Source organism: Vogesella aquatica (assembly GCF_028548455.1).
Lineage (GTDB): Bacteria > Pseudomonadota > Gammaproteobacteria > Burkholderiales > Chromobacteriaceae > Vogesella > Vogesella aquatica.
In genome coordinates this window covers 1-57,120 of sequence record NZ_JAQQLF010000027.1, presented here as the reverse complement: position 1 = coordinate 57,120, position 57,120 = coordinate 1, and the positions used below count along the sequence as shown (strand labels likewise).

Here is a 57,120-nt window from a genome sequence, read left to right as displayed (position 1 = left end):
GTAACAGTACGGCCAGCTCGTCCCCGCCCAGGCGGCCGGCCAGCTCGCCTGCGGCCAACTGCGCTTGCAGCAAGCCGCCCAGCAAGGCCAGGGTGCGGTCGCCGGCGTGGTGGCCCTGGCTGTCGTTGATGTGCTTGAAGTGGTCGATATCGATCAGCAGCAGCACATGCTGCGGCGGCTGGCTGTCGGGTAGCTGCTGCAGCGCGTGCTCAAAGGCGTGGCGGCTGGCCAGGCCGGACAGGCTGTCGGTGTTGGCGCGCTGCGCCAGGGTGGCCTGCGTGGCCAGCAGCGCCGCCTCCAGCCGGGCGTGTACCAGCACCAGATCGGTAAGGCTGCGCATGATGGACACCATCAAGGACAGCAACACCACCAGCCCCACCAGCGTGTCGTGCGCTTCCACCTGCCCGGATAGCGATTGCCGGATGTCGTCGTACACGCGCCAGCCTTGCAGCGCGGCCAACAGCGCCAGGCCCCACAGCAAGGCCCGTAGCGGCTGCGCGTAGGGGCGCGCGCGCCGGGCAAGCCAAACCTGCGGCCACAGCCATAATAATTGCAGCAGCGAGCTGCCGTTGACGGTGGCGCGGCGCAGCGCGACGTCGTCTACCCACAGCATGGCGGCGGCCTGCAGCAGCAAACCGGCGCTGGCGATGGCGTAACCGCCCCAGGCCGGCAGCAGGCGGGCATCGTCAAAAAAGCGGCGCAGGCCGTGTTCGTACGCCAGCGGGCTGAGTGTGAGCAACAGCGTGCTGGCTAGCAGGATGGCTGGGTTGGGCAGCAGGAAAAACACCAGCATCACCAGATAGGCCATGCCGAGCAGGCCTTCGCTCCAGGCCCAGAACTGGAAACCCGGTGCCGTCTGCCGATGGCGCCAGACGTAGCGCAGCATAGCGCCCAGCCAGCTGTGCAGCAGCGCCCCGAATAGCACCAGCAGCAGCATCTGCTCGTTGCTGAACATGCCTTGTCCTCCATCCCGCCCGTTAATGAACCGCCGCTATCTGATCATGCGCGGGGGGCTTTGGCGAGTAGCCAAGTCAATGGCCGTGCATTTCATGCATATTCATTGAATTCAATAGCATGAATAGCATTTTCAATTACAAATAAGCACTTGGCGCCGGCGCTGGCGGCAGGGTTTGGCCAGTAGCGCCGCGCTCCCCTGCGGCCAACCACACCCGCTACGCGCATGAAAAAACCCCGGCCAGTAGACCGGGGTTTTGCGTTGCCTGCTGGCAAACCAGCAAGCGCTTAGCCGTGCAGCTTGGCCAGCTGTTTGGCGATGATGTCGTGGTTCAGCCACAGCACCGGGCCGGCAGGGTTGGCCGCTTCGCCAAACATCAGCGGGCCGGTGCCTTCCAGTACCAGCGCGCTGAGGTGGTCGGTCACCAGTGCGCTACGCTCTTTGTGCTTGCTGGTGATGTCGTCGGAGGTGCCGATCATCACCTCGGCCAGCGCCGGGGAGTTGTCCATCGGCCAGGCGGCAAAGTCGCGGAAGGCCAGCATGGTGGCGTCGGTGTTGTAGGCTTCGATCTGCGCCAGCAGGTCGTCGATGCTGTAGCCGTCTTGCAGCAGCGCGTGGCAGGCGGCCCATTGCGCCTCGGCCCACTCGCCCGGGGCTTCCTGGCGCAGCGCTTTGAGCAGCGGGAACAGCGACAGCTCCACGCCCACAAAGATGTCGGACGAGTTGGTGCGGATTTCCGGGCAGTTGAACACGGTGGCCTTCACGCCCTGCTGCCACGCGGTGCGGGCGTGGTCTTCCAGGCGTTTTTTGGCACCGCCCTGGGTGTAGTTGCTGTAGGTCTGCCACTGGTACTGGCCGTCGATCAGGATCTCGGTACCGTGGTAGCCGTAGGCGGTGTAGCGTACCTGGCCGCCGCTAGCTTCCAGGCGCTGGCGCAGCGCGGCGCTGCCGTCGATCAGGTACTGGAAGGTGTTGGCGGTGACTTCGTCGAAGTTCATCAGGATCAGCTTGCCCAGGTCGCTATCCAGCAGCGCGCGCGACGACATGAAGCGGTCGCCACGGCCTTTGTAGATGCGGTTGGCAATGGCCAGGAACACTTTCACCTTGGGGATACCGCCGGCCATGGTGTGGGCAAAGAACACATTGCTGCCGTCGGCCACCAGCGGCTCCAGCTGCGCCATCACCTCGGCTACGCTGTTTTTGAAGCGGGCTACGCCGGCTTCGCGGCAGCGTTCGATCTGCGCCCAGTCCAGCTTTTCGTCCTGCCAGTTTTTCAGGGTCAGTACCGACAGCAGCTCGGTGGGAGTCGGCTCGCCGGCTGGCGCGTCCAGGTCAAAGCCGGCCATCAGCGGTACGTTGATCACTTTGCCGCCGATGCGGGCTTCGGCTTCGGCCAGCTCTTCGGCGTTCAGCGGACGCAGGCTGTTGTCGGCTTCACGACGGCCTACGGTCAGGCCGATGATGGTCATGCCGGCTGCGCGGGCTTCGTTGATCAGGCCGTTGGCGTAGCCACGGCCGAACAGCTCGCCAAACAGCACGAAAACGTCGCCTTGACGGAAAAGTTTGCCTTGCGGGAGGTCGCGCAGAGAGGTCGGTGCGTTCACTGAACAGGTCTCGAATTAGGTTAATGGCTCGAATTCTAATTTGAACAGGGCGCGCTATCAAATCTGCCACTGTTTAGTTTGTGTAACCAAGCGGCCACACGGCAGCGCTGCGGCATGAAAAAACCCGGCCGGGGCCGGGTAGTTGGCCGCACCTTGCACTACACCGGCGGGCGCAGGGTTTCCTGGCGCAGCAGTGGCTCTACCAGCTCGGCAGCCATCGGCTTGGCCAGCAGGTAGCCCTGTACCTGGTCGCAGCCGTGTTCTTCCAGGAACGACCATTGCTCGATGGTTTCCACGCCTTCGGCCACCACCTGCATGTTCAGGTTCTTGGCCATATTGATGATGGCGCGGGTAATGGCGGTGTCGTCCTGGTCGTCCGGGATGTCGCGCACGAAGGAGCGGTCGATCTTCAGCTTGTCGGCCTTGAAACGCTTCAGGTAGGCCAGGCTGGAGTAACCGGTACCGAAGTCGTCAATGGACATGCGGATGCCCATGGACTGGATGGCGCGAATGGTCTGGATGGTGGCATCCATATCGTCCATGATCACGCTTTCGGTCACTTCTACGTCCAGGCAGCTACCCGGCAGCTGGTAGGCGGCCAGCGCGTTGCTCAGCACCTGCACCAGGTCCTGGTGGCGGAACTGCAGCGCCGACAGGTTCACCCCCACGGTAATCAGCGGCAGGCCGGCCGCGTGCCAGGCGGCAATCTGGCGGCAGGCTTCGCGAATCACCCAGTTGCCGATCTGCACGATAAAGCCGCGCTCTTCGGCCACTTCGATGAAGTGTAGCGGCCCCAGCAGGCCCAGCGACGGGTGGTTCCAGCGGATCAGCGCTTCGGCACCAATGATCTTGCCGCTGGCGATGTCTACCTGCGGCTGGTAGTGCAGCACGAACTCGTTGTGCTCTACCGCGTAGCGCAGCTGGCTTTCGATGGCCAGGATCTCGCGCGCGCGGGCGTTCAGGTCGGCGGTGTAGAACTTGTAGTTGTTACGGCCGCTGGACTTGGCGTGGTACATGGCCGCGTCGGCGTTGCGCACCAGGGTGTCAAAGTCGCGCCCGTCGTCGGGGAAGATACTGATACCGATACTGCCGCTAATGGACAGCGTATGGTTGTACACCTCCAGCGGCATGCCGAACTCGGTAAGGATTCGCTCGGCCATATGGGCGGCCACGGCGGCGTCGCTGATCAGCGGCAGCAGCACGATGAATTCGTCGCCGCCCTGGCGTGCTACCACTTCGCCGGTGCCCAGCACCTTGCGGATGCGTTCGGACGCCATTTTCAGCAGGATGTCGCCGGCGGCGTGGCCCAGCGACTCGTTGATGGTCTTGAAGCGGTCCAGGTCCAGCAGCAGGATGGCCAGCTTGCCGTTGTCGCGTACGGCGTTCTGGATGGCCAGCAGCGCGCGGTCTTGCAGGTGCCCGCGGTTGGGCAGGCCGGTCAGCACGTCGAAGTGGGCCAGGAACTGGATGCGCTCGTCGGCGGCCTTGCGCTCGGACTGGTCGCTGAAGATGGCCACGTAGTGGGTCACTTCGCCGGCCGGGCTCTTTACCACGTTGATGGCCAGCCATTCCGGGTACACCTCGCCATTTTTGCGGCGATTCCATACTTCGCCTTGCCAGAAGCCTTCGTCGCGCAGCTCTTTCCACATGGCTTCGTAGAAGTCGCTGCTGTGGCGGCCGGAAGTCAGCACGGTTGGCCGCTGGCCCAGTACTTCGTCCTGGGTAAAACCGGTGATTTCGGTAAAGGCGCGGTTCACCGAGCGGATCAGCACGTCGGCGTCGGTAATCATGATGCCTTCGGCGGTGTTCTCGAACACCTTGGCGGCCAGCTGCATGCGCTCTTCGGCGGCGCGGCGCTCGGAGATATCGCGCACCATGCGCCATACAGCGGTAATGCGGCCGGCGGCGTCGCGCATGGCCACGGTTTTCACGCTGACCGGGATGGGGTTGCCCACGCGGTTGATGTACTGCACTTCGAATTCGTCGCAGAAGCCGAAGCGCATCACCTTGTGGTCCAGGTTATAGCGTTCTTGCGGCTCGCTTTCGCGGTCCAGCAGGCCCCAGAAGTTTTGCAGCTTCAGTTGGTCCAGACTGTAGCCCAGCAGGCTGAGGAAGGCCGGGTTGGCGTCGATGATCTGGCCTTCCAGCGAGCTGATCACGATGCCGTCCAGGTTGGACCAGAACAGCTCGCGGTATTTGTTTTCCGAGCGGCGCAGCGCGTCTTCCACCTCGCGGCGGCGTTCGATATCGGCTTCCAGCGCCAGGGTTTTGGACTTCAGTTCGTCGATCAGGCGCTTCAGTTCGGCGCGCATCCACTCCAGATGCTTGCCCACGGTGCCGATTTCATCCTGCCGCCCCCAGTGAAACGGCGCGTCCAGTTTGAGTGCGGCCAACTGCGTGGCTTGCTCGGACAGCTGGCGGATGGGGCGCAAAAAGCGCGAGTGCAGAATGGTCATGATCAGCAGCACCGACAGCAGCAGCTGCGCAACCACGATCATCAACAAGTTTTTCAGCTGGTTGCGCTGATCGATTGCCAAGTGCTCTGTATCGAACTCGATGCTGACCTGGCCAATGGCCTCGCCACGGTACACCACGTCTTTTTGCACAAAGGCCACGCTGCCGATGCGGCGCTCGCTGCGCAGGGTAGACAGAAAGACGGTATTGGACTGGGTGTCGGACACGCGGATGGAAATCACGCGGGTGTCGTCCATCACCGATGAAACCAAGGGCGCGCCGGCTTGTCTGCTCAGGTTCCATAGCGGCTCCTGCATGCCCAGCGCCACAATGTCCAGCAGGCGCTTCTGATCAACGGCCAGCTGGTTTTCCATGCGTTCGCGCTGCAGGTTGTAGCTCAGCACGGTGATGATGACCGCAGGGATCAGCAAGCCCAGTACAAGCGCCATCAGGAACACCTGCCGCAAAGACAAACGAGAACCGATCAGGTAGCTATCGAAGTTGTCTGGCTTCTGGTTCATGGAGTCGTTTACCCTCAGGGCACTTTGCCGCTGGTTTTATCAGTTATTTACACAGAATAAGCGGGCTTTGCGCTGTGTGCAAAGACGCTGAATGCATAGTATACACAGGGATGGCCGGTTGCCGAATGCAGAACAGCCCGCCTACAATCTCTGGCTAACTTTATAAAAGGCAGATAACACATGGAAAACAACCGTTTCGATCAATTACTCTGCGCCCGCTGGATCATCACCGTAGAGCAAGATGGTGTGGTACTGGAAAACCACGCTGTGGGTATCAAGGATGGCCGCATTGCCGCCATCCTGTCGCCAGCGCAAATTGCAGCGGCCGACGCCACCGAACGCGTGATGCTGGATAACCATGTGTTGATGCCGGGCCTGGTAAACCTGCACGGCCATAGCGCCATGACGCTGTTGCGCGGCATGGCCGACGACAAGGCGCTGATGGACTGGCTGCAAAACCACATCTGGCCGGCAGAAGGCAAACACGTCAGCGAGCAGTTCGTGTTCGACGGCGCGCTGCTGGCCATGGGCGAGATGTTCCGCAGCGGCACCACCACCATCAACGACATGTACTTCTTCCATGACGCGATGGCGCGCGCCGGCCTGCAAGCGGGCATGCGCACCTTCGTGGGCTGTTCCATCCTGGAATTCCCCAGCGCCTACGGCCAGAACGCCGACGACTACATTGCCAAGGGCCTGGCCGATGCGGCCAACTACCAGGGCAACGAGCTGATCACCTTCACCCTGGCGCCGCACGCGCCGTACACCGTGTCCGACGATACCTTCCGCAAGGTGGTGGCGCTGGCCGACGAGCACGACATGCTGATCCACTGCCACATCCACGAAACCCAGGATGAGGTAAACGGCGGCGTGGCCGAGCACGGCGTGCGCCCGCTGGCACGCCTGGACAAGCTGGGCATGCTCAGCCCGCGCCTGATCGCGGCGCACATGGTGCACCTGAACGATGAAGAAATCGCCCTGTGCGCCGAGCGCGGTGTGGCCATCGCCCACAACCCTACCAGCAATATGAAGCTGGCTTCCGGCATTGCCCCGGTACAACAGCTGCTGGACGCCGGCGTAACCGTGGGCATCGGCACCGACGGTGCTGCCTCCAACAACAAGCTGGACATGCTGAGCGAAACCCGTATGGGCGCGCTGCTGGCCAAGGTAGGCACGCTGAACCCGGTAGCCGTACCGGCCGCCACCGCCATCCGCATGGCCACCCAGCTGGGTGCCAACGCGCTGCATATCGGCGACAAGGTGGGTAGCGTCACCGTGGGCAAGCAGGCCGACCTGATCGCCGTAGACCTGGCGCAGATCGAAACCAGCCCGAGCTTCGACCCGATTTCGCACATCGTGTACGCCGCCGGCCGCGAGCAGGTAAGCCACGTGTGGGTAAACGGCCGCAAGGTACTGAGCGAGCGCACGCTGACCACCCTGGACGAAGCCGACCTGAAAGCCCGTGCCGACGCCTGGCGCGTACGCATTCTGGCCAAATAAGCAGGACACGAAATGAGCAATGTAGACGAACTGGAACTGGATAAATTCAGCCAGATAGCCCACAAGTGGTGGGATATGGACAGCGAGTTCAAACCGCTGCACGAGATCAACCCGCTGCGCCTGGACTTTATCGACAGCCACGCCGGCCTGGCCGGTAAAACCGTGCTGGACGTAGGCTGCGGCGGCGGCATTCTGGCCGAAAGCATGGCAGCGCGCGGCGCCAGCGTGACCGGCATCGACCTGGCGAAGAAGTCGCTGAAAGTCGCCCAGCTGCACGGCCTGGAAAGCGGCGTCAGCGTCACTTACCGCTGCGTGCCGGTGGAAGAGCTGGCGGCCGAGGCGCCGGGCAGCTTTGACGTGGTCACCTGCATGGAAATGCTGGAGCACGTGCCGGACCCGCAAAGCGTGGTGCGCGCCTGCGCACAGCTGGTGAAGCCGGGCGGCTGGGTGTTTTTCTCTACCCTGAACCGCAACGCCAAGTCCTATCTGCTGGCCGTGCTGGCCGCGGAATACGTGCTGAACATGCTGCCCAAGGGCACGCACGAGTACGGCCGCTTCCTCAAGCCGTCCGAGCTGTCGCGCATGGCGCGTAACACGGGCCTGGGCATCGACACCCTGTCCGGCATGAGCTACAACCCGCTCACCCGCATTTACAGCCTGGGTAGCGACACCGATGTGAACTACCTGATCGCCACCCGCCGCCTGGCCTGAGGCCGACGGTTTTGCTTGCGGCCAACCCTGCCTTGCGGCAAGGTTGGCCGCACGTCATTCACGGAACCCGCATGCTGACTTCGCCCCCTCTCCCGCCCAAGGCCATCCAGTGGCTGGCCGCGCTGGGCCTGAGCGATCGCGCCGCCCTGCTGGCGTGCGGCAGCGTACGCGCCTACCTGCTGCTCAAAGCCAGCGGCCATACGGTTACCGACAAGCTGCTGTTTGCGCTGGAGGCCGCCGCACGCGGCGTGCACTGGTCGGCGCTGACTGATAGCGACCGCCAGGCGCTGCGCCAGGCTGCCGCCGTCCACGCACCGGTACGCCCCCTGCCCCCGGCGGCACAGCTGCAACAGCACATGCAGGCGGCGCTGGCGCTGGCCAGGCAAGCAGCCAAGCTGGGTGAGGTGCCGGTCGGCGCGGTGGTGGTAAAGGACGGGCAGATCATAGGCCAGGGCTATAACCAGCCCATCGGCAGCCGCGACCCTTCGGCACACGCCGAAATGGTGGCACTACGCCAGGCCGCACAGGCGCTGGGTAATTACCGGCTGGCCGGCTGCACGCTGTATGTCACACTGGAGCCGTGCGCCATGTGCAGCGGTGCCATACTGCATAGCAGGCTGGACCACGTGATCTACGGCGCCCGTGAGGCGCGTACCGGCGCGGCCGGCAGTGTGGTGGACCTGTTTGCCCTGCGCCAGCTCAATAGCCATACCGCCATCGACGGTGGCATTGCCGCGCAGGAAAGCGCAGACCTGCTGGCCGGTTTTTTTGCCCACCGCCGCCCGGGAGGCACATCATGAAAGCCCTGTTCGCAGCGCTGTTGCCGCTACTGCCCTGCTGGGCTGCCGCCAGCGAGTACCAGCTGGTAGAGCAGCTGCAAAACCAGCCTGTGCAGCCGGTACAGCTCAAGCCCAACCCGCGTACCCCCGGCGCACCGTGGATAGAAGTAGGCGTGCAAAGCCAAAGCCTGGCCCTGTACGACGAGCGTGGCGTACCGGTGCGGCAGTTTGTGATATCGACCGCCAGCAAAGGCGTTGGCGAGCGGGTAAACAGCTACCAGACCCCGCGCGGCTGGCACAAGGTATGCGAGCGCATCGGCGATGGCGTGGCGCGCGACACCATTATTTACCGCCGCCAGATCACCCCCTGGCTGTATACGCCGCAGCTGCACGCCGAGTACCCCAACAAGGACTGGATCCTGACGCGCATCCTGTGGCTGTGCGGCCAGGAGCCCGGCCTGAACCAGGGCGGTGACGTGGACAGCTACGACCGCGCCATTTACATCCACGGCGCCGGCAGCCACGTCGCCTTTGGCACGCCCACCTCGCGCGGCTGCGTGCGTATGGGCGGCGACGACATCATCGACCTGTACGACATCACCCCCAACGGCATCGACGTGCTCATCAACGAAACCCTGTAACCATGCTGAACCTCACCACACCCGCCCTGCTGTTTCCTGCCATTTCCCTGCTGCTGCTGGCTTATACCAACCGCTACCTGGCGCTGGCCGGCATCATTCGCGGCCTGTACGACGACTACCAGCAACACCCCAGCGACAAGCTGGTACAGCAAATCGGCAACCTGCGCCGCCGCATCGCGCTGATCAAGGGCATGCAAAGCCTGGGCGTGGGCAGCCTGTTTCTGTGCGTGGTCGCCATGTTCATGATCTACACAGGTTGGCCGCAATCGGCGCAATACATTTTTGGCGTGAGCCTGTTGCTGCTGATTGTCTCGCTGGGCATGTCGCTGCTGGAGCTGCGCATGTCTACCGACGCGCTGAACATCCTGCTGTCCGACCTGGTGGCGGCCGAACGCGAGCGGCAGCGCTAAACGCATGCCCGGTACACACCTGGCACCGACAAAAAAAATGCCTCCCCCGCGATGGGAGAGGCAAACACCCGTGTCGTACCTGCAAGGTTCCCAAAGGAACACGCAATAGCATTCACTATCACTCTTGAAGCAGCTGTCCAAACAGAAACCTTGCGAGCCACATTGTGGTGTTAGCCCCTGAATCTCCTCGCGCGGCCTTGCTTAAACAAGCGTTTGAATAGTACGGGTTTTCCCTGATGCTCCACAAGCACGGCGGCAAATTTCTGCTGTGCAATGATGGCTTTACACAACACTTGCCCGGCTACCTGCCCACATGTACAGGCGGTGGCCAAATAACCCGGCCACGCCGGGCAGTGCTAGAATCTGTCGAAAGTCCGATTGCCGGACAATATAAAACAACGATAAGTCCCCACCAGGAGGCCAACTTGAGCTTCAAGGCTAACGATTCACTCACCGAACAAATTGCGCAGTACCTGGGCAATAAAATCGTCGCTGGCGATATTGCCGCCGGTGCCCGCGTGCAGGAGCTGCGCATTGCTGCCGAGCTGGATGTCAGCCGTGGCTCTGTGCGCGAAGCGCTGCTGATCCTGCAACGCCGCCATCTGGTGGATATCTACCCGCGCCGCGGTGCGATCGTGTCCAGCATCAATCGGGACGATGTGCGCGAGCTGTTCGAGCTATGGTTCCTGCTGCTGGAACAAGTCGCCGTGCAGCTATCGCAGCACTGGCAGAACGACGACCTGGCCGGTTTCATCGAAATCATGACCGAGCTGGGCGAGCATCACCGTAAAGGCGATACCGAGGCGTTTTACCATAGCGGTGTCAGCTTCCTCAGCCTGCTGTACCAGCACGCCGGTAACCGCTACACCCAGCAGACGCTGTTTGACCTGCTGCCGCAGGCGCAGCGCAGCCTGTATGCCATCCTGCGCGCAGGCAAAGGCCAGCTGGACCGCACCCACGCGTTTCTGGACGACCTGCTCAAAGCCATCATCGCCCGCGACCAGGCCGCCATCCGCCAGATGGTGCCCGAGTTCGGCACCGCCTACAGCCAGCTGGCCCAGGCGTCCGCCGAGGCTCTGGCGCAGTAAGCGCTGACGCTGGGCTTCATAAACTAGACGCAATGAAAAAGGGAGGCCGCAGCCTCCCTTTTTCATGTCGCGGCCAACTACGCCGCAGGTACCGCCTGGCGCAGGTAATCGGCAAAGCGGTACTGCAAGCCGCCAGCGCCGGTGTTCATCTCATGCAGGGTCACAGCCCACTCGCCCGGCACCCAGGCGGGGAAGCAGGCATCGCCCGCTACCTCCAGCTCGATATGGGTCAGCGCCATGGCATGCGCCAGCGGTAGCGCCTGCGCGTACAGATTGGCACCGCCGATAATGCAAACCTCGGGCGCATCGCCGGCCAGCGCCAGGGCGTCCGGCAGCGAGTGCGCCACTGTCACGCCGTCGTGCTGCCAGTCTAGCTGGCGGGTAACCACAATATTGAGCCGGCCAGGCAAGGGGCGGCCAATCGAGTCAAACGTCTTGCGCCCCATGATCACCGGCTTGCCCAGCGTTACCGCCTTGAAATGCTTCAGGTCTTCCGGCAAGTGCCACGGCAGGGTGTTGTCGATGCCGATCACGTTGCCGCGCGCCATGGCGGCAACCAGCGTAATGCGCGGGCTCATACTGCCACCTCAGCCTTGATATGCGGGTGCGGGTCGTAGCCTTCCAGCGTGAAGTCTTCAAACTTGAACGCAAACAGGTCGGTCACGGCCAGGTTCAGTTTCATCTGCGGCAGCGCGCGCGGTTCGCGCGCGAGCTGCAGGCGGGTCTGCTCCAGGTGGTTGCTGTACAGGTGGGCGTCACCCAGCGTGTGGATGAATTCGCCAGGCTGCAGGCCGCATACCTGGGCCACCATCAGCGTCAGCAGGGCGTAGCTGGCAATATTGAACGGCACCCCCAGGAAGATGTCCGCCGAGCGCTGGTACAGCTGGCACGACAGCTTGCCGTCGGCCACGTAGAACTGGAACAGGCTGTGGCATGGTGGCAGCGCCATCTCGTCCACCAGCGCAGGGTTCCACGCCGAGACCATCAGGCGGCGCGAATCCGGGTTGCGGCGGATCATGTCCAGCACATTGCCGATCTGGTCGATGTGGCGGCCATCTGGCGCCGGCCAGCTGCGCCACTGGTAACCGTATACCGGGCCCAGGTCGCCGTTTTCGTCGGCCCACTCGTCCCAGATACGCACGCCGTTCTCTTTCAGATAGCGGATATTGGTATCGCCGGACAGGAACCACAGCAGTTCGTGAATGATGGAGCGCAAGTGGCACTTCTTGGTGGTCACCAGCGGGAAGCCGTCGGCCAGGTCAAAGCGCATCTGGTAGCCGAATACCGAACGGGTGCCGGTGCCGGTGCGGTCGGACTTGTCGGTGCCGTGTTCCAGCACGTGGCGCATCAGGTCGAGATACTGTTTCATGGAGCGGCCGGATAATAAGTTGAGCCTGCCATTTTACCATCCCGCTGCCGCGATGCGGCCAACCTTTGCGCCAAGTCTCAGCGCAGTGCACGGCAATCCGCTAACATGCCCGCTTGACCCACTTAGCCGATACGCCGCAGCACGATGGCCGATAGCGATCAGGAAGATAAAACAGAAGCCCCCTCGGGGCGACGGATAGGGCAGGCACGCGAAGAGGGTAATGTCCCCCGATCTCGCGAACTGTCTACCTTCGCCGTGACCGCTACCGGGCTGGCCCTGCTGATGGCCACCGGTGAAAGCATCTACCAGTACCTGCTGAAAGTGATGCATGACTGGCTGAGCTTTGACGCCGCCCGCGCCAAAAGCACCGATATCATTCTGGAACAGTTCCGTGGCAGCCTGGTCGATGCCCTGCAAGCCATGGCGCCCCTTTTGGGCGGCCTGTTTCTGGTGGCGGCGCTGACACCCCTGCTGATTGGTGGCTGGAACTTCACCACCAAGGCTTTCATGCCCAATTTTGGCAAGCTAAACCCGCTCAGTGGCATTGCCCGGCTCTTTTCGATACAGGCCGCCAGCGAAGGCCTGAAAGCGCTGCTGAAAAGCCTGCTGATCGGCGGTGTGGCCACCTGGGTAATCTGGGGCGAGCGTGGCGACCTGATTGGTTTGATCAGCATGCCGCTGGACCGCGCACAGATTCACCTGATCGGACTGATGGAACATACCTTCCAGATCGTGGTTGGCGCGATGCTGGTACTGGTATTGCTGGATGTGCCTTTCCAGCTGTGGCACTACACCAAGAACCTGCGCATGACCAAAGAAGAAGTCAAGCAGGAGTACAAGGAACAGGAAGGCTCCCCGGAGGTCAAGGGCCGTATCCGCCAGCTGCAACGTGAAGCAGCGCGGCGGCGCATGATGCAGGAAATCCCCAATGCCAATGTGATCATCACCAACCCGACGCACTACGCGGTGGCGATCCACTACGAAGACGGCATGGCCGCGCCCAAGCTGATTGCCAAGGGCTCGCTGAAGATGGCAGAAAAGATCATTGAAAAAGGGCGTGAACACAAAGTACTGGTGGTACGCGCCCCGCCCTTTGCCCGCGCCCTGTATTTCAACGTGGAGCTGGGCGAGGAGGTGCCCAACAAACTCTATACCGCTGCGGCCCAGGTACTGGCGTATGTGCACCAGCTCAAGCACTATGAGCAACAAGGCGGCATTTCACCGGTTTTCCCGGAAAAACTGGAGGTTCCGCCCGAGCTTGACCCTGAAACCAAACACAATCAACATACTGCGCCCAGCTGAAACTATCTATAAGGCATGAATGATTTGTTGGAATTCCTGAAAAAGATCGACATCAACACCCTGGCAGGGCCGGTATTGATCATGCTGGTGCTGTCCATGATGGTGCTGCCGCTGCCACCGCTGCTGCTGGACATCTTTTTCACGTTCAATATTGCCATCTCCATCATCGTGCTGATGGTGGGCGTCAACACGCGCGAACCGCTGGAATTCTCGTCGTTCCCGAGCGTTCTGTTGATCACCACCCTGTTGCGGCTGTCCCTGAACGTAGCCAGTAGCCGCATCATCCTGCTGGAAGGCCATAACGGCACTGCCGCGGCGGGTGCGGTAATCGAATCGTTTGCCCACTTCCTGATCGGGGATAACATCACCATCGGTATCGTGGTGTTCATCATCCTCACCATCATCAACTTCGTGGTGATCACCAAAGGTGCCGGCCGTATCGCCGAAGTATCGGCCCGCTTTGCCCTGGACGCCATGCCCGGCAAGCAGATGGCCATCGATGCCGACCTGAACGCTGGCCTGATTGGCGAAGAAGAAGCCCGTACGCGCCGTGCCAAGATTGCCGAAGAAGCCAACTTCTTCGGTTCCATGGATGGTGCTTCCAAGTTTGTGCGCGGCGATGCCACGGCCGGCATCCTGATCATGGTGATCAATATCGTGGGCGGCCTGATCATCGGGATTCTGCAACACGATATGGCAGTAGGCGACGCGGCAGAAACCTACACCCTGCTGACTATCGGTGACGGCCTGGTCGCCCAGATTCCCGCCCTGATCATCTCTACCGCCGCCGGTATGGTAGTGGCACGGGTCGGCACCGAGAAGGGCCTGTCCGAACAACTGGTAGGCCAGCTGTTTGCCAACCCCACCGTGCTGTACCTGACCGCCGCCGTGATCGGCCTGCTGGGCATGATCCCCAATATGCCGCATATGGCGTTTCTGCTGATTGCTGCCACCCTGGCAGGCACAGCCTGGTGGCTGGACAAGCTGGTGGCAGAAAAGGCCGCCGCCCCCGCCGCCGCCAGCAGCGCCCCGCCCCCGGCCATCATGGAGCAACCACTGGCCGAGGTGAGCTGGAAAGATGTACAAGCAGTAGACGCATTGGGCCTGGAGGTAGGCTACCGCCTGATACCGCTGGTAGACCGCGACCAGGACGGCGAGCTGCTACGGCGCATTCGCGGCATCCGTAAAAAAATGGCGCAGGAGCTAGGCTTTCTGGTGCCTGCCGTGCATATACGCGACAACCTGGAAATCCGCCCCAACGCCTACCGCATCCTGCTAAAAGGCGTAGAAATCGGCACCGGCGAGGCCTATATCGGGCAATTTCTCGCCATCAACCCCGGCCAGGTCAGTGGCGAGCTGCAAGGCATGGCCACCACCGACCCGGCCTTTGGCCTGCCCGCAGTATGGATAGAAGCCAGCCGCCGTGACGAAGCCCAGAACATGGGTTACACCGTGGTAGACGCCAGCACCGTGGTAGCCACGCATATCTCCAACTTGCTGCAATCGCACGCGGCAGAGCTGCTGGGCCGCGAAGAAGTACAAGCCCTGATCGACCATGTGGCCAAGGAAGCGCCAAAGCTGATCGAAGACCTGGTACCGAAAGTGGTACCGGTAGGCGTACTGCAAAAGGTGCTGCAACAGCTGCTCACCGATGGCATCAACCTGCGCGACTTCCGCACCATCATCGAAACACTGGCAGACCATGTCGGCATGACGCAGGATATCGACGAACTGACCAGCGCCGTCCGTACCGCGCTGTCGCGTGCCATCGTGCAGCAGCTGTTCCCCGGTGAGCAGGAGCTGCCGCTGATGACGCTGGAACCAGCACTGGAAGGCATCCTGCTGCAAGCCGTCAATAGCAAGGCCGGGGGCGGCCTGGAGCCGGGCCTTGCAGAGAATCTATTGGCTAATGCGGCACAGCAAACAGAAAATGTTGAAAATCAGGGTTACAATCCAGTCTTGCTTACACCGCCGGGTTTGCGACCATTACTGGCACGCTTTCTGCGCAGGGCACTGCCACAACTGCGTGTGATTTCGCATAATGAGATTCCAGACAGCAAATCCATTCGTATAATTGCGGTGATTGGGGGGAGCAAAGGCTAATAGATGGTCGTCAGAAAGTTCTACGGCAAAACCACACGCGATGCACTGCGCCAGGTTCGGGAAGAGCTTGGCGCTGACGCGTTGATCCTGTCCAACCGTCCAACGTTGGGCGGCGGGGTAGAGATCATGGCCGTAGCCGACGCAGACGTATCTGCGCTGGCCACCACCCTCACCCCCCCGTCGCAGCCCAAGCCGCCGCGTAATGTGCCGCAACAGCCGGCCCCGGTCAGCCCGGCGCCGCAACAAGCAGCCAGCCCTGCGGTAAACCGTGCGCTGGCGCGTACCTACGCCATGCCGGTAGAGCCGCTGGAAGAACCACCGGCACCGCCGCCGCCCCCGCCGCCGCCAGAGCCGCCGCGGAACCAGCCACAACCGTTTCTGGAACACGTACAAGCCAGCTCGCGCCGCGCCGCGCCGCCGCCACAGCAAAGTGCGCAGCCCGCCGCTGCGGCCAACCCGCGCCGCGCCGCGCCCGCGCAGGACGAGCCGGACCGCGAGCAAATGGCGCAAGAGCTCAAGCAGATCAGTGACGAGATCAAACAGCTGCGCAGCCTGCTGCAAAGCCAGCTGGCCGGCTTTGCCTGGTCTGATATGGAACAACGCACGCCCAACCGCACCGAGCTGTTCCGCCACCTGCTCACCGCCGGCTTCAGCTCGGCGCTGATCCGCCAGCTCACGCAAAAGCTGCCACCGCAGTACGACGGCGACGTGGCGCAAAAGTGGGCGCGCTCGGCGCTGATCCACAACCTGAAGTGCATGGACCCGCTGCACGACCCGATCGAGGCCGGTGGCATCTATGCCCTGGTAGGCCCGACAGGCGTGGGCAAGACCACCACCGTGGCCAAGTTGGCCGCACGCGCCACCATGCGCTACGGCGCGCAAAGCGTGGCGCTGATCACCACCGACACCTACCGTATCGGTGCGCAAGACCAGCTGCGCATTTACGGCAAGATTCTGGGCGTACCGGTGTTTTCGGTACAAAACGAAGGCGACCTGCAATTGACGCTGGCCGACCTGACGCCGCGCAAAGTGATACTGATCGACACTGTGGGCATGGGTCAGCGCGACGCCAGGGTACAAACCCAGCTGGACATGTTCAACCAGGCCGGCCGCCCGGTACAGCGCCTGTTGTTGCTGGCGGCCAACGCCGACGGCCACACGCTGGAAGACGTGGTACGCCACTACAAGGGCGATGGCCTGACCGGTGCGATTGTGTCCAAGATTGACGAAGCACTCACCCTGGGCCCTAGCCTGGACGTGGTTATCCGCAACCGCCTGCGCCTGTTCTATGTCACCAACGGCCAGCGTGTACCGGAAGACATCCACGCCGCCCACGCCGAGCTGCTGATAGACCGCGCCCTGCGGGCCGCACAAAATAATTCGCCCTTTAACCCTGCCGGTGACGAAATGGCCATCATGAACGCCGCACAATCCGGCTGGCTGGGGTAAGCATGAGCGATCAAGCCTCCAGCCTGCGCCTGCAGCGCGCCCAAGCCGACTACCCGCCCAGCTTTGCCTTTATCGGCGGCGAAGGCAGCGGTGTCAGCACATTGGTGGGCGAGCTGGCCGCCAGCCTGGCCCTGCGCGGTGGCCGCCCGCTATTGATAGAACACCAGCCGGGCCATCAGCAGGCACGCCGCCTGGGCCTGCCCGCCACCGGCACCTTTGCCAGCCTGGCCATCAGCCTGGGCGGCATCAACGAACTGATGGTGGCCAACCGCTACGGGCTCAACCTGATCAACCTGGCTGCCAGTAGTGAAGAGCGCACGCGCCTGTCGCCACGGCTGTGGCGCCGGCTGGCACACGAGTTTGCCTCGGTCGAAGCCGATAGCAGCGTGCTGTTGATCGACTGCCCCAATATCAGCGACGACCCGGCACCGGCGTGCATCGCCGATAATCTGGTACTGGTGCTGAGCCCGGACGCCGACAGCCTGACCCAAGGCTACGCCAGCCTGAAAAGGTTGGCCGCAGACTACGCGCGCCGCCGGTTCAATATTCTGGTAAACCGTGCGCAGGATTTTGAAGAAGCCCAAGCTGTATTCAACCGCCTCAATAGCGTGGCCGGTGACTACCTGTCGGTCGCACTACGCTGGGTGGGTTTTGTCCCGGCCGATAGCACGGTGCGCAAAAGCCAGACCCTGCGCCGCCCGACGGTAGAAGCGTTTGCCGAATGCGAGGCTGCGCTGGCCTATAGCCAGCTGGCCGACATGCTGCCGCGCTGGCACGCGCCCGATCAGAGCGCCCCGCGCAACAGCTATCTGGAGCACCTACTCATGACAACCAAATCGCTAGCAGACTTGACAGGGTCCTGACATGGCAGCTCACCATAAAATGCGGGCCTACGCCCAGGTGGCGGATAATCGCCCGGCCATACAGATCGAACAATACACGCCGCTGGTAAAAAAACTGGCCAGCATGCTGGTAGCCCGCCTGCCGGCCAGCGTGGATATCAACGACCTGATCCAGGTCGGCGTGATCGGCCTGATGGAGGCGGCAAAACAGTTCGACCCGGCACAGGGCGTGCAGTTTGAAACCTTTGCCAGCCAGCGTATCCGTGGTGCCATGCTGGACGAGCTGCGCCGCGAAGACTGGATGCCGCGCCAGACACGCCGCAACAGCCGCCAGATCGAAGACGCCATCCACAAACTGGAGCAACAGCTGGGGCGCGCGCCCATCGAAAGCGAAATTGCCGGGCACATGCAGCTGCCGCTGGACGAGTACCAATCCATGCTGGGCGAGTGTCGTGGCATCGGGGTAGTGCACTTTGAAGACTTCCAGGACGACGAGGGTAACGCCACGCACAGCATCGACAATATTGCCGACGAAAACGGTATAGAACCGTCGGCCGTGCTCAGTGACGACGCCTTCCGCAACGCACTGGTCGACGCCATCAAGCTGCTGCCGGAGCGTGACCAGCTGGTGATGAGCCTGTATTACGAGCAGGAGCTGAACCTGAAAGAAATCGGTGCCGTGCTGGGTGTTTCCGAATCCCGTGTGTGCCAGCTGCACAGCCAGGCCGTCACCCGCCTGCGCAGCCGCCTGCGCGAGTGGACCTGAACCTTAACGAAAGCCAATCTTGGACAAGATCAGTATTGTTGCCGTACTGGGTGGGCTCACCGCCATCCTGGCAGGCCAGGCGCTCGAAGGCGGCCACCTTGGCTCCCTGCTGCAGCTCACGGCATTTCTTATCGTGATCGGCGGTACCGCCAGTGCCGTGATGCTGCAAAGCACGCCCAAACAGTTTGTTACCGGCCTGCGCATGGTGCGCTGGGTATTCAGCCCGCCACCGTTCGAGTACGACAAGCAGATCCGCGAAATCGTGAACTGGAGCCAGACCAGCCGCCGCGGTGGCCTGCTGGCACTGGAAAGCTTCCTGAATGGCCAGAAAGACCCGTTCAACAAGAAGGCCCTGCAGATGCTGGTAGATGGTGGCGAGCCGCAAAGCATACGCGAAGTGCTGGAAACCGACATCGACAGCCACGAACATGGCCGCAAGCAGGCCGCCAAGATCTGGGAATCTGCGGGCGGCTACTCCCCTACCATGGGTATTCTGGGCGCGGTACTGGGCCTGATCCACGTGATGGAAAACCTGTCCGACCCCTCCAAGCTGGGCGGTGGTATTGCCGTGGCCTTTGTCGCCACCGTGTACGGCGTAGGTGTAGCCAACCTGCTGTTCCTGCCGATGGCCACCAAACTCAAGCACCTTATCCGCCTGGAAAGCACCGCCAAAGAGCTGGTGATGGAAGGCGTCGTGGCTATTGCCAACGGCGAAAACCCGCGCCTGATCGAAGCCCGCCTGCGCAGCCTGGCCAGCATCAACGACTAAGGGCTAGCGCCCCGGTGCATGTAAAAACGCCACCTTACGGTGGCGTTTTGCTTGGTACTAGCCGCCAGCTCAAGCCAGCTCGCGCAGCTCGGTGTTGTCCATGGGCTTTTTGATGAGCGCGGCCAGCAGCTTGTAGGTATCCACATCAAAGCGTGGCGCCCCCTGCGGAGCGGCCTGCTCGCTACGACGGCTGCCCAGGTAACACCAGCGCTCGAACAGATGCTCCTCCCACTCGCCGCTCACCGGGTCGGTTTCGCGCACTGCAATCATGCCCGCGTAAGGCCAGCTTTTCAGTTTGACCTTACCCAGCGCATGCAGCAGACGGATATTGTGGTCGGCCGCATCCTCGCGCCCGATACACGCGCCTTTGCAGCGGCCGATCTGGTAGGCAAAGCAGGCGCCCTTGCGCGCGCCACGCTTTTCCAGCTGCAAGCAGGTCTGGCACAGGCCGTTGGCTTCGCACAGCTCGCCTAGTGCCTTCTTGGCCTCTTTCTGGGTGCGGAACAAACCGTAAATGGCATCCAGACGGGAAAAGTCCACATCGCGTGCGTACACGATGCGCGGCAACAGAAAACCATCCGCCCCCTCGGCCAACTGCAAGGTGCACAGCTCTTGCTCCAGCCGGCCACGCTGGTTGTGCAGCGGCTTTTTGTCTTTGATCAGCTGCAACTCCAGCAGCAGTGCGCCGAATTCGCCAATGGTTTCTACCCACTCCACGTGGCAGATTTCCTGGCTGATGCGCATTTCCTTGTGCTGGCGATGGTCACCACTGAAGTGCGACAACACGCGCGTGCGCAGGTTGACGCTCTTGCCCACGTACAGCGGCAGGCGTTTCTCGTCAAAAAACAGGTAGACACCCGGCACATCAGGCAGATTGTCCACTACTTCAGGGTCCAGGCCCGGCGGCACCGACGGCAGCGCCATCAGCTCGCGCGCGGCGTCTTCCACCACGCCCTGCCCCAGGCTGGCCGTGGTCTGGCGTAGAAACTGGTACACCGCCTCGGCGTCGGCCAACGCACGGTGCCGCTCGGCCAGCACAATGCCGTGGCGGGCGATGATGCTGTCCAGGTTGTGCTTGTAGTGCTGCGGGTAGAGGCGGCGCGACAGCTTGACGGTGCACAGCACGTCGCTGCGAAAGCTCAGCCCCACCCGCTTGAACTCGTTCTTCAGAAAGCCGTAGTCAAAGCGTACGTTATGCGCAATGAACAGCCTGCCCTGCAGCTTTTCCAGCAGTGCCGGGGCGATATCGGCAAACGGCGGCGCGGTGGCCACCATGTCGTTGCTGATACCGGTCATCTGTTCGATGAAAGCAGGAATGGTCTGCCCGGGGTTCACCAGAAAGTCGAAACGCTCGACGTGTTCGCCATCCACCAGGATGACCCCCACCTCGGTGACGCGGTCACGGGTGATATGGCCACCGGTGGTTTCCAGATCCACAATGGCGCAAGCTTGCTCAAACAGCATGAAAATACTCAGGAAAATCAGGGATCAAGCCCGCGCCACGCGCGGGACGGGCAGACTAACACAGCACCACGGCAGGTCAAGTACCCTGTAGCGCCTGCCATACACGCCAGGCCACCCAGGCATCGTTGGCCGCATACAGCTGCTGCGCCTCGGATAGCGCGCGCAGCGACCAGTTGGACGTGGACTGCTTTTTCGACTTGCGGAAATACTGGCCAAACAGCTGGGCCACGGCCTGCACCGCGCCAATGGTCAGGCGCTTGTCCTCGCACTGGAACAGATTGCCCAGGTCCAGCAAGTTCAGGTCGGTCACGCCAAAGCGGTTTTTCAGATGGGCACGATCCGAGCTCAGGTCAAAGCCTGCCAGCGTCAGACCCGGGCGCGACAGTAGCGCGGCCAGCGGTGCCGGCATCGGGCCTTCGCCCAGCGGAAACAGCCAGCCATGGTCGGCACTGGCCAGCTGCACCAAATGCGGCCCGGTAGGCTTCTGGCCCTTGTGAAAGGTTGGCCGCGACTCGGTATCAAAACCCAGCACGTCGTGGGCCTGCAGTGCGGCTACGGCAGCCTGCAAGCCGGCCTCGTCCTGCACCAGGGTGATCTGAGACAGCGTTAAACCGGTAAACGGCGGCAGTGCCTTGATTTCGTCTTTGGGGAGATGGCGGGTAATCTTCATGGCCGTAACAGTACCAAAGCACGGCAGGCTTTGACCACGAAAACTACCATAAAATCGATAAATCAAGCCCGCGCACGGTTTGCCAGTGCACTTCCTGCCCTGGCCAAAAAACAAAAAGCCGCCCAACCGGGCGGCTTGCGGCCAACTATTACGCTCAGGCAGACAGCTCCAGCATCAGCTTGTTGATGCGCTTCACGAATGCAGCCGGGTCTTCCAGCTTGCCGCCTTCGGCCAGTAGCGCCTGGTCGTACAGCACATTGGCCAGGTCTTCGCGGCGGCCATCGTCAGCCTCGCTAGCCAGACGTTTGACCAGCACGTGCTCGGGATTGATTTCCAGCGTCGGCTTGGCACCTTCCGGCACCGGCTGGCCGGCGGCTTTCAGCATGCGTTCCAGGTGGGCGCTCATGTCCTGCTCGCCTACCACCAGGCAGGCCGGGCTGTCGGTCAGGCGGGCAGTAGCACGTACGTCCTTCACGCGCTGGCCCAAGGCTTTTTGTACCAGCTCTACCACCGGTTTGGCGGCTGCTTCTACCTGCTTCTGCGCTTCCTTGTCGGCTTCGTCTTCCAGCGCGCCCAGGTCCAGCGCGCCTTTGGCCACCGACTGCAGCTTCTTGCCGTCGAACTCGGAGAGCGAGCCGGTGACCCACTCGTCCACGCGGTCAGTCAGTAGCAGTACTTCCACACCCTTCTTCTTGAACACTTCCAGGTGCGGGCTGTTGCGCGCAGCGGACAGGGTGTCGGCGGTAATGTAGTAGATCTTGTCCTGACCTTCTTTCATGCGGCCCAGGTAGTCAGCCAGCGATACGGCAGGTACGTCGTCTTCGCTCGCGGTGGAGACAAAGCGCAGCAGCTTGGCGATGCGGTCTTTGTTGCCAAAGTCTTCACCCACGCCTTCTTTCAGCACCTGGCCAAACTCTTTCCAGAAGTCGGCGTATTTTTCCGGCTGGTTGGCCGCCAGATCATCCAGCAGGCCCAGCACTTTCTTCACGCAACCGGCGCGGATGGCATCGATATCTTTGGATTCCTGCAGGATCTCACGCGATACGTTCAGCGGCAGGTCGTTGCTGTCGATGACGCCACGCACGAAGCGCAGGTACTGCGGCATCAGCTTGTTGCTGTCTTCCATGATGAACACGCGGCGCACGTACAGTTTCACGCCCTGCTTGCGGTCGCGGTCCCACATGTCGAACGGCGCGCGCGACGGGATGTACAGCAGCTCGGTGTATTCCTGACGGCCTTCGACACGGGCGTGGCTCCAGGCCAGCGGGTCGGTGAAGTCGTGGGCAACGTGCTTGTAAAACTCTTTGTACTGCTCTTCGGTAATGTCGTTCTTGCTGCGGGCCCACAGTGCAGAGGCTTCGTTGACGGTTTCAAAGTCATCGCTGACGATGACTTCGCCGTTTTCGCCGTAGCTGTTGCCCTTTTTCATCTCGATGGGGATAGAGATGTGGTCGGAGTAAGTCCGTACGATGCGCTTGAGCGACCAGTCGTTGAGGAACTCCTCGTTGCCCTCTTTCAGGTGCAGCACGACTTCGGTACCGCGGCCGGCTTTTTCTACCTGCTCCAGCGTGAAGTCGCCCTCACCTGCCGACTCCCAGCGCACGCCTTCACTGGCCGCAGCGCCGGCACGGCGGGTAGTGAGCGTGACCTTGTCGGCTACGATAAAGGCAGAGTAGAAGCCCACGCCGAACTGGCCGATCAGGTTGGCGTCTTTTTTGGCGTCGCCAGATAGCTGCTCGAAGAAGGCCTTGGTACCCGACTTGGCGATGGTACCGATGTTGGCGATCACTTCGTCACGGCTCATGCCGATGCCGTTATCGGCAATGGTGATGGTCTTGGCATCGCTATCTACCGCGATGCGGATTTTCAGATCAGGATCGCTCTCGAACAAGGCCGCATTGTTCAGGCCTTCGAAACGCAGCTTGTCGGCCGCATCGCTGGCATTGGAAACCAGCTCACGCAGGAAGATCTCCTTGTTGGAATACAGGGAGTGGATCATCAGCTTCAAAAGCTGTTTGACTTCGGTCTGAAAACCCAGGGTTTCTTTCTGTGCGCTCATAGTGTCTATCTGTGAGGTTAACAACGGTAAACTCTAAATAAGGCCGTCAGCGGCAATTTCAATACCATGCTGGCCGTCATGCCATTGCAGCATTTTGGACACGTTAGCAAGAACACTTGGCCTGCCTCGCAGGATTCCGCATAAAGCTATAAAAGCGTAGCGTAATATGAAGTAGCCCACTGATGAATGGAAAGCTGCCATGCATAGCATCAAGGCAAGACTGCTGATCTGGATCCTGTTTGCCCTGCTACTGGTGCTGGGTGCAACCGGCCTGGTCTCCTATCGCAGTACGCAGGCACAAGAGGAGCAAGACTATCTGGCACTGAAAGACGGCCTGAAGCAGCGGCTCGCCCTGTCGCTGCCACATGGTGTCTGGCAGCTGGATGACGAGTTCATCCGCCTCACACTGGATGCGGAGCTGGAGTCCATGGCCGTATTGGGCATGCGCGTCGAGGGGGACGCCGGCCTCTACCTGGGCCGCCAGAATCTGCCCGATGGCCGCGTGGTGAACCTGAAAAAAGACGAGCAGATCAAGAGCGACGAAACCTTGGTCTTACCCGTGCTCTACCAGCAGCGCGACAACCTGGGCTCGATCACGGTTTACCTGTCACGCGCGCGGATCAATAACCGCCTGGAAAGCGAGCTGCTGCGCCAGGGCATGCAAGCACTACTGGTGGCGGTAAGCCTGTCCATCATTCTGGTTCTGCTGCTACGCAGCTACGTATTCTCGCCCATCAAAGAACTGCACGTCGCGCTGCTGCGGGCATCACAACTGGAAAGCAATGAAAGCATCCTGCTGCCCGAGGCACAGTTTTCCGAATTTTCCGAGCTGGTGCATGGCGTCAACGCCATTACCCAGAAAGTGAGCAAGGAGCTGGAGCGCCGCCGCGATGCCGAATCCTATGCCCTGGAAGAAAAGGAACGCGCCGAAGGCGCCTACCAGCAACTGGTAGAAACCCAGGACACGCTGATCCGCACCGAAAAACTGGCCTCGCTTGGCGGGCTGGTAGCCGGAGTGGCACATGAAATCAACACGCCGGTAGGCATTACCCTGACGGCAGCATCGCATTTGTCGCTCTCCACCCAGCAAATTGTCAGCCAGTTTTCCAGCGGGCAAATCAGGAAAAGCGAGCTGCAGGACTATCTGCACACCGCCGAAGAATCGTCGGCGCTGATCCTGAGCAATGCCGAGCGTGCGGCCAACCTGATTCACAGCTTCAAACAAGTGGCAGTAGACCAGACCAGCGAGGCGCGCCGCACCTTCGATATGAACGAATATCTGCACGAGGTCATTACCAGCCTGCGACCCAAATTGCGCCGCACGCATACACAGGTAGAAATCGACTGCCCGGCAGGGCTGGACATGGACAGCTATCCCGGTGCACTGTCCCAGGTGGTGACAAACCTGGTGATGAATGCGCTATTGCATGCCTATGATGAAGAGCAAGAAGGCACTATTCTGATAAAGGCCGACGCCATCTCATCGCAAAAAGTACGGCTTGTCGTCAGCGACGATGGGAACGGGATACCCAAGGCCAACCTGGAGCGTATTTTCGAGCCTTTCTTTACCACCAAGCGTGGCAATGGCGGCAGTGGCTTGGGGCTACACATCGTATTCAACATCGTTTTCAAACGCCTGGGGGGCAATATCAATGTGGATAGCATGGTGGGTGAGGGGACCCGCTTTACATTGACCCTGCCCTGCGTGGCACCAGAACAACAAGCGTAAGGAACCAGTATGAGCGAGCTCACCGACAACAACGACTGGCTGCTGGACGACCAGGACACCCCGCAACCGGACACCCCGCTGCGCCGGCCGTGGAATGTACTGATCATCGATGATGAAAAAGACGTACATAGCGCCACCCGGCTAGCCATCAAGGACCTGCGCTACAAAGAACGCCCGCTGGCACTACTGAGTGCCTACAGCGCAGCAGAAGGCTACCGTATTCTGCAACAGCAGCCCGACATTGCCCTGATCCTGCTGGATGTGGTGATGGAAACAGACGATGCCGGCCTGCGCCTGGTCGAGCGCATCCGCAACGAGCTGGGCAATACCGTATCACGTATCGTATTGCGCACCGGCCAGCCAGGCCAGGCACCCGAGCAGGAAGTCATCCTCAATTACGATATCAACGACTACAAAACCAAAACCGAGCTGACGGTACAAAAGCTGTTTACCACCGTCATCGCCTCGCTGCGTGCCTATGAAAACCTGGTCGCCATCGAAAAAAACCGCCAGGGCCTGTCCAAAATACTGGAGGGGGCCAGCGACTTGTACCGGCTACGTTCACTCAAAGAGTTTGCTTCCGGGGTACTCAAACAGATCAGTGCCATTCTGGATGTGGGCACCGATGGCGTGCTGTGCATGGAAAACACCCATCACGGAGGCCGGCCGGAGCTGGAAGTGCTGGCCGCCACCGGCGCATTCGAATCGCTGTTGAACAAGAACGATAGCGCCATTGCCCTGCAGTTCCCCGAGCTGCACACCGCCATAAAAGAAGCCCTGGCCAACAAGAGCAATGTGTACCGCCACCCGCTGGACATCCTGTATATCTCGTCGCAGAACGGGCGTGAATTTGTGGTGCACTTCTCGCCGCCATGGCCGCTGGAAGACGTGGAACGCAGCCTGCTGGAGGTGTACTGCCAGCGCATTTCGTCTGCCTATGACAATCTGTACCTGTACTCGCAGCTGATCAGCTCGCAGGAAGCCACGGTGGTGGCGCTGGCCGATCTGGCAGAATTCCGCGATACCGATACCGGCGAGCACGTATTGCGGGTGCAGCTGCTCAGTGACGCCATCGCCACCGAGCTACTGCGCATGGGTGTGTACGAGAAAGACCTCACCCCACGCTTCATGGACATGATAGGCATGGCCAGCATCCTGCACGATGTAGGCAAGGTTGGCACACCCGACCATATCCTGTTCAAGCCCGGCCGGCTGGACCCGGAAGAGCGCCGTATCATGGAGCAGCACGCCACCATTGGTGCCAATATCCTGCGCAAGGCCAGTACCATGGTGGAAGGCGTGAGCTACCTGTCCATGGGGGCCGATATTGCCGGTGGGCATCACGAGTACTTTGACGGCAGCGGCTACCCGCACCAGCTCAAAGGACAGGATATTCCGCTATCGGCGCGTATCGTGGCGGTGGTGGATGTATTCGATGCCCTGCTGCACAAGCGCCCGTACAAGGAGCCATGGCCGCTGCACGAGGTACTGGACTACATCGCTGACCGCACCAGTACCCAGTTCGACCCGCATGTGGTCAACGCACTACTGCAGCTGGTTAAGGAAAAGCGCCTGCCGGCACCGTTACTGGGCCCGCTGGAAAACAGCTAAGCGGGCGACAGGCATGAAAAAAGGCGGGGAGCTCCCCGCCTTTTCTTATGGCAATTCGCGCTGGATCAGGCGCCCAGTGCCGCCAGTACGGTATCGCGTACCGACTCTACCGCCTGGGTACCGTCGATCTTCACGTACTTCGGTGCCTTGGCATCGCCGGAGGCGGCCATTTGCGAGTAGAAACCCACCAGCACTTCGGTTTGCTCGTGATACACGTCCAGGCGTTTTTTCACGGTCTCGGCTTTGTCATCGTCACGCTGTACCAGCGGCTCGCCGGTTTCGTCGTCCACGCCTTCCGCTTTTGGCGGGTTGTATTTTACGTGGTAGGTACGGCCGGAAGCCACGTGTACGCGGCGGCCCGACATGCGGTCGATGATGTTTGCGTCCGGTACGTCGATTTCGACTACGTAATCGATATCCACGCCGGCTTCCTTCATGGCTTCGGCTTGCGGGATGGTGCGCGGGAAACCATCAAACAGGAAACCGTTTGCGCAGTCCGCTTCGGCGATACGCTCCTTCACCAGGCCGATAATGATGTCGTCGCGTACCAGGCCACCTGCGTCCATGATCTGTTTCGCTTCCACACCCAGCGGGGTGCCGGCTTTGACGGCTGCGCGCAGCATGTCGCCGGTGGAGATTTGCGGAATACCAAACTTTTCCTTGATGTAGTTTGCCTGGGTGCCTTTACCAGCGCCCGGAGCGCCCAACAGAATCAACTTCATCGTTTACTCCCATCATTCACTTGTTGTGTTATTCGGAAAGGTTGGCCGCAACGATGGCTCGCACGCGGGCCAGGTCTTCCGGCGTATCCACGCCGGCTGGCGGCGCGTCGGCCACACATTCAACCGCAATGTCAAAACCGTGCCACAGCATGCGTAGCTGTTCCAGCGCCTCGAACTGCTCTAGCGGCGCGGGGGCCAGCTGGCTGTAGGTATGCAGCAGGCTGGCACGGTAGGCATACATGCCGATGTGGCGGTACACCGGCAGGCCGGCCGGCAGGGTGCTGCGGTCGGCTGCGAAGGCGTCGCGGGCAAACGGGATGGCGGCACGGCTGAAATACAGTGCCCGCCCCTGCTTGTTTACCACGACCTTCACCACGTTCGGGTTGAACATGTCTTCTGCGCTATGGATGGCGTGCGCCAGCGTGGCCATGGGCAGCGCGCCATCCTGCATTTGTGCGGCCAGGGCGTCGATCAGCGCCGGGTCAATCAGCGGCTCGTCGCCCTGCACGTTGACCACCACCGCATTGTCTGGCAATGCCAGCAAGCTGGCCACTTCGGCCAGGCGGTCGGTACCGCTAGGGTGATCGGCGCGGGTCAGTACCACCTCCACGCCGTGCGCGCGGCAGGCGTCCACTATGCGCGGGTGGTCGGTGGCCACGATCACGCGGCTGGCAGCCGACTGCGCGGCGCGCTCGGCCACGCGTACCACCATCGGTTTACCGCCGATATCGGCCAGCGGCTTTTCCGGCAGGCGGCTGGACGACAGCCGCGCCGGAATCACCACCAGGAAGCCGCTCATTGCACTTCTTCCTCGGGAGCCAGCTCGCGGGCTTCGCTTTCCAGCATCATGGGGATGCCGTCACGGATAGGGTAAGCCAGGCGGTCGCCCTTGCAGATCAGCTCCTGCTTGGCTTTGTCCAGTTGCAGCGGGCCTTTGCACAGCGGGCAAACCAGAATCTCAAGAAATTTTGCGTCCATTTGTTTCTTTCAGTCGGGACAGTATCCACGGGGCCAGATCGGGCTCCAGCCGCGCGGCCACGGGCAGAATCCATAGTCTAGCATGATTGACGCACTGCAACTTGACCGCGTCCTTGGCGGTCACAATCACGGCGTCGGCGTCTTGCGGCAGGTCGGCTGCTGCTAGCGGGTGGTGGTCTGGCAGGGCAATGCTGCGCTGCAAGGTCACACCCAGGCGCTGCAGGGTGTCAAAAAAGCGCTGCGGGTTGCCGATACCAGCCAGCGCCACGACGCGCTCAGCGGCAAAGTCCTGCGCCTGGCGGGTCTCCGCCGGGTTGGCCGCACGGTAAAACGCGCTCGGCGCCAAGCGCTGGCAAAAACAGGGCACCCCCGGCGGCAACGATAGCCGGCTGGCGTCGCCACCATTCACCACGATGGCATCCACGCTGCGCAAACGCGCTGCAGGCTCGCGCAAGGGGCCTGCCGGCAGCAGGTGGCCATTACCCAGCCCGCGCTCGCCATCCAGCACCACAATTTCCAGTGCCCGCCCCAAAGCGTAGTGTTGCAAACCATCATCGCTCAGGATCAGGTCCAGGTGCGGGTGCTGCTGCAACAGCAGCCGGGCGGCAGCAATACGGTCACGCCCTACCGCTACCGGCGCGCCCGTGGCGGCCAACAGTAGCGGCTCGTCGCCGACCAGGCTGGCCGGCGTCCGGGCAGACACCAGCGTGGGCGCGGTATGGCTACCACCGTAACCGCGGCTGATCACCCCGACCTTGACCCCCAAGGCAGCAAAGTCGCGCAGCAGGCTCTCGGTCAGCGGCGTCTTGCCGACACCGCCCACATTGATATTACCGATGATGACCACCGGCACCGGCAAGGTGGTGACGCTTTTCAGGCCGCAGCGATATAGCAGCCGGCGCAGTGCGGCCAACAGGGCAAACAGCCCTTCAGGCAAGGCCAGAAGGGCTGTCATCCACCAGACCGGGCGGTACCAGTGCTGTTCCAGCCGGCTCACGGCGCCACCGACTGGGTAGAGAAGGTCAGCTGGCTCAGCCCGGCAAAGCGCGCGGCCTCCATCACCGACACCACGGACTGGTGCGTAGCCTGCGCATCGGCGCTGATGATCACCACCGGGTTCTGCTTGCCGCTGGACAGCGTTTTCAGCAGCGTACTCAGTGCCGCTACCGACTTGTCTGCCGGGCGGCTACCGTTTACGCGGTACTCCCCATCCCGGCTCACCTCTACACGCAGCTCGGCGCTTTTCTTCTCTTCTGCCTTGCCTTCGGCCTGCGGCAGGCTGACTTGCAGCTCGGAAAAGCGCGAGTAGGTGGTGGTCACCATCAGGAAGATCAGGATGACCAGTAGCAGGTCGATCAGCGGGATAAAGTTGATTTCCGGCTCTTCACGCTGGCCACGACGTCGAAAATTCATGCCTGCTCCTAGTCGCCGTGACGGTCGCCGTGAATGGCTTCAACCAGGCGCACCGCCTGGGCTTCCATTTCCACCAGAAAATCATCCACGCGGGCGCGGAAGTAGCGGTAGAAGATCATGCTGGGAATCGCCACTACCAGGCCAAATGCGGTGTTGTACAGTGCCACCGAAATACCATGCGCCAGCACACGCGGGTCGGTGCCGGTAGGCGATTGCGAACCGAAGATCTCGATCATGCCGATCACGGTGCCCAGCAGCCCCAGCAGTGGCGACATGGCGGCAATGGTACCCAGCGTAGAGAGGTAGCGCTCCAGTTCGTGTGCCACAATGCGGCCTTCGTCCTCGATGGCCTCCTTCATGACGTCACGCGACGCGTTCACCTGGCGCAGCCCGGCAGCCAGCAAGCGGCCCAAGGGCGAATGCCCGCGCAGTTCGGCAACCATGTCGCGGCTGGCACCACCACGGCGTAGCTGCTGCAGGGTTTGCGCCAGCAGCCCTTTTGGCACCACCAGCGCGGCGCGCAGGCTATAAAAGCGTTCGATGGTGATAGTGAGGGAGATAATGGAAGCAATGATGATGGTCCAGATCGGCCAGCCAGCGGCTTCAATAATAGACAGCACGAGGGGATTCTCCCTTGATTGAGCAAGCGTTAAACTTTATCGGGTAGGCGGCAGCGGTGCAACACGATTGCATCACCGCCTGCGGATGAGACATTGTCCCAAGTTCTGGCGCTAAGTGTCGATTTTTTCTAGGCTTTTACCAAACATCCACAAAAGCTGTGGATAACCCTGTGGATGAAGCTGGTGCAACGGCCTATACCCTTGTAAAAACAAGCCTGCTGCCATATTGCACACAAATTACGCCACCACTGTAAGTCATTGTTTTAACAAGTTTTTGATTTTTTCAATTTACCCCGCCGCACGCTGCATGCATAAGCAATCAGCCTGCTTTTGTTTTACCGCCCTCTGTGGATGACTTGACAAGCATGTTTTTCGGCGCATCACAAAACGACGTCATCAGCGTCAGCTCTCTGAACCGTATGGCCCGCGACCTGCTGGAGAGCGGCCTGCCACCCATGTGGATAGGCGGCGAAATTTCCAACCTGACACTGGCCGCTTCCGGCCATGGCTATTTCTCGCTGAAAGATGCCGGAGCGCAAGTACGCTGCGTGATGTTCCGTAACAAGTTGGCCGCATTGGGTTTTCGCCTGCAAGAAGGCATGCAGGTAGAGCTGCGCGGCACGGTAACCTTGTACGAAGCAAGGGGCGATTACCAGATCAACGTTGACAGCATGCGCTCGGCCGGCCTGGGCCGCCTGTACGAAGCGTACGAGCGGCTGAAGGCGCAACTGGAAAAAGAAGGATTGTTCGACAATCAGCGCAAGCAAGCGCTGCCCGATCACCCGCGCCGCGTGGGTGTCGTCACCTCCCCCGCCGCCGCCGCCCTGCGCGACGTGGTTACCACGCTGCGCCGGCGCATGCCGTCCATCGAGGTAATTCTCTACCCCTGCCAGGTACAGGGCCAGACTGCAGCGCAGCAGATTGCCGCCGCCATTGCTGCGGCCAACCAGCGCCAGGAGGTAGACGTGCTGATCGTATGCCGTGGCGGCGGCAGTATCGAAGACCTGTGGGCGTTTAACGAAGAGCCCGTCGCCCGCGCCATTGCCGCCAGTACCCTGCCCGTGGTCAGCGGTGTGGGGCACGAAACCGACTTTACCATTGCCGACTTTGTCGCCGACCGCCGCGCCCCTACCCCCACCGCGGCCGCCGAGATGGTATCGCCCAGCCGTGAGGCTATGCAGCAGAACCTGGACCTGACACGCCGCCACCTGGCACGCGCCCTGGGCCGCCTGCTCACCGACAAAAGCCAGCGCCTGGACTACCTGGCGCGACGCCTGCAGCACCCGGGCGAGAAACTGCGCCGCCAGCAAGCCAGCCTGCAGCAGCTGCAAACCCGCCTGCAACGCAGCCTGCAACAAGGCCTGCAGCAACGGGGCTGGCGCATTGGCAGCCTGCAGCACCGCCTGCAACGGCAGCGGCCCGATATCCGCCGCCAGCAAGCCGGGCTACAGCACCAGGCACAAGCCCTGCAGGCCACCATCCACCAGCGCCTGGCACACAGCAGGCTGGCGCTGGGCCGGCTGGAAGCCACCCTGCTGGCCATGAACCCGGAAGCGGTACTGGCGCGTGGCTACGCCATCGTGCAAAACGCCGCCGGCCAGGTGGTACGCTCGCCAGGCGAGCTGCAATTGGGCGAACAGGTACAGATCCACCTGGCCGAGGGCATCACCGGCGCGCGCATCGAACCCCTGCACGGCACGCAGAGCGAACTCCCCTTCTAAGCACTTGGCCACCCGACCGGCGGCCAGGTGCTTGACGCCCTTTGGCAAATTGCCGACGATGGCATGATTCAAACAACCGTTTCACAACACACACATCATGAACCATCGCCTGGCCAAAACCGTCTTCAACTTGTGGCCCCCGTTCTGGGGCGCCGGCATCAAGGTAGCCCGCATCGCGCCAGACTGGAAACAGGTAGAAGTACGCCTGCGCCTGGGCCTGACCAACCGCAACTACGTGGGGGTGCACTTTGGTGGCAGCCTGTACGCCATGACCGACCCCTTTTTCATGCTGATGACGCTGAAGAACCTGGGCAACGATTACATCGTGTGGGATAAAGCCGGCCGCGTAGACTACGTCAAGCCAGGCAAGGGTGTGGTGAGCGCCCGTTTCCAGCTGCACGACAGCTGGCTGGACGAAGTCCGCCACGCCACCGCCAGCGGTGACAAATACCTGCCCGAGCTGGAAGTAGACGTGATCGACAGCCAGGGCGAGCTGGTAGCCAAGGTGCACAAGACGCTATACATCCGGCGCAAGAAAAACCGTTAAACCCGGCAGTGTGTAACGTGGCGGCTACCAACAGCCGTGCGGCTCGGCGCTGACAGGCAAGGCGCGATACAATACTATCCCTGTCAGACAGCTATGCAGCCCGGCCTGCATACCCCACCCGATATTTGCCCGCACGGAAGACATATGAGCAAGGTAACGCCCGTTCTACTGCTGATTCTTGACGGCTTCGGCCACCGCCTGGAAGGCGACGATAACGCCATTCTGGCGGCCAACACCCCGCACTGGGATGCGCTGAAAGCACGCTACCCCTACGGCACCATCGACGCCTCCGAACACAACGTCGGCCTGCCCGGCGGCCAGTTCGGCAACTCGGAAGTCGGCCACCTCAATATCGGCGCGGGCCGCATCGTGCAGCAGGACATCAGCCGCATCGATTGTGATATCGAAGCCGGCAGCTTTGCCAGCAACCCGGTTCTGTCACAAGCCATAGCTACCGCCAAGGCCAACGGCAGCACCCTGCACCTGATGGGTCTGCAGTCCGACGGCGGCGTACACAGCCACGAAAACCATATTTTTGCGCTGATCCGCGCCGCCGAAGCGGCCGGGGTTGGCCGCATCGCCGTGCACGCCTTCCTGGATGGCCGCGACACGCCGCCGCGTAGCGCCGAAATCTACCTGCAACGCCTGCAGGACGTGCTGGCCGACTGCCCGCACGCCCGCGTAGCCAGCGTCAGCGGCCGCTACTGGGCCATGGATCGCGACAAGCGCTGGGAACGCATGGAAGGCGCCTACCGCGCCGTGGTGGAAGGCGAAGGCGAATTCCACGCCGATACTGCCCTGCAAGCACTGGCCGACGCCTACGCCCGCGACGAGAACGACGAATTCGTCAAACCCACCGTGATCGGCGAGCCGCTCAAGATGCTGGATGGCGACGTGGCCGTATTCATGAACTTCCGCGCCGACCGCGCCCGCCAGCTCACCAGCGCGCTCACCGACCCGGCTTTCGACGGCTTTGCCGTGCGCCAGCCCAAGTTTGCGCTGTACACCAGCCTCACCAGCTACGGCGAAGCCTACAAGCACCCGGTGGCCTACGCGCCGCAGAAAATCAGCAATGGCCTGGGCGAGTACCTGGCAGGCCTGGGGCTGAAACAGCTGCGTATTGCCGAAACCGAGAAATACCCGCACGTCACCTACTTCTTCAACGGTGGCGAAGAGCAGGTGTACCCGGGCGAGGACCGCATCCTGGTGCCGTCGCCCAAAGTCGCCACCTACGACCTGCAGCCGGAAATGAACGCGCCGGAAGTCACTGACAAGATCGTGGCCGCCATCGAAAGCGGCCAGTACGCCGCCATCATCTGCAACTACGCCAACGGCGACATGGTCGGTCACTCCGGTGTATTCGATGCTGCGGTGAAAGCCGTAGAAGCGCTGGACAGCTGTGTACAACGCTGCGTGGACGCCATGCTGGCAGCCGGTGGCGAAGTACTGATCACCGCCGACCACGGCAACTGCGAGCAGATGTTCGATAACGCCAACCACCAGCCGCACACCCAGCACACCCTGCAAAAAGTGCCGTTCCTGTACGTTGGCCGCACGGCTAGCATCAAGGATGGCGGTGCGCTGCGTGATATCGCCCCATCGCTGCTGGCCATGATGGGCATTGAACAACCGGCCGAAATGACCGGCCAATCGCTGATCGAGTTCCAGTGAAAAAGCTGCTGTGCCTGACCCTGCTGGCAGGGGCCGTCCACGCGGCCCCTGCCAGCAAACCGCTGGATCCTGCTGCCCCGCAGCAGGATCTGCAAAGCGTGCGCAAAGCCATTACCACCCTGCAGCAAGACATTGCGCAGAAAGAAGCCGCACGCCAGCAAACCGCCAGTGCCATCGCACAATCGGAAGAAGCACTGGAAGCTACCCACGAAGCGCTGAACGCGCTAGAGCAGAAACAGGGCAGCTCCAGCAACCAGCTGGAGCAGTATCAGGCCGAGCTCTTGGGCATCCGCATGAAGGTAGCCGAAACGCGGCAGCGCGTGGGCAAGCTGCTGGCCAGCACCTACAAGCGTGGCCAGCACGACGCCATGAACCTGATGCTGAACCAGGGCGACCCGAACCAGGCCAGCCGCGACCTGACCTACTACACCCATATTTCGCGCGCGCAGCAGGAACTCATCGCCAAGCTGCGCGACCAAGAAATTCAGCTGCAGGCCATTACCGAGCGCCTGGAAGACGAGCTGGTGCGCCTGGGCCGCATGTCGGCCGAAAAAGTGCAGCAAAAGCGCCGCATAGAAGCCGCCAAGAACCAGCGCCAGGTGCAAGTCAGCCAGCTCGACGCGAGCATCCGCGCCCAGCAGACCCGGCTGCAGCAACTGAAAGAAGACGAAAAACAGCTGACGGTGCTGATTGCGCGCATTAATGCCGAAATCGAGCGCCGTCGCCAGGAAGCCATCAAGAAAGCCGCCGCCGCCAAAAAGGCACGCGAAGAAGCCGCCAGGTTGGCCGCAGAAAAGCGCCGCCAGCAGGTAGCCGAGGCCAAAAAGCAAGGCAAGAAACCGCCACCAGAGCCCAAAGCCCCCCCGGTAGAGCGGGTAGACGAGGTGGTAGATGGCAGTGCCTCCGGCCGTGCCTTCAAGAGCCTGCAAGGCCGCATGAAGCTGCCGGTATCCGGTGAGATTGCCGGCCGCTTTGGCGCGGCACGCGGTGAAGGCAATAGCTGGAAAGGCCTGTACATCCGCACCGCCCCTGGTACGCCAGTGCGCGTTGTCGCCGATGGCACCGTGGTTTATGCTGACTGGCTGCGTGGCTTCGGCAACGCCATGATTATCGACCACGGTGGAAACTACCTCACCGTGTATACCGGCTTCTCGGCCATGGCCCGTGGTAACGGCGCCGGCGTGAAGGCGGGTGACGTACTGGGTACCAGCGGCACGATGGAAAGCGGCGAAACCGGCCTTTACTTCGAGCTGCGCTATCTGGGCAGACCCATCAATCCACAATCCTGGGCCCGTTAGGCCAGGCGAGACACTGGACCATGACCACACCACGTACACGCAAGATTGCCCTGCTCACCACCGGTGCACTGCTGGGCGGTGCACTGACCCTCAGCGTGCAAGCCTTCGCCGACAAAGGCGACAGCGTGCTGCCGCTGAATGAAATGCGTACCTTTGTCGAAGTATTTGGCCGCATCAAGCAGGACTACGTCGAGCCGGTAGAAGACAAGAAACTGATCAACGAAGCCATCAAGGGCATGCTGTCCGGCCTGGACCCGCACTCGGATTACTTTGATCCGCAGGCCTTCAAGGAATTCCGCGAAGGCACGCAGGGCGAGTTTGGCGGCCTGGGTATCGAAATCGGCGCAGAAGACGGCCTGGTCAAAGTGGTGGCACCTATCGAAGACACCCCGGCGCAGAAAGCCGGCATCAAGAGCGGTGACCTGATCGTGAAGATCGACGACACCCCGGTGCGCGGCCTGTCGCTGAACGATGCGGTAAAACGCATGCGCGGCAAGCCGGGCACCAAGGTGACCCTGACCATCGCCCGCAAAACCGAATCCAAGCCACTGGTGTTCACGCTGACCCGTGCCGTGATCCAGACCAAGAGCGTGAAATCGCGTCTGCTGGAGCCGGGCTTCGGCTACGTGCGTGTGGCCCAGTTCCAGGAACACACGGTAGAAAACTTCGCCCAGGCGTTGGGTAATCTGTACAAGGAAAACAAGGCGCCGCTCAAAGGTATCGTGCTGGATCTGCGCGACGACCCGGGCGGCCTGCTGAACGGTGCGGTAGGCGTCTCCACCGCCTTCCTGCCCAAGGACGCGCTGGTGGTGTACACCGAAGGCCGTGTCGCCGACGCGCAAATGCGCCTGTACGCCAACAGCAAGTACTACATGCGCGGCAATGCCGCCGACTACTACGCCAAAGCCCCGGCCGAGCTGAAAAACGTGCCGCTGGTGGTGCTGGTAAACGGCGGCTCGGCCTCGGCTTCCGAAATCGTGGCCGGCGCCCTGCAAGACCACAAACGCGCGCTGATTGTCGGCACGCAAACCTTCGGCAAAGGCTCGGTGCAGTCGGTACTGCCGCTATCCAACGAAGGTGGCATCAAGCTGACCACGGCGCGCTACTTTACGCCTAGCGGCCGCTCCATCCAGGCCAAAGGCATTACGCCGGACATCATTGCCGAAGATGGCAGCGAAGCCAGCGGCCTGCGTATCCGCGAAGCCGACCTGGAAAAACACCTGAGCAACCCGGCAGGTGAAGATGCCGCCCCGGCCGCCAAGCCTGCCGCCAGCAAAGCCGCCACACCGGCAGCCAAGCCGGCAGCCAAAGCCGCGGACGATGACAGCAAGCCGGTTGACAGCCAGCTCAATCAAGCCTTGAATGTATTGAAAGTACAGCAAATCCTGCTGAAAAAGGCAGGTAACTAGCGGGCATGCATGGCGTGCCCTGTCAGGGGTACGCCATGCCGGGCACCGACCACTTCAAATGCCGCACGCTCAGGCTGGCCAAGCCGGAGCAGACCCACCGTGCGGCCAAGCTGCTGGCCGAGGCTTTCGGCATTCGTACCCGCGCCGATGCGCAAAGCGGCCACCTCACCCTGCTATACACCCTGCCGCAGCACTCGCTGTTACAGCTGGTGCACCATCTGGAACAAGCCGGCATCGCCCTGGCCCGCCACCCCATCCACCGCCTGCAGTGCCAGCTAGCCTGCTACTGCGAGCAAGTGCAGCTCGATAACCTGCAGTGCCCCCCGCACGCTACCAAAGGGCGCGAGGCTTTTTCACACATCTACCAGCAGCACCCGCACGGCGACCGTGACGACACCCCCGAGGAGCTGCGGCTGGAAAAATAGCTTGCGGCCAACCCTGGCGGATGTAACACGGCCGCCATATCAGCCTGCCGGCATTCCTGCTAATCTTGCGTTTTTCCGGCCTCTGCTGTTGGAGCTGTGCATGCTGCATCCCGATTTTGTGCTGGCGTTCCGTGAAGCCGCACCCTACATCAACAATTTTCGCGGCAAGACCTTTGTCATTGCCATCAATGGCGAATGCCTGGCACGCGGCAACCTGTACGGCCTGGCGCAAGACATCAACCTGCTGGTCAGCCTGGGGGTGCGCATTGTGCTGGTGCACGGTGCCCGCCCGCAGATCGAAGAACAGCTGCGTCTGCGTGGCACGCCGCGCCAGTTTCACCATGGCCGCCGCGTAACCGACGCACTCACCATGGAAGCGGTCAAGTCGGCGGTAGGCGGCTTGCGCCACGACCTGGAAGCCTTCATGTCCATGGGCATGCCCAATTCCCCCATGCACGGTGCCTGCCTGCGCGTAGCCGGTGGCAACTTTGTCACCGCCCAGCCGCTGGGCGTGATCGATGGCGTGGACATGCAGTTCAGCGGCCGCGTGCGCAAGATCGACACCGCCGCCATCAACAAGCGCCTAGACCTGGGCGAGCTGGTGCTGATGTCGCTGATCGGCTACTCGCCCACCGGTGAAGCGTTCAACATGACCATGGAAGAAGTGGCCTGCCAGACCGCCATCGAACTGAAAGCGGAAAAGCTGATTTTCATGGTGCAAAGCGATGGTCTGGTAGACGCCGACGGCGTGCTGCACAGTGCCATCGCCGCCGAGCAGGCCGAGGCGATTTTCCAGCGCGGCATCGATAGTGAAGAAGTACGCGTGAGCCTGCCCTACGCCATCCGCGCCACGCGCGAAGGGGTGGTGCGCTCGCACCTGGTGAGCCACAACGAAGACGGCGCGCTGCTGGTAGAGCTGTTTACCGACTTTGGCACCGGCACCATGATCGCGCGTGACTCGCTGGTGAAAGTACGCGAGGCCAGCATAGAAGACGTGGGCGATATCCTGGCGCTGATCCGCCCGCTGCAAGAGCAAGGCATCCTGATCAAGCGCAGCCGCGAACACCTGGAAATGCAGATACGCCAGTACGCGGTACTGGAACACGACGAGCGCATTTACGGCTGCGTGGCCATGCTGCCGTTCCACGAAGACGGCATGGCCGAGCTGGCCTGCCTGGCCATCAGCCAGGAGCGCCGCAACGCCGGTTTTGGCGACCGCCTGCTGAAATACGTGGAAGAGCAAGCCCGGCTGTGCGGCCTGAAAAAAGTGTTCATTCTCACCACGCAAACGGCACACTGGTTTGCCGAACGTGGCTTCCAGCCGGCTACCGTGGACGATCTGCCCGCGGTGCGGCGTGAGCTGTATAACCATAACCGCCGCTCCAAAGTGCTGATCAAGCCACTGGCGGCTTGATCTGGCGCAGCATCCACACTGCGCGCACGGTTGGTTACCCGTCATCTCTGTGACACAATTACTGGCTATCGTGTCTCAACTATTGCAAGGAATGCATCATGGCAAGAATGGTCAACTGCGTTAAGCTCGGTCGCGAAGCCGAAGGTATGGATTTCCCGCCCCTGCCCGGCGCGCTGGGTCAGCGTGTTTTCGCCGACGTTTCCAAAGAAGCCTGGCAAGGCTGGCTGCGTTACCAGACCATGCTGATCAACGAAAACCGCCTGAGCCTGGCCGATGCCCGCGCCCGCCAGTACCTGGCCGCGCAGCTGGAAGCCTACTTCTACGGCCAGGGTGCCGACCAGGTTGCCGGCTTCACCCCGCAGCCGTAACAGGACAGCCCTCTTTCGAGGGCTTTTTTTGCCTCACCCTTTATCAAAGAAGCATTAATCATGTCCATGCCACACGACAATCTGCTAAACCGCGAGCTGGGTTTGCTCGAATTCAACCGCCGCGTCATGGCGCAAGCGGAAGAAGAATACCTGCCCATCCTGGAGCGGTTGAAGTACCTGTGCATCGTTTCGTCCAATATGGACGAGTTCTACGAAGTACGCGTGGCCTGGCTGAAAGATGCTGCACAAAACACTCCGGAACGCATCCTGGCAGATGGCAGCACCCCGGCCGAAGCGCTGGCCAAGGTATCGGCAGCGGCACACGAGCTGGTGCGCGAACAATACCGCCTGCTGCGCGAGGAAATCTTCCCTGCGCTGCGTGCCGACAACATCATTTTCCTGCGCCGTAACGAGTGGGACGCCGCGCAAAAAGCGTGGATCAGCGACTATTTCTTCCGCGAGCTGATGCCCATCCTCACGCCTATCGGCCTGGACCCGTCGCACCCCTTCCCGCGCCTGCTCAACAAGAGCCTGAACTTTATCGTGGAGCTGGAAGGCGCCGACGCCTTTGGCCGCGAATCCGGCATCGCCATCGTGCAAGCCCCGCGCATCCTGCCGCGCGTCATCAAGCTGCCGGCAGAGTTGGCCGCAGACGGCGCCGATACCTTTGTGTTCCTGTCGTCCATCCTGCACTCGCACGTGCAGGAGCTGTTCCCCGGCATGCTGGTGAAAGGCTGCTACCAGTTCCGCGTCACGCGTGACAGTGATTTGTCGGTAGACGATGACGACGTGAAAAACCTGCGTACCGCACTGCAGGGCGAGCTGCGCCAGCGCCAGTACGGCGATGCCGTACGCCTGGAAATTGCCGATACCTGCCCGGCGCACATGGAAGAATTCCTGTTGCACACTTTTGCCCTGCAAAAGCACGACGTGTTCCGCGTGGACGGCCCGGTGAACCTGGTGCGCCTGATGCAGGTGCCCGACTTTGTCGACCGCCCGGAAACCAAGTTCGCCCCGTTCCAGGCTTCGCTACCGGATATCCTGGAAAAGAAAACCCCGCTGTTTGACGCCATCCGCAAGGGCGACATACTGCTGCACCACCCGTTCCAGACCTTCCAGCCGGTGATCGACCTGCTCACCCAGGCCGCCAGCGACCCGGCCGTGGTCGCCATCAAGATGACGGTATACCGTACCGGCACCGACTCGGTACTGATGGAATCGCTGATTGCCGCCGCCCGCGCCGGCAAACAGGTGACCGTGGTGGTAGAGCTGATGGCACGCTTTGACGAAGAAGCCAATATCAGCTGGGCCACCCGCCTGGAAGACGCCGGTGCCCACGTGGTATACGGCGTATTCGGCTACAAGATCCACGCCAAGATGCTGCTTGTGGTGCGACGCGAAGAAGGCCAGCTGCGCCGCTACGTGCACCTGGGCACCGGTAACTACCACCCGCGAACCGCCCGCCTGTACACCGACTTTGGCCTGATGACCTGCAACGAGGAAATCGCCACCGACGTGAACGACCTGTTCGTGCAGATTACCGGCCTGGGCCGCGCCGGCGAGCTCAAGCACCTGTACCAGTCGCCGTTCACGCTGCACAACATGATCACCACGGCGATCGACCGCGAAATCGAGCACGCCCAGGCCGGCAAACCGGCGCAGATCATTGCCAAGATGAACGCGCTGCTGGAACCGCAAGTCATCCGTGCGCTGTACCGCGCCAGCCAGGCCGGGGTGAAAATCACCCTGATCGTGCGTGGCGTATGTGCGCTGCGCCCTGGCGTAGAAGGGCTGTCGGAAAACATCTCGGTGCGCTCCATCGTTGGCCGCTTCCTGGAACACACCCGCGTGTTCTACTTCTACAACGACAAGGCAGAAAACCTGTTCATTTCCAGCGCCGACTGGATGGGTCGCAACTTCTTCCGCCGCATCGAGACCTGCGTGCCGATTCTGGACACCAAGCTCAAGCGCCGCGTGATCCGCGAAGGCTTGAAGGTGTATCTGGAAGACAACACCAACGCCTGGGAAATGCAGCAGGATGGCAGCTACCGCCGCCGTGTAGCCCGTGGTAAAGGCCGCTGCGCGCAGGATATGCTGCTGCAGGAATACACCGGCTAAGGCCCGCTAAAGGTTGGCCGCATACGGCGCCCCCGGAACTTCCGGCGGCGCCGTTTTACTTAGCAGGGTCAACATAAGGAGCAAGCATGAGTTTTGACTGGAGCTGGGCCGGCTACGCGCTGGCCACCATCATGATGCTGGCCGGGCTGGCCGGCACCATCTACCCGGCCCTGCCCGGCCTGGCGCTACTGGGCGGCGGCATGCTGCTGGCGGCCTGGCTGGGCGACTTTGCCAGCGTGGGCAGCACGGCCTTGATCATGATCGGCGTGCTAGCCGTGCTGGGCATGGTAATGGAAAACCTGGCCGGCTTTCTGGGGGCACAAAAGAGCGGGGCCAGCCGCCAGGCGCTGATCGGTGCCTTTATCGGTGGGCTGGTGGGCATGTTCCTGGGCTTGGTAGGCGCCATTCTCGGCCCGATTATCGGGGCGGTTATCGGCGAGCTACAGGCACGGCGCTCGCTGCAGCAAGCGGGCAAAGTGGGCATCGCCACCTTCATCGGTTTCCTGGCTGGCACGGTGATCAAGATCGCCTGCGCCTTTGCCATGCTGGCCGTATTTGTCGCCGCACTGGTTTTCTGACGCCCCGCCACGCGACAGCATTGGACAGCCGGATAGCCGCCGAGCACAATTGAACGTCATCAGCCTTCGCCCCCGACCGGGCACGCCCAGCGGCCAGCGGGTCATGGGGTTGGCCATCAGCAATGGGTAAAGCGCGATGAACGACAAAGCATTCGGCAAGCGGCTGGCACAAGAGTCCGCACGCTGGCAACAGGCAGGCTGGCTTAGCGCAGAGGGCCGGCAAGCCATTCTGGCGGACGTGGCCACCCGGCAAAGCCGCATCAGCTGGCCTGGCGGGCTGGCGCAGATGGGGGCGCTACTACTGGGTATCGGCGTGCTGAGCTGGTTTGCCGCGAACTGGGACGCCATCAGCAAACCGGGCAAGCTGCTTGTCATCTTTCTGGCGCTGAGCAGCAGCCATGCAGCGTACGGCTTCAGCATCACCCGCGGGCTACAAAAGCTGGCGCAGGGCATGGCGGTGCTGTCGGTGTTGCTGTTCGGCGCGGCCATCATGCTGATAGGCCAGCTCTACCACATCGATGCACACTTTCCGGATGGCATCGCCCTCTGGGCTGCCGGCGGGCTGCTGACTGCAGCCCTGCTACAGTCGCAGCCCGCCATGCTGATCTCGCTGGGGTTGGCCGCACTGTGGACCGGCTACGAGCAGTTCGAATACGCGCAGATGAACTGGCTACTGCCAGGCTACCTGCTGTTGGCCGCCCTTGTCGTGCAGCGCCACGGCTGGGCGTTGGCAGCCCGTGGCTGTGCCGCGCTACTGCTGCTATGGCTGGCGGGCTGGCATGCCCAATCATGGCCGCTACTGGATGATGCCCCGCAAGCTCACCTGCGCCTGTTTGCCCTGCAGCTACTGGCGCTGGCAGGTATCTGGGCCATGACCCAAACCAGCCGGCAGCCCTGCATGCGTACCGGCGGCGGCACCTTGCTCGCCGGTGTGCTGAGCGGCACGTTTGCGTTGACGTTTCCCGATTTTGCCTCGGCATCCGGCGAACAGCCCGTGCTGGATCTTCTCTGGTTTGCAGGCCTGCTGGCCAGCGGCAGCCTGTACACGATGGGCCTGCTACAGCTGGCTCGCCGCCAGGCGCTGTCGCCACGGCGGCGCGATACCGGCCTGCTCTTGGTGGCAAGCTTTGCCGTGCTGGTCGCCTGCACGGTTCTATTCAGCTATAGCGGTAGCTGGCCTGCGCTGTTATGGAATGCCGTTTTCCTTGGCATGATGGGCTGGATGGCCGACGTCGGCATCCGCGAAGGCGACCGGGCCATCATCAACCAGGTTTTTGGTGCCCTGCTGTGCTGGCTGCTGGCGCGCTACGTGGATGCGTTCTGGACGCTGCTGGACCGTTCGCTATTCTTCATGGCGGGCGGCATCCTGTTACTGGCAGCAGGCGGGTGGATGGAACGGCGCCGCCGCAGTCTGCTTGCGCGCATCCCGACGGAGGAGCAGCCATGAGACTGTGGCAAAAACTCGCCCTACTCTGCACGCTGCAGCTGCTGGCCCTGGCCGCCATGGTTGCCGACAAGCAGTGGACGCTGCAGACGGGTACCACTGTAGTGCTGCCCACCTTGCCGGTGGACCCGCGTTCGCTGTTCATGGGCGATTACGCGCGGCTGAACTACGCCATCAACCGGCTGGAACTAGACGGCGAACAAGCCCTGGGCGGGGACAAGGACTTCAAGCCGCACGACCGTGTCTGGGTAGCCATCCAGCCGCAGCCAGACGGGGCCAGAGCGCTATCCGTGCACCACCAGCGCAGTGCCATCCCCGCAGGGCAACTGGCGCTGGCGGGCGAGGTGCAGTATATCGATACCCGGCAGGCGCGTAATGGCGCCACCTTGCACACGCTGCAAGTGCGCTATGGCATTGAACAGTATTTTGTGCCGGAGGGCACTGGCCGGCAGATAGAACAACCTCAGGACGGCGAGAAAGTATCGGTACGGGTAGCCATCGACCAACGTGGCAAGGCGGGCATTCTGGCGCTGTTGCTGGATGGGCGCGAGCGTTACCGCGAAACCCTGTTCTAGCCTAGCCCTTATTGCTGCCCGTGCCCGCCAAACGGGCTAGAACGGCACCGGGCTGTGCAGCTGCAGCAGCTCGCCGCTGTGCGGGTGGTGCAACTGCAACGCGCAAGCGTGCAGACACAGCCGTGGCATGGCCTGCTGCACCGCAGGTGGCGCGTACAACGTGTCGCCCAGCATGGCGTGCCCCAGCGCCATCATGTGCACGCGCAGCTGGTGCGTGCGCCCGGTGTGCGGGGTAAGCGATACCCGGCTGGCGTTGCGCACCGCATCGTAGGCCACGACCTGATAGCCGGTGTGCGACGGCTTGCCAGCCTGCAAATCCACTTTTTGCCGTGGCCGCTGCAGCCAGTCGGCCATCAGCGGCAGGTGGATATCGCCCTGCTCCGGCAATAACTGCCCAGCCACCAGTGCCTGGTAGGTTTTCTGCACATCACGCCCGGCAAAGCTGGCCGATAGCTGGCGTTGCATGGCCAGCCCGCGCGCCATCAACAACAAGCCGGAGGTGGCCATATCCAGCCGGTGCACCACCAATGCGTCGGGAAAGCGCTGCTGCACGCGCAGGCTCAGGCAGTCTTGCCGCGCCTCGCCCCGCCCCGGTACCGACAGCAGACCGGCCGGCTTGTCTACCACCAGCAGGTAGTCGTCCTGATAGTGCAGCCGCAGCCCGGTATCCGGCGGCGGGGTGTAGTCGTCCAGGGTGTGTGCAGCGCTCATTGGCGGGTAGAGGGCAAGGAATGAAGGCGCCGATTATCCGGCATTTCAAACGCCCCCGGCAAACTAGCCGCGCCCTATTGAAATGTATGACTGGCGGCCTCACGCTATACCGATAAGCCATACCGACAACCCGACAACAGAGAGCCCGCCATGCCAGAACGCTTCTACCTGGACCCATACCAGACCAGCCTCGACACCACTGTGGTCAGCCATGACGAGCGTGGCATCGTACTGGCCGATACGCTGTGCTACCCGCTAGGCGGCGGCCAGCCTGGCGATACCGGCACGCTGAGCCTGGCCGATGGTAGCCAACTGGTCATCGCCGACACCCGCCGCGATAAAACCACCCGCGAGATACTGCACCAGCCCGCCCCGGGTAGCGTGCAGTTGGCCGCAGGCAGCACGGTCACCCTGCAGCTGGACTGGGCCAGGCGTTACCGCCACATGCGTATCCATAGCTGCCTGCACTTGCTGTCCTGTGTCGTGCGCGCTGGCGTGACCGGCGGCAACCTCAGCGCCGATAGCGGCCGGCTGGATTTTGACCTGCCGGAAGGCATGGAGCTGGACGCTGCGCATATCGAGCGCGAGCTCAATACCCTGATTGCGGCCAACCATGCCGTATCGGTACAGATGACCAGCGGCGAGGCCCTGCGTGCGCAGCCCGAGCTGATCAAGACCATGTCGGTGACACCCCCGCTAGACCTGCCGGCAATCCGCCTGGTGGCTATAGCGGGCGTGGACTTGCAGCCGTGCGGTGGCACACATGTGCGCCATACCGGCGAAATCGGCGCAGTCGTCGTCAAGAAGATAGAAAGCAAAGGCGCGCGTAACAAACGCGTGGTGATTGCGCTGGCAGGCCAGGACTAGAAGCGCGGCAAAGGCACCTTGGCCCAGGCACTGGCCAGCCGGGCAGTCATGGCGGCGGGCATCGCTGTGGAGCAAGCAAACCATGACACCAGCGGCCCCAGCTCGGCACCGGCTTGCAGCGTGCCCGGCGCCAGCCGCGATAATGCCGCACGTGTAGCAAACAGCACACGGATGCGCTGCGCCTGCAGCATGGCCACCGCCTCCTGCAGTGATTCGCTACGCTGCGGCACCGCCATGCCGCGCTGCTGCAGCACGCTGGCCACCCCCTCGCCAAACACCATGCGCTTCTGTTGTGATACCCGCCCCAGCTCGGTAAGCGGCAGCACATCGCCAGGGCGGGTAAACAGCATGGCCTGCGTCTGGCCCATGGCATAAACGTACTGCATGCTGGCAGGTGGCGGTGCACTGGCCGCCAGCGTCACCGCCGAACACGCGTCATCCTGCCGTTGCAACGACTGCAATATTCTGGGGCGGCTAGCCAGATAAAGGTGCAGGGTGATACCGGCATGGCTGGCCATCTGCTGCAGCAGATCTACGTATACACCGGCAGGCTGGCCGGCACGGTCTTCATACAGGGCGGGTATCGGGGGCAGATAAAAACGCACGGTATCGGCCATGGCTGGCAGGCAAAGCAGCCACGGCAGGCAAGCGATCTGGTAGCGGTATGGCATGCTCCCCCCATACGGTAACAAGGGCAGGCTTTCAGCATAGTTGGCCGCTACGGTATCGGGGGAGTTTATCGGACTATTCGTCTACACAAGCACTCTCGGTGCACGCCAGGCTGTGCACGCTCATTTCCTGCAGGCATAGCAGAGTGAGCTGGCGGCCGTATACGGCACCGGTGTCCACATACAACACATTATCGCGCTGCCGCGCCAGGCTAACCGGCGAATGGCCTACACACAGCAAATCCACACCGGCAACGCGCGCGCGCACTTGGCCGCGTATGCGCTCGCGTGACCAGGTTGCCTCGTGCAATACGGTCTGGCCATTGCTGCAGGCCACCCCTTCGCCCGAGGCCAGACGGGCCTGGAACACCACCCAGTCGTCCTCCGGGCAATCTGCATGCACCAAACCCACCAGCCTGTTGCCTACCGGTAGCTCGATCGCCAGCGGCATGGCGGCAAACACATTGCGGTAACGCTGCTGCTGCGCCGGGGGCAGCGCCATGAACCACTCGCCACCATTGCGGGCGTAGCGTTCGCGCCAGGCGTCGCTGGCGTCGTAATCGATGGCCATTTGCTCGTGGTTACCGCGCACGGCAAACAGCCACATCTGCGCCAGCCAGTCCAGCACCTGCCACGAGCGCGGGCCACGGTCGATCAAATCGCCCACCGACAACAGGCGGTCGCGTTCCGGGTCAAAATCTACCTGCCCCAGCAACAAACCCAAGGTATCGAAACAGCCGTGCACATCCCCCACGACAAAGTCGCGGCCTAGGGTATTGGCAGGCAAGGTTCGAAATAGCATCAGGATGGCATAGCTTTTTTCTGGATTACCGGTTGACAGCGATAAAAGCACATCACAATAATTCCAATTTCATAAATTCAGCAAGGGAAAATCCATGAATACCCTGCAAGGCATCATGTGCAGCCTGCTGCTCGTCGCCCTTGCTGGCTGCGCCAGCATGCACAGCAACAAGCCGATCGTCACGCTCTCCCCAAATGGTAGTGACATTGTCTACAACGGTGAGTTGGATGCAAGCGCAATCGCACAAGTCCAGACTATTTACGCGCAAGCTGCTGTTAAACCAACCCGCTTGGTGATCAATAGCCATGGCGGAAGCAGCAACCTAGGTATGGCACTGGGGGATTTCATTCACGACAAACAGCTGGACATACGGGTAGATGGTGCGTGCATGTCCTCATGTGCCAACTATGTCTTTCCTGCCGCACGTAACAAGTATTTGGGCGAACGCGATGCCCTGCTATGGCACGGCGGGGCCCTGCAGCCCGACTGGGAGGCGCTTATCAAGGCAAAGTGGAAGCACAATCCTGCTCAGCAAGACCGTGCACGGGAAGATATCAGACAGTGGGTCATCAGTGAAAAAGCGTTCTTTGAGCGCATCGGCGTCAGCCAGCTGATAACCGTATGCGGCCAACAACCAGAATGGATCAAGGCCTACCCCCAGGCTCCGGGGTTTTATTACAGCCCGGAGGATATGCAACGCTTTGGCATTCATGATCTCCAGTTTATTGCTAACCGCTGGGCACCAGAAGAAACCATCACCTACCCCAAGTTTTTCAAAGCCAGTTTTTGCAGTGCCCCACCCCCACCCACCGATGAAATCTTGTGCGGCTGCAAGTTTTCCGACTAGGACAAAACCAGCCGCGGCCAGGCAAGCACCCGGTAATCCGGCAAGCCATCCACATAGGGGATGCTTAGCTCACCCTGCAGCAAAGGGCGCAGATAGCGGGCAAAGGCCGGTGTCACCGACAAGCCATCGTCCGCGATGAAGTGCGCCGGCACCGTGCGCTCCAGCCCGGCCACCTGCGCCAGCGGTACCGGCACCGCCTGCCAGCCATCATCCTGGCGCTGCAGGCCGGCCATCACCCCGCCCTGCCCGGCCAGCGCCCAATGTACGCAGGCCGCACCGGCTTCGTACGCCAGGCGTGCATCGGTGGCCGACGCCAGGTGCATGGCGGCGCGCTGCTGGCAGTCCACCAGTGCCACGTGGGCGTGGACACCCAGCGCTTGCTGCAGGCGCTGCGCCAGCCAGGCGCCGGCTCCGCCCAGCTGTTCGTGGCCATACACGGCATCTGCGTGCATTTGCGCCACAAAACGGCCGTCGGCCTGCCGCAAACCCTCGGCCACCGCAATAGCGCAATACCCATCCTGCTGCAGCCGGTGCTGCACGGCCTGCAGCACACGCGCTTCGTCAAACGCCACCTCGGGCAATAACACCAGCGGGGCGGGCTCGCCTGCACCGGCCGCCAGGCTGCAGGCTGCGGCCAACCACCCTACGTGCCGACCCATGGTTTCCATGATGAACACCCGGCCGCGCCCCATGCTGCGCATATCGTGCGTCACCTCGCGCAGGCTGCTGGCCAGATATTTGGCAGCGGAGGGAAAACCGGGACTGAAGTCGGTGCCCTCCAGGTCGTTATCGATGGTTTTGGGTACGCCTAGCGCCAGCAGCGGCAAGTCAAAACGCTGGGCCAACTCACCCAGTCGCAAGGCGGTTTCCATCGAGCCGTTGCCGCCATTGAGCAGCACGTAGCCAATATCGAACTGCCGCACTACCTCTGCCAGCCTGGCCCATTGCTCTGGCACCTCGTCGTAAGCAGCCAGCACATGGCGGCTGGTGCCGAAACTGGCTCCGGGCAACCAACCCAGGCGCCGGATGCTGTCGGCCGGCGCGCTGCTGCAGTCGTACAGCTCACCGGCCAGCAAACCCGCCAGGCCGTTGGCCGCCGCACACACCGGCACACCCTGCGCACGGGCCGTTTCAATGACACCTTGCGCCGAGCCATTCAGCACGGCGGTAGGGCCGCCGGACTGCAGATAAAGTAAACGCGCCATGCTGGCCTCCCGTTTATGGATAAGACCATTGTAGTACCAGATGCGACAGCTACTTTGCCTTGGCGCAAACAGCGCTGCGACCAACGCAAGTTGGCCGCAACCCGGTAAGGGTGCGGCCAACTTGCTAGCGGCGTTTAAGCACGAAGGTCAGATATCGACTTCCGCTTCGTTACCTTTGGCTTCCATCCAGCTGCGGCGGCTGCTGGCCTCGCCCTTGCCCATCAACATAATGAACATGTCGCGCGTGGCAGCCAGTGCCCCCGGGCGTACCTGCACGCGCGACAGGCGGCGGGTATCCGGGTTCATGGTGGTGTCCTTCAGCTGCTCCGGGTTCATCTCGCCCAAACCCTTGAAGCGCGAGATGCTCCAGGCGCTTTCCTTGACGCCTTCGCTACGCAGGCGGTCCAGAATGGCGGTCATCTCGCCTTCGTCCAGCGCGTACAGTTTGCGCGGCGGGCGGTTTTTGCCCTGGCCGGGCACGTCCACACGGAACAGTGGCGGCTGGGCAATGTAGATATGACCCTGCTCGATCAGTTTGGGGAAATGGCGGAAGAACAGCGTGAGCAGCAACACCTGGATATGCGAGCCGTCTACGTCGGCGTCGGACAGGATGGCGATCTTGCCGTAACGCAGGCTGGACAGGTCTGGCGTATCGCCCACGCCGTGCGGGTCTACGCCAATGGCCACCGAGATATCGTGGATTTCGGCATTGGAGAACAGCTGGTCCTTGTCGGTTTCCCAGCTGTTCAGCACCTTGCCGCGCAGCGGCAGGATGGCCTGGTATTCCTTGTCGCGCGCCAGTTTGGCAGAACCACCGGCCGAGTCGCCCTCCACCAGAAACAGCTCGTTGCGCTCGATGTCTTCGCTTTCGCAATCGGTCAGTTTGCCCGGCAGCACGGCCACGCCGGAGCCTTTTTTCTTCTCGACCTTTTTCACCGACTTCAAGCGGCTTTGCGCCTGGCGGATGGCCAGCTCGGCAATGCGCTTGCCGGCTTCCACGTGCTGGTTCAGCCACAGTTCTACCGGGTCGCGCGCCAGGCTGGAAATCAGCTTCAGCGCATCGCGGCTGGTAAGTTTGTCCTTGGTCTGGCCCTGGAACTGCGGGTCCAGCACCCGGGCGGACAGCACAAAGCGCACGCGGCTCCAGACGTCTTCGGCCATCAGCTTCACGCCACGCGGCAGCAGGTTGTGGTGGTCGATAAAGCTTTTTACCGCTTCGAACACGCCGGCACGCAGGCCAGCCTCGTGCGTACCACCGCTTGGGGTCGGAATCAGGTTGACGTAGCTTTCGCCGCTGGCACCGTCCTCGAACCACGCCATGGCCCACTGCACGCCTTCGCCACGGGCGAACTGCTCGTGGTCGTCACCGATATAGGCCTCGCCGGAAAACAGCGGTGCAACCGGCTCGTCGTCGCCGCACAGCTCGGACAGATAGCTTTTCAGGCCTTCGGGGTACTGCCATACCTTCACTTCGTCGCCGCTGGGGCGCTCGATGGTGAGCGTTACCGCCACGCCAGGCAGCAATACAGCCTTGGCGCGCAGCAGGCGCTCCAGCTCGGGCATGGAATAGCGCGGGCTTTCAAAGTATTTGCCATCCGGCCACACGCGCACGCGGGTACCGCTGGTACGCGGGCCGCAGTCGCCGATGCGCACCAAGGGTTCGATGACGTCGCCGCCGGCAAACACCAGCTTGTGCACACCGCCTTCACGTTTGACTTCGACTTCCAGCCGGGTGGACAGCGCGTTGGTTACCGACACGCCAACACCGTGCAGGCCGCCGGAAAACGCGTAGGCGCCGCCATCTTTCTTGTTGAACTTGCCACCGGCGTGCAGTCGGGTAAATACCAGCTCCACCACCGGTACGCCTTCTTGCGGGTGCAGGCCCACCGGAATGCCACGGCCGTCGTCCTCCACCGTCAGCGAGCCATCCACGTGCACGGTAACGGCAATCTTGCGGGCAAAACCACCCAGCGCCTCGTCGGCGGCGTTATCGATGACTTCCTGGCAAATGTGGGTCGGGTCGGTGGTGCGGGTGTACATGCCTGGCCGCTCTTTTACCGGCTCCAGCCCCTTGAGTACCCGTACCGAGGATTCGTCGTAATTCTGTTGTGTCATGTGTTTGTCAGTGTGGTGCACGGCGCAGCAGCGCCGCGAGTTGTTGATTGTGGCGCGCTGCCAGGAACAGCTGCGCCAGAATGGCACCGCAGAGCGCCAGGAACATATCCCACTGGGTGTCCCACGGGTCGCCCTGCGTGGCGAGGAAAGCGTCGGCCCCCGCGCCCATGGCCAGCGCGGCCCACCATTCGATCAATTCGTAAAATGCCGAGAAAGCCAGGCAGAAACAGGTGGCCAGAAACGCCAGCCAGCGCCCCTGCAGGCGGGTAGCACGGTGAATCACCTCGCGCGCCAGAATGGCCGGAAAGAAACCCTGTGCCAGGTGGCCGAGGCGGTCGTAATGGTTGCGGCTAAAATCAAACGCCTCTTGCAGCCAGAAGCCCAGTGGCGTGAGCGCATAGGTGTAATGCGCCCCCACGAGCAAAATCACCGCGTGCAGTGCCATGGCCCATGCGGCCAACCTGGTCCACGGGTAGCGGCCCCAGCACAGCCACGCCAAGGGCAGGCCGACTAGCGCCGGGATGGCTTCCATCCACCAGGTCGTGATGTCCGCAGGCTGCCAGGCAGACCAGGCAGCAACAACGGCCACGCCTGCAAAAGCAGTGCGTGGCCGTGGCAAATGTTGTGTCGTCACGCCTTAGCCCTCGTCTGGCTGCCGGGTCGTATCTTGCGCAACACGCACCAGATAGTCTCCACGGCTTTCGATCCCTTTCAGGAAGCGGGTCAGCTCGGTGAGCGCCCGCTCGTAGACGTCTTTCTTGAATTCGATCACCGCATCAACCGGCGCCCAGTAGTCATTCCAGCGCCAGCCATCAAACTCAGGGTGATTGGTTGCACGAAGGCATACATCGCAATCCCGGCCTACCAGCTTCAGCAAGAACCAGATCTGCTTTTGCCCGCGATAACTACCGCGCCACTCGCGGCGTACCCAGTTGGTGGGCACATCGTAGCGCAGCCAGTCGCGGGTGCGACCCAGGATCTTGACGTGTTGTGGCAGCAAGCCCACTTCTTCCAGCAGCTCGCGATACATCGCGGCTTCAGGGCTTTCGCCAGGTTTGATGCCTCCTTGCGGAAACTGCCACGAGTGCTCGCGCACCCGCTTGCCCCAGAACACCTCATGCTTGCCATTGATGAGGATGATTCCGACATTGGGGCGGTATCCGTCCCGGTCCAGCATGGAAAAACCTGCAATATCGTTAGTTGGCTCGATTTTTGCACATTTCGGCCGCGCACGCCACGCGCTACCGTGGCAGGCACGTCACATACCCGCCGCCATCGCCCATCGGTCGTTAAATATAATTGACGAATAGCCACAATATGGAATAAAAAAATAGACATTCAATCTTTGCAAGGCTGCGACATGCGTCACACCCTTACTTTGTGCACCCTGCGCATTCCTTGCAATGTGTCCCTGGGGGTCTTCGAGCAACCGCTCAGCGCCGCAGGCAACGCTGCCGCCGCACCTGCACGCGACTCTGCCACCCCCTTACGGACACCTCATCATGACGACACTGCTGCACTGGCTGCGTGAGCACGCCATTACCCACATCGAATGCCTCATCCCGGACCTGAATGCCCAGGCACGCGGCAAGCTGGTACCCGTTACGCATTACCCGGCCGAAGGTGAACTGCGCTTTCCCCAAGTCAGCCTGATACAAAGCTGGATGGGCGACCCGCAACAGCAGCTGGTTCCCGATAACGACCCGGACCTGCGCTTGCTACCCGACCTGGCCACACTCAGCGTCAAACCTGGGCCGGGCCGCCGCATTGCCCAGCTTATCCACGATTGTTACAGCGATAGCGGCCAACTACTGGAAACGGCACCGCGCAGCGTGCTGAAGCGTGTGCTGGCACGCTTTGAGGCGCTGGGCTTCACCCCCATCGTGGCACCTGAAATCGAGTTTTATCTGCTGGATGCACAAGGCCGGCAGCACGAAAGCGTCGGGGCGGCGTACGCGGTAGACCACAGCGCCCGGTACGAACCTTTTTTTGCCGAACTGGAACAGGCTTGCCACCAGCAAGGTATTGCCACCGACACCCTGCTGCACGAAGTCGGCAACGGCCAGTACGAGCTCAACCTGCAACACGGCCCGGCACTGGCACTGGCAGACCAGGTGTTCCTGCTTAAACGCACCCTGCGCCAGCTGGCCAGCCAGCACGGCCTGCAAGCCTGCTTCATGGCCAAACCCTTCCCCGGCCATCCAGGCAGTGCCATGCATATTCACCAAAGCTTGCTGGATAGCCAAGGCCGGAATGCCTTCACCCAGACGAATGGCAGCGAACACCCCCGTTTTCACCACTATATCGGCGGCCTGCAACGCTATTTGCCACAAGCCATGCTGCTGTTTGCGGCCAACCCTAATGCCTACCGCCGCCTCTGTGCCCATAGCGCTGCGCCGATCAATGTAGAGTGGGGTTACGACAACCGAAGCTGCGGCTTGCGGGTGCCGGTTTGCCACCCGCAGGCTCGACGCGTAGAAAACCGCCTGCCCGGCATTGATGCCAACCCTTACCTGGCTCTGGCAGCGACACTGGCCTGCGGCTTGCTTGGCATGGAACAAGCCTGCGAAGCAAGCCGCCCCCGCTCGGACAGCGCCTATCAGCAAGCGGCCACTTTGCCTGACTCGCAACAAACTGCCATGCAGGCATTCGCCCAAGCCCATGCGCTGCATGATGTCCTGGGGGCAGATTTTTCACGCGTTTTTCTGGCCCTCAAGCAAGTAGAGCAGCAGCATTTCCAACAGCAAGTCACCGCGTGGGAATGGCAATATTTAGCACACCAAGCCTAAAAACCACGCGCTACAATGCTGCTGTTCCAAGGGAGCAGTTGAGCATTTTCCCGCACCAGTTTCTAATTGACACAGCGGCGATAAGCAGGCCGTAATGATGAAATAAGCAGACTAACTGCAAGGAGAACCTGATGAAGAAATCGACCCTGACCCTGGCTATCAGCCTGGCCTTGACTGCCGCCTCTGGCAGCGCATTCGCCGCGGGCAAAGAGCTGAACGTGTACAACTGGTCAGACTACATTGCCGAATCCACGGTGCCGAACTTCCAGAAAGCCACCGGCATCAAGGTTCGTTACGATGTCTACGATAGCAACGAGATCCTGCAAGCCAAGATGCTGACCGGCAAATCCGGCTACGACCTGGTTCACCCGTCCAATACCTTCCTGGCCAAACAGATCCAGGCTGGCCTGTACCAGCCGGTAAACAAGGCCAAAATCCCGAACTACAAAGACCTGGACCCGGAGCTGATGAAGCTCATGACCCAGTTCGACCCGGGTAACCAGTTTGCCATCCCTTACTTCTGGGGCATGAATACAATTGGTATCAACACCGACAAGGCAAACAAAGCACTGGGTGGCAAGCTGCCAGCTAACGAGTGGGACTTGCTGTTCAAAGTCGAGAACGTGTCCAAGCTGAAAAGCTGCGGTGTCAGCATGCTGGACTCTGCGGCAGAGGTCTTCCCGGTAGTGCTGCACTACATGGGCAAAAACCCGGCCAGTACCAGCGAGGCCGACTACAAGGCAGCGGCGGCGCTACTGAAACCGCTGCGCCCGCACATTACCCGCTTCTCGTCCTCCGGCTATATCAACGAACTCTCGGGCGGCTCCCTGTGTCTGGTACTGGGCTACGGCGGTGACCTGAACATCGCCAAGACCCGCGCCGAAGAAGCCAAAAACGGCGTAAAAGTACAGCCGCTGGTACCCAAAACTGGCGTAGGCATCTGGATCGACAGCATGGTGATCCCTAAAGACGCCAAAAACGTCGATAACGCCCTTACCTACATCAACTACGTGCTGGATCCAAAAGTATCGGCCGCCAATGCCAATACGGTCACCTATGCACCCGGCAGCCTGGCCGCGCGTCAGTTCATCGACAAGAAACACCTGGCCAATCCGTCCATCTTCCCAAGCAAAGATATCGTGGCCAAGAGCTTTGTGATGCCGACCATGGATGCCAAAATCCAGCGCCTGACCACGCGCCTGTGGCAAGAGTTCAAAACCGGCAAATAAACGCCAACCACGCTTCAGCCACAGCCCCTGCGCTCATGCCCAGGGGCTTTTAATTATCTTTAAAGCACAGCCCGGCAAGAGTGCAGCCCTGCATGTAAAACCAGTCCACTTTTACGGCACTGATGGTAGGATGCGTTAATCGCATTAATACGCACACACACGCCTCATGCTGTTTTTTTCGCCAACCGATCCACTGCGATCCCTGCCTGGCATTACCCTGCGTCCGGATGCCGTGACCATACTGCACAGTGCAGCCGACTATCGCGAGCAGTTACTCGGCATGATTCGCCAGGCACGCCACCGCATTTATCTCTGCGCGCTATACCTGCAAGAAGACGAAGGTGGCAAACTCATTCTTGACGCCCTGTATGCCGCGGCGGCGGCCAACCCTGAGCTCGACATAAAAGTATTTGTCGATGCACACCGGGCCCGGCGTGGCCTCATCGGCCATGGCAAGCAAGAAGGCAATGCCGGCTGGTACCGCCAGCGCGCCCAGGCGCAGCCACAAGACAAGCTGTCCATTTACGGTGTCCCCGTGCAGACACGCGAGCTATTTGGCGTCATGCACCTCAAAGGCTACGTCATCGACGACACCGTGCTGTACAGCGGAGCCAGCCTGAACAATGTCTACCTGCATGTGGGGGACAAATACCGCTTTGACCGCTATCACCTGATCAGCAATGCAGCATTAGCCGACCTGCTGTCAGACTATATGCTCAACACCCTTGCGGCCAACCCGGCAGTCATGCGGCTGGACCAGCCCATCACTCAGGACAAAGCCAGTCAGAACCGCGCTACTCGGCAGCTACGCAAAACGCTGGCACAAAGCCGCTATACCGTTACGGCAAACGAGCATGGCAAGAATGGGCTACAGGTTTTCCCCGTCTGCGGCGTCGGTAAAAATAACCCGTTCAATAAGCTACTGGAGAATCTGCTGTATAGCGCCAAGCAGCAAATCAGCATCTGCACACCCTACTTCAACCTGCCTCGCCCCCTGCTCAAAGCCATAGACAAAGCCCTGGCACGGCAGGTCAAAGTAGAAATCATTGTTGGCGACAAAACCGCCAATGACTTTTACATCCCACCCCGCGAACCTTTCAAGGTCATCGGTGGCCTGCCCTATTTGTACGAAATGAACCTGCGCCGTTTTGCCAAACAGCACCAACATGCGATCCAGGCAGGGCTGCTGAGCATTCGACTTTGGCAACACAACGACAATAGCTTTCACCTGAAAGGCTTGTGGATAGACCAGCACTTGCAACTGATTACCGGTAATAACCTGAACCCGCGTGCCTTCCGCCTGGACCTGGAAAATGGCCTGCTACTGCACGACCCACTAGGACAGCTGGCTTCAATCACTGCGCAAGAGCTCGACAACATCCGCCAGCACACCCGTATCATCAGCCATTACCAGCAACTGGAAAAGTTACAACACTACCCGGAAAAAGTAAGGAAGCTGCTCAGCAGGCTGAATCGCTTCCGGCTAGACAAACTGTTTCACCGGCTACTCTAACGCCAATGCATAAAGCCCGCATTCGCGGGCTTTATGTCGGGGCCAGGCTGCTGCCAAGGTTGGCCGCACGCGGCGCGCACTAACAACAAAGCCCGCATTCGCGGGCTTTATGCTGGGGTCGGCGGGCTGCGGCCAAGGTTGGCCGCGGGGTGCGTGCACGGTGTTTTCGCCGCACCAAAGCACAAAGCCCAGCTCGTCTGAGCTGGGCTTCGGTATCGGGCGTCTGGCGGTGTCCTACTTTCACACAGGTATCTGCACTATCATCGGCGCTGAGGCG

The 57,120-nt window shown here is 61.5% G+C and carries 52 protein-coding genes (1 of these 52 only partly in view); 31 read left to right on the top strand and 21 right to left on the bottom strand.

Annotated elements, in window-relative coordinates:
• From PQU95_RS17040 to PQU95_RS17030, 3 genes are all read right to left on the bottom strand, one after another.
• Window positions 1-955, bottom strand: partial view of a GGDEF domain-containing protein gene (locus tag PQU95_RS17040; protein ID WP_272753118.1) — the 5' portion only. It extends 233 nt beyond the left edge of the window; 955 of the gene's 1,188 nt are visible here — the first part of the coding sequence; it begins with the start codon at window positions 953-955; its stop codon lies beyond the left edge, outside the window.
• Window positions 956-1,242: 287 nt separating this feature from the next.
• Window positions 1,243-2,559 (bottom strand): enoyl ACP reductase FabMG family protein, encoded by a 1,317-nt coding sequence (locus PQU95_RS17035; protein ID WP_272753117.1) that lies wholly within the window; start codon window positions 2,557-2,559, stop codon window positions 1,243-1,245.
• Between the two features lie 158 nt (window positions 2,560-2,717).
• The gene (locus tag PQU95_RS17030; RefSeq protein ID WP_272753116.1) at window positions 2,718-5,534 is read right to left on the bottom strand and encodes an EAL domain-containing protein; all 2,817 of its coding nucleotides are present in this window, start codon (window positions 5,532-5,534) and stop codon (window positions 2,718-2,720) included.
• Window positions 5,535-5,714: 180 nt separating this feature from the next.
• On the opposite strand from PQU95_RS17030, the gene PQU95_RS17025 reads away from it, so the two are divergent.
• The 6 genes from PQU95_RS17025 (at window position 5,715) to PQU95_RS17000 (ending at window position 10,663) form a co-directional block, all read left to right on the top strand.
• Window positions 5,715-7,034: a TRZ/ATZ family hydrolase gene (locus PQU95_RS17025; RefSeq protein WP_272753115.1), complete on the top strand. Its 1,320-nt coding sequence runs from the start codon at window positions 5,715-5,717 to the stop codon at window positions 7,032-7,034.
• A gap of 12 nt (window positions 7,035-7,046) precedes the next feature.
• Window positions 7,047-7,745 carry a bifunctional 2-polyprenyl-6-hydroxyphenol methylase/3-demethylubiquinol 3-O-methyltransferase UbiG gene (gene ubiG, locus PQU95_RS17020; protein WP_272753114.1) on the top strand — a complete coding sequence of 233 codons (699 nt, stop codon included), beginning with the start codon at window positions 7,047-7,049 and terminating at the stop codon, window positions 7,743-7,745.
• A 71-nt stretch (window positions 7,746-7,816) separates the two neighbouring features.
• Window positions 7,817-8,545 carry a tRNA adenosine(34) deaminase TadA gene (gene tadA, locus PQU95_RS17015; RefSeq protein WP_272753113.1) on the top strand — a complete coding sequence of 243 codons (729 nt, stop codon included), beginning with the start codon at window positions 7,817-7,819 and terminating at the stop codon, window positions 8,543-8,545.
• Window positions 8,542-9,165, top strand: a complete 624-nt coding sequence (locus PQU95_RS17010) for a L,D-transpeptidase (protein WP_272753112.1) — start codon at window positions 8,542-8,544, stop codon at window positions 9,163-9,165. Before tadA ends, PQU95_RS17010 begins: the two co-directional genes overlap by 4 nt.
• A 2-nt stretch (window positions 9,166-9,167) precedes the next feature.
• Window positions 9,168-9,575, top strand: a complete 408-nt coding sequence (locus tag PQU95_RS17005) for a DUF2721 domain-containing protein (RefSeq protein ID WP_272753111.1) — start codon at window positions 9,168-9,170, stop codon at window positions 9,573-9,575.
• 425 nt (window positions 9,576-10,000) lie between these two features.
• A complete protein-coding gene (locus PQU95_RS17000) occupies window positions 10,001-10,663 on the top strand; it encodes a GntR family transcriptional regulator (protein ID WP_272753110.1) in 663 nt (220 codons plus the stop codon).
• A gap of 77 nt (window positions 10,664-10,740) precedes the next feature.
• On the opposite strand, the gene PQU95_RS16995 is transcribed toward PQU95_RS17000, so the two are convergent.
• Both PQU95_RS16995 and PQU95_RS16990 read right to left on the bottom strand, forming a co-directional pair.
• Window positions 10,741-11,241 (bottom strand): dihydrofolate reductase, encoded by a 501-nt coding sequence (locus tag PQU95_RS16995; protein WP_272753109.1) that lies wholly within the window; start codon window positions 11,239-11,241, stop codon window positions 10,741-10,743.
• Entirely contained in the window at window positions 11,238-12,032 is a 795-nt protein-coding gene (locus tag PQU95_RS16990; protein WP_272753108.1) for a thymidylate synthase, read from the bottom strand. Before PQU95_RS16990 ends, PQU95_RS16995 begins: the two co-directional genes overlap by 4 nt.
• Before the next feature lie 144 nt (window positions 12,033-12,176).
• Between PQU95_RS16990 and flhB the strand changes: the two genes are divergently transcribed.
• Genes flhB through PQU95_RS16960 form a run of 6 tightly spaced genes read left to right on the top strand, consistent with a single transcriptional unit; the run spans window position 12,177 to window position 19,263 of the window.
• Window positions 12,177-13,334, top strand: a complete 1,158-nt coding sequence (gene flhB, locus PQU95_RS16985; RefSeq protein WP_272753107.1) for a flagellar biosynthesis protein FlhB — start codon at window positions 12,177-12,179, stop codon at window positions 13,332-13,334.
• Between the two features lie 15 nt (window positions 13,335-13,349).
• The gene (gene flhA, locus PQU95_RS16980) at window positions 13,350-15,437 is read left to right on the top strand and encodes a flagellar biosynthesis protein FlhA (RefSeq protein ID WP_272753106.1); all 2,088 of its coding nucleotides are present in this window, start codon (window positions 13,350-13,352) and stop codon (window positions 15,435-15,437) included.
• Between the two features lie 3 nt (window positions 15,438-15,440).
• Entirely contained in the window at window positions 15,441-16,886 is a 1,446-nt protein-coding gene (gene flhF, locus PQU95_RS16975; RefSeq protein WP_272753105.1) for a flagellar biosynthesis GTPase FlhF, read from the top strand.
• A 2-nt stretch (window positions 16,887-16,888) separates the two neighbouring features.
• Window positions 16,889-17,749: a MinD/ParA family ATP-binding protein gene (locus tag PQU95_RS16970; protein ID WP_272753104.1), complete on the top strand. Its 861-nt coding sequence runs from the start codon at window positions 16,889-16,891 to the stop codon at window positions 17,747-17,749.
• Between the two features lies 1 nt (window position 17,750).
• Window positions 17,751-18,494 (top strand): RNA polymerase sigma factor FliA, encoded by a 744-nt coding sequence (locus PQU95_RS16965; RefSeq protein WP_272753103.1) that lies wholly within the window; start codon window positions 17,751-17,753, stop codon window positions 18,492-18,494.
• A 19-nt stretch (window positions 18,495-18,513) separates the two neighbouring features.
• The gene (locus PQU95_RS16960; RefSeq protein ID WP_272753102.1) at window positions 18,514-19,263 is read left to right on the top strand and encodes a flagellar motor protein; all 750 of its coding nucleotides are present in this window, start codon (window positions 18,514-18,516) and stop codon (window positions 19,261-19,263) included.
• Window positions 19,264-19,332: 69 nt separating this feature from the next.
• On the opposite strand, the gene PQU95_RS16955 is transcribed toward PQU95_RS16960, so the two are convergent.
• From PQU95_RS16955 to htpG, 3 genes are all read right to left on the bottom strand, one after another.
• The gene (locus PQU95_RS16955; RefSeq protein WP_272753101.1) at window positions 19,333-20,727 is read right to left on the bottom strand and encodes an exonuclease domain-containing protein; all 1,395 of its coding nucleotides are present in this window, start codon (window positions 20,725-20,727) and stop codon (window positions 19,333-19,335) included.
• Window positions 20,728-20,803: 76 nt separating this feature from the next.
• Window positions 20,804-21,397: a 3'-5' exonuclease gene (locus PQU95_RS16950; protein WP_272753100.1), complete on the bottom strand. Its 594-nt coding sequence runs from the start codon at window positions 21,395-21,397 to the stop codon at window positions 20,804-20,806.
• Window positions 21,398-21,551: 154 nt separating this feature from the next.
• Window positions 21,552-23,456, bottom strand: a complete 1,905-nt coding sequence (htpG, locus tag PQU95_RS16945) for a molecular chaperone HtpG (protein ID WP_272753099.1) — start codon at window positions 23,454-23,456, stop codon at window positions 21,552-21,554.
• Window positions 23,457-23,655: 199 nt separating this feature from the next.
• Between htpG and PQU95_RS16940 the strand changes: the two genes are divergently transcribed.
• Window positions 23,656-25,185, top strand: coding sequence for a sensor histidine kinase (locus PQU95_RS16940; RefSeq protein WP_272753098.1), 1,530 nt, complete (start codon window positions 23,656-23,658; stop codon window positions 25,183-25,185).
• A gap of 9 nt (window positions 25,186-25,194) precedes the next feature.
• Window positions 25,195-26,796, top strand: coding sequence for a DUF3369 domain-containing protein (locus PQU95_RS16935; RefSeq protein ID WP_272753097.1), 1,602 nt, complete (start codon window positions 25,195-25,197; stop codon window positions 26,794-26,796).
• Between the two features lie 65 nt (window positions 26,797-26,861).
• Here the strand turns inward: PQU95_RS16935 and adk are convergent, their stop codons facing one another.
• From adk to PQU95_RS16905, 6 genes are read right to left on the bottom strand one after another with little or no spacing between them, the layout of a single operon-like run.
• Window positions 26,862-27,518 carry an adenylate kinase gene (gene adk, locus PQU95_RS16930; RefSeq protein WP_017506912.1) on the bottom strand — a complete coding sequence of 219 codons (657 nt, stop codon included), beginning with the start codon at window positions 27,516-27,518 and terminating at the stop codon, window positions 26,862-26,864.
• Between the two features lie 28 nt (window positions 27,519-27,546).
• Window positions 27,547-28,317, bottom strand: a complete 771-nt coding sequence (gene kdsB / locus PQU95_RS16925; RefSeq protein ID WP_147692547.1) for a 3-deoxy-manno-octulosonate cytidylyltransferase — start codon at window positions 28,315-28,317, stop codon at window positions 27,547-27,549.
• Complete coding sequence (locus PQU95_RS16920; RefSeq protein ID WP_017506910.1) at window positions 28,314-28,496, bottom strand: Trm112 family protein; 183 nt, start codon at window positions 28,494-28,496, stop codon at window positions 28,314-28,316. The genes kdsB and PQU95_RS16920 overlap by 4 nt, the downstream gene beginning before the upstream one ends.
• Window positions 28,477-29,451, bottom strand: a complete 975-nt coding sequence (lpxK, locus tag PQU95_RS16915) for a tetraacyldisaccharide 4'-kinase (RefSeq protein ID WP_272753096.1) — start codon at window positions 29,449-29,451, stop codon at window positions 28,477-28,479. The genes PQU95_RS16920 and lpxK overlap by 20 nt, the downstream gene beginning before the upstream one ends.
• Window positions 29,452-29,489: 38 nt before the next feature.
• On the bottom strand, window positions 29,490-29,909 hold the full coding sequence (locus tag PQU95_RS16910; RefSeq protein WP_272753095.1) for an ExbD/TolR family protein: 420 nt from the start codon (window positions 29,907-29,909) through the stop codon (window positions 29,490-29,492).
• 8 nt (window positions 29,910-29,917) lie between these two features.
• Window positions 29,918-30,529 (bottom strand): MotA/TolQ/ExbB proton channel family protein, encoded by a 612-nt coding sequence (locus PQU95_RS16905; protein WP_272753094.1) that lies wholly within the window; start codon window positions 30,527-30,529, stop codon window positions 29,918-29,920.
• 365 nt (window positions 30,530-30,894) lie between these two features.
• On the opposite strand from PQU95_RS16905, the gene xseA reads away from it, so the two are divergent.
• The 12 genes from xseA (at window position 30,895) to PQU95_RS16845 (ending at window position 44,097) form a co-directional block, all read left to right on the top strand.
• Complete coding sequence (gene xseA, locus PQU95_RS16900; RefSeq protein WP_272753093.1) at window positions 30,895-32,250, top strand: exodeoxyribonuclease VII large subunit; 1,356 nt, start codon at window positions 30,895-30,897, stop codon at window positions 32,248-32,250.
• A 97-nt stretch (window positions 32,251-32,347) separates the two neighbouring features.
• Window positions 32,348-32,797, top strand: coding sequence for a DUF4442 domain-containing protein (locus PQU95_RS16895; protein WP_272753092.1), 450 nt, complete (start codon window positions 32,348-32,350; stop codon window positions 32,795-32,797).
• A gap of 144 nt (window positions 32,798-32,941) precedes the next feature.
• Window positions 32,942-34,468, top strand: coding sequence for a 2,3-bisphosphoglycerate-independent phosphoglycerate mutase (gpmI, locus tag PQU95_RS16890; protein ID WP_272753091.1), 1,527 nt, complete (start codon window positions 32,942-32,944; stop codon window positions 34,466-34,468).
• On the top strand, window positions 34,465-35,766 hold the full coding sequence (locus PQU95_RS16885) for a murein hydrolase activator EnvC family protein (protein WP_272753090.1): 1,302 nt from the start codon (window positions 34,465-34,467) through the stop codon (window positions 35,764-35,766). Before gpmI ends, PQU95_RS16885 begins: the two co-directional genes overlap by 4 nt.
• Window positions 35,767-35,786: 20 nt before the next feature.
• A complete protein-coding gene (locus PQU95_RS16880; RefSeq protein ID WP_272753089.1) occupies window positions 35,787-37,175 on the top strand; it encodes a S41 family peptidase in 1,389 nt (462 codons plus the stop codon).
• 35 nt (window positions 37,176-37,210) lie between these two features.
• Window positions 37,211-37,600 (top strand): hypothetical protein, encoded by a 390-nt coding sequence (locus PQU95_RS16875; RefSeq protein ID WP_272753088.1) that lies wholly within the window; start codon window positions 37,211-37,213, stop codon window positions 37,598-37,600.
• Window positions 37,601-37,700: 100 nt separating this feature from the next.
• Window positions 37,701-39,014, top strand: coding sequence for an amino-acid N-acetyltransferase (argA, locus tag PQU95_RS16870; RefSeq protein WP_272753087.1), 1,314 nt, complete (start codon window positions 37,701-37,703; stop codon window positions 39,012-39,014).
• Between the two features lie 98 nt (window positions 39,015-39,112).
• On the top strand, window positions 39,113-39,382 hold the full coding sequence (locus tag PQU95_RS16865) for an oxidative damage protection protein (RefSeq protein ID WP_026107604.1): 270 nt from the start codon (window positions 39,113-39,115) through the stop codon (window positions 39,380-39,382).
• A 60-nt stretch (window positions 39,383-39,442) separates the two neighbouring features.
• Window positions 39,443-41,500 carry a polyphosphate kinase 1 gene (gene ppk1 / locus PQU95_RS16860; RefSeq protein ID WP_272753086.1) on the top strand — a complete coding sequence of 686 codons (2,058 nt, stop codon included), beginning with the start codon at window positions 39,443-39,445 and terminating at the stop codon, window positions 41,498-41,500.
• Between the two features lie 86 nt (window positions 41,501-41,586).
• Window positions 41,587-42,078, top strand: a complete 492-nt coding sequence (locus PQU95_RS16855) for a DUF456 domain-containing protein (protein WP_272753085.1) — start codon at window positions 41,587-41,589, stop codon at window positions 42,076-42,078.
• A 136-nt stretch (window positions 42,079-42,214) separates the two neighbouring features.
• Window positions 42,215-43,525: a DUF2157 domain-containing protein gene (locus tag PQU95_RS16850; RefSeq protein ID WP_272753084.1), complete on the top strand. Its 1,311-nt coding sequence runs from the start codon at window positions 42,215-42,217 to the stop codon at window positions 43,523-43,525.
• Window positions 43,522-44,097 carry a GDYXXLXY domain-containing protein gene (locus PQU95_RS16845; protein ID WP_272753083.1) on the top strand — a complete coding sequence of 192 codons (576 nt, stop codon included), beginning with the start codon at window positions 43,522-43,524 and terminating at the stop codon, window positions 44,095-44,097. The genes PQU95_RS16850 and PQU95_RS16845 overlap by 4 nt, the downstream gene beginning before the upstream one ends.
• A gap of 36 nt (window positions 44,098-44,133) precedes the next feature.
• Here the strand turns inward: PQU95_RS16845 and PQU95_RS16840 are convergent, their stop codons facing one another.
• The gene (locus PQU95_RS16840; protein WP_272753082.1) at window positions 44,134-44,808 is read right to left on the bottom strand and encodes a pseudouridine synthase; all 675 of its coding nucleotides are present in this window, start codon (window positions 44,806-44,808) and stop codon (window positions 44,134-44,136) included.
• A gap of 150 nt (window positions 44,809-44,958) precedes the next feature.
• On the opposite strand from PQU95_RS16840, the gene PQU95_RS16835 reads away from it, so the two are divergent.
• Complete coding sequence (locus PQU95_RS16835; protein ID WP_272753081.1) at window positions 44,959-45,675, top strand: alanyl-tRNA editing protein; 717 nt, start codon at window positions 44,959-44,961, stop codon at window positions 45,673-45,675.
• On the opposite strand, the gene PQU95_RS16830 is transcribed toward PQU95_RS16835, so the two are convergent.
• Both PQU95_RS16830 and PQU95_RS16825 read right to left on the bottom strand, forming a co-directional pair.
• Complete coding sequence (locus PQU95_RS16830) at window positions 45,672-46,346, bottom strand: transporter substrate-binding domain-containing protein (protein WP_272753080.1); 675 nt, start codon at window positions 46,344-46,346, stop codon at window positions 45,672-45,674. The two genes, PQU95_RS16835 and PQU95_RS16830, sit on opposite strands and share 4 nt — an antisense overlap.
• Window positions 46,347-46,419: 73 nt before the next feature.
• Window positions 46,420-47,145 carry a metallophosphoesterase gene (locus PQU95_RS16825; protein WP_272753079.1) on the bottom strand — a complete coding sequence of 242 codons (726 nt, stop codon included), beginning with the start codon at window positions 47,143-47,145 and terminating at the stop codon, window positions 46,420-46,422.
• Window positions 47,146-47,239: 94 nt separating this feature from the next.
• On the opposite strand from PQU95_RS16825, the gene PQU95_RS16820 reads away from it, so the two are divergent.
• On the top strand, window positions 47,240-47,992 hold the full coding sequence (locus PQU95_RS16820) for a hypothetical protein (RefSeq protein ID WP_272753078.1): 753 nt from the start codon (window positions 47,240-47,242) through the stop codon (window positions 47,990-47,992).
• Here PQU95_RS16820 and PQU95_RS16815 read toward each other — a convergent pair.
• The 4 genes from PQU95_RS16815 to PQU95_RS16800 form a co-directional block, all read right to left on the bottom strand.
• On the bottom strand, window positions 47,989-49,197 hold the full coding sequence (locus PQU95_RS16815) for a 6-phosphofructokinase (protein ID WP_272753077.1): 1,209 nt from the start codon (window positions 49,195-49,197) through the stop codon (window positions 47,989-47,991). The genes PQU95_RS16820 and PQU95_RS16815 overlap by 4 nt on opposite strands.
• Window positions 49,198-49,344: 147 nt before the next feature.
• Entirely contained in the window at window positions 49,345-51,312 is a 1,968-nt protein-coding gene (gene parE / locus PQU95_RS16810) for a DNA topoisomerase IV subunit B (protein WP_272753076.1), read from the bottom strand.
• Between the two features lie 7 nt (window positions 51,313-51,319).
• Complete coding sequence (locus PQU95_RS16805) at window positions 51,320-51,946, bottom strand: DUF2238 domain-containing protein (protein ID WP_272753075.1); 627 nt, start codon at window positions 51,944-51,946, stop codon at window positions 51,320-51,322.
• Window positions 51,947-51,949: 3 nt separating this feature from the next.
• Complete coding sequence (locus PQU95_RS16800) at window positions 51,950-52,489, bottom strand: RNA pyrophosphohydrolase (RefSeq protein WP_272753074.1); 540 nt, start codon at window positions 52,487-52,489, stop codon at window positions 51,950-51,952.
• 325 nt (window positions 52,490-52,814) lie between these two features.
• Between PQU95_RS16800 and PQU95_RS16795 the strand changes: the two genes are divergently transcribed.
• The 3 genes from PQU95_RS16795 (at window position 52,815) to pssA (ending at window position 56,843) form a co-directional block, all read left to right on the top strand.
• Window positions 52,815-54,101, top strand: a complete 1,287-nt coding sequence (locus PQU95_RS16795) for a glutamine synthetase family protein (RefSeq protein ID WP_272753073.1) — start codon at window positions 52,815-52,817, stop codon at window positions 54,099-54,101.
• 131 nt (window positions 54,102-54,232) lie between these two features.
• On the top strand, window positions 54,233-55,330 hold the full coding sequence (locus PQU95_RS16790) for a polyamine ABC transporter substrate-binding protein (protein ID WP_272753072.1): 1,098 nt from the start codon (window positions 54,233-54,235) through the stop codon (window positions 55,328-55,330).
• 166 nt (window positions 55,331-55,496) lie between these two features.
• Entirely contained in the window at window positions 55,497-56,843 is a 1,347-nt protein-coding gene (pssA, locus tag PQU95_RS16785; RefSeq protein ID WP_272753071.1) for a CDP-diacylglycerol--serine O-phosphatidyltransferase, read from the top strand.
• Window positions 56,844-57,120 lie beyond the last annotated feature (277 nt).

Excerpts from the sequence above, each read along its gene's own strand:
- PQU95_RS17030 (WP_272753116.1), bottom strand. The coding sequence starts at position 5,534 with ATGAACCAGAAGCCAGACAACTTCGATAGCTACCTGATCGGTTCTCGT.
- PQU95_RS17025 (WP_272753115.1), top strand. The coding sequence starts at position 5,715 with ATGGAAAACAACCGTTTCGATCAATTACTCTGCGCCCGCTGGATCATC.
- ubiG (WP_272753114.1), top strand. The coding sequence starts at position 7,047 with ATGAGCAATGTAGACGAACTGGAACTGGATAAATTCAGCCAGATAGCC.
- tadA (WP_272753113.1), top strand. The coding sequence starts at position 7,817 with ATGCTGACTTCGCCCCCTCTCCCGCCCAAGGCCATCCAGTGGCTGGCC.
- PQU95_RS17010 (WP_272753112.1), top strand. The coding sequence starts at position 8,542 with ATGAAAGCCCTGTTCGCAGCGCTGTTGCCGCTACTGCCCTGCTGGGCT.
- PQU95_RS17005 (WP_272753111.1), top strand. The coding sequence starts at position 9,168 with ATGCTGAACCTCACCACACCCGCCCTGCTGTTTCCTGCCATTTCCCTG.
- PQU95_RS16995 (WP_272753109.1), bottom strand. The coding sequence starts at position 11,241 with ATGAGCCCGCGCATTACGCTGGTTGCCGCCATGGCGCGCGGCAACGTG.
- PQU95_RS16990 (WP_272753108.1), bottom strand. The coding sequence starts at position 12,032 with ATGAAACAGTATCTCGACCTGATGCGCCACGTGCTGGAACACGGCACC.
- flhB (WP_272753107.1), top strand. The coding sequence starts at position 12,177 with ATGGCCGATAGCGATCAGGAAGATAAAACAGAAGCCCCCTCGGGGCGA.
- flhA (WP_272753106.1), top strand. The coding sequence starts at position 13,350 with ATGAATGATTTGTTGGAATTCCTGAAAAAGATCGACATCAACACCCTG.
- flhF (WP_272753105.1), top strand. The coding sequence starts at position 15,441 with ATGGTCGTCAGAAAGTTCTACGGCAAAACCACACGCGATGCACTGCGC.
- PQU95_RS16970 (WP_272753104.1), top strand. The coding sequence starts at position 16,889 with ATGAGCGATCAAGCCTCCAGCCTGCGCCTGCAGCGCGCCCAAGCCGAC.
- PQU95_RS16965 (WP_272753103.1), top strand. The coding sequence starts at position 17,751 with ATGGCAGCTCACCATAAAATGCGGGCCTACGCCCAGGTGGCGGATAAT.
- PQU95_RS16955 (WP_272753101.1), bottom strand. The coding sequence starts at position 20,727 with ATGCTGTTTGAGCAAGCTTGCGCCATTGTGGATCTGGAAACCACCGGT.
- PQU95_RS16950 (WP_272753100.1), bottom strand. The coding sequence starts at position 21,397 with ATGAAGATTACCCGCCATCTCCCCAAAGACGAAATCAAGGCACTGCCG.
- htpG (WP_272753099.1), bottom strand. The coding sequence starts at position 23,456 with ATGAGCGCACAGAAAGAAACCCTGGGTTTTCAGACCGAAGTCAAACAG.
- PQU95_RS16940 (WP_272753098.1), top strand. The coding sequence starts at position 23,656 with ATGCATAGCATCAAGGCAAGACTGCTGATCTGGATCCTGTTTGCCCTG.
- PQU95_RS16935 (WP_272753097.1), top strand. The coding sequence starts at position 25,195 with ATGAGCGAGCTCACCGACAACAACGACTGGCTGCTGGACGACCAGGAC.
- adk (WP_017506912.1), bottom strand. The coding sequence starts at position 27,518 with ATGAAGTTGATTCTGTTGGGCGCTCCGGGCGCTGGTAAAGGCACCCAG.
- kdsB (WP_147692547.1), bottom strand. The coding sequence starts at position 28,317 with ATGAGCGGCTTCCTGGTGGTGATTCCGGCGCGGCTGTCGTCCAGCCGC.
- PQU95_RS16920 (WP_017506910.1), bottom strand. The coding sequence starts at position 28,496 with ATGGACGCAAAATTTCTTGAGATTCTGGTTTGCCCGCTGTGCAAAGGC.
- lpxK (WP_272753096.1), bottom strand. The coding sequence starts at position 29,451 with ATGACAGCCCTTCTGGCCTTGCCTGAAGGGCTGTTTGCCCTGTTGGCC.
- PQU95_RS16910 (WP_272753095.1), bottom strand. The coding sequence starts at position 29,909 with ATGAATTTTCGACGTCGTGGCCAGCGTGAAGAGCCGGAAATCAACTTT.
- xseA (WP_272753093.1), top strand. The coding sequence starts at position 30,895 with ATGTTTTTCGGCGCATCACAAAACGACGTCATCAGCGTCAGCTCTCTG.
- PQU95_RS16895 (WP_272753092.1), top strand. The coding sequence starts at position 32,348 with ATGAACCATCGCCTGGCCAAAACCGTCTTCAACTTGTGGCCCCCGTTC.
- gpmI (WP_272753091.1), top strand. The coding sequence starts at position 32,942 with ATGAGCAAGGTAACGCCCGTTCTACTGCTGATTCTTGACGGCTTCGGC.
- PQU95_RS16880 (WP_272753089.1), top strand. The coding sequence starts at position 35,787 with ATGACCACACCACGTACACGCAAGATTGCCCTGCTCACCACCGGTGCA.
- PQU95_RS16875 (WP_272753088.1), top strand. The coding sequence starts at position 37,211 with ATGCCGGGCACCGACCACTTCAAATGCCGCACGCTCAGGCTGGCCAAG.
- argA (WP_272753087.1), top strand. The coding sequence starts at position 37,701 with ATGCTGCATCCCGATTTTGTGCTGGCGTTCCGTGAAGCCGCACCCTAC.
- PQU95_RS16865 (WP_026107604.1), top strand. The coding sequence starts at position 39,113 with ATGGCAAGAATGGTCAACTGCGTTAAGCTCGGTCGCGAAGCCGAAGGT.
- ppk1 (WP_272753086.1), top strand. The coding sequence starts at position 39,443 with ATGTCCATGCCACACGACAATCTGCTAAACCGCGAGCTGGGTTTGCTC.
- PQU95_RS16855 (WP_272753085.1), top strand. The coding sequence starts at position 41,587 with ATGAGTTTTGACTGGAGCTGGGCCGGCTACGCGCTGGCCACCATCATG.
- PQU95_RS16850 (WP_272753084.1), top strand. The coding sequence starts at position 42,215 with ATGAACGACAAAGCATTCGGCAAGCGGCTGGCACAAGAGTCCGCACGC.
- PQU95_RS16845 (WP_272753083.1), top strand. The coding sequence starts at position 43,522 with ATGAGACTGTGGCAAAAACTCGCCCTACTCTGCACGCTGCAGCTGCTG.
- PQU95_RS16840 (WP_272753082.1), bottom strand. The coding sequence starts at position 44,808 with ATGAGCGCTGCACACACCCTGGACGACTACACCCCGCCGCCGGATACC.
- PQU95_RS16835 (WP_272753081.1), top strand. The coding sequence starts at position 44,959 with ATGCCAGAACGCTTCTACCTGGACCCATACCAGACCAGCCTCGACACC.
- PQU95_RS16830 (WP_272753080.1), bottom strand. The coding sequence starts at position 46,346 with ATGCCATACCGCTACCAGATCGCTTGCCTGCCGTGGCTGCTTTGCCTG.
- PQU95_RS16825 (WP_272753079.1), bottom strand. The coding sequence starts at position 47,145 with ATGCTATTTCGAACCTTGCCTGCCAATACCCTAGGCCGCGACTTTGTC.
- PQU95_RS16820 (WP_272753078.1), top strand. The coding sequence starts at position 47,240 with ATGAATACCCTGCAAGGCATCATGTGCAGCCTGCTGCTCGTCGCCCTT.
- PQU95_RS16815 (WP_272753077.1), bottom strand. The coding sequence starts at position 49,197 with ATGGCGCGTTTACTTTATCTGCAGTCCGGCGGCCCTACCGCCGTGCTG.
- parE (WP_272753076.1), bottom strand. The coding sequence starts at position 51,312 with ATGACACAACAGAATTACGACGAATCCTCGGTACGGGTACTCAAGGGG.
- PQU95_RS16800 (WP_272753074.1), bottom strand. The coding sequence starts at position 52,489 with ATGCTGGACCGGGACGGATACCGCCCCAATGTCGGAATCATCCTCATC.
- PQU95_RS16795 (WP_272753073.1), top strand. The coding sequence starts at position 52,815 with ATGACGACACTGCTGCACTGGCTGCGTGAGCACGCCATTACCCACATC.
- PQU95_RS16790 (WP_272753072.1), top strand. The coding sequence starts at position 54,233 with ATGAAGAAATCGACCCTGACCCTGGCTATCAGCCTGGCCTTGACTGCC.
- pssA (WP_272753071.1), top strand. The coding sequence starts at position 55,497 with ATGCTGTTTTTTTCGCCAACCGATCCACTGCGATCCCTGCCTGGCATT.